At 45.2% G+C, this 57,671-nt stretch carries 56 protein-coding genes (1 of these 56 cut by a window edge); 47 read left to right on the forward strand and 9 right to left on the reverse strand.

Annotated features, from left to right (window positions below; genetic code table 11):
• Positions 1 to 113: 113 nt before the first annotated feature.
• Positions 114 to 950 carry a pyridoxine/pyridoxal/pyridoxamine kinase gene (gene pdxK, locus V7161_RS11625; protein ID WP_335445280.1) on the reverse strand — a complete coding sequence of 279 codons (837 nt, stop codon included), beginning with the start codon at positions 948 to 950 and terminating at the stop codon, positions 114 to 116.
• Between the two features lie 277 nt (positions 951 to 1,227).
• Here pdxK and fdhD point away from each other — a divergent pair, with 277 nt between their 5' ends.
• The 14 genes from fdhD (at position 1,228) to V7161_RS11695 (ending at position 14,137) form a co-directional block, all read left to right on the forward strand.
• Entirely contained in the window at positions 1,228 to 2,004 is a 777-nt protein-coding gene (fdhD, locus tag V7161_RS11630) for a formate dehydrogenase accessory sulfurtransferase FdhD (protein WP_335445282.1), read from the forward strand.
• Positions 2,005 to 2,082: 78 nt separating this feature from the next.
• Positions 2,083 to 5,061 carry a formate dehydrogenase-N subunit alpha gene (fdnG, locus tag V7161_RS11635; protein WP_335445382.1) on the forward strand — a complete coding sequence of 993 codons (2,979 nt, stop codon included), beginning with the start codon at positions 2,083 to 2,085 and terminating at the stop codon, positions 5,059 to 5,061.
• Positions 5,061 to 5,888 carry a 4Fe-4S dicluster domain-containing protein gene (locus V7161_RS11640; RefSeq protein WP_335445283.1) on the forward strand — a complete coding sequence of 276 codons (828 nt, stop codon included), beginning with the start codon at positions 5,061 to 5,063 and terminating at the stop codon, positions 5,886 to 5,888. Before fdnG ends, V7161_RS11640 begins: the two co-directional genes overlap by 1 nt.
• Positions 5,881 to 6,588, forward strand: a complete 708-nt coding sequence (locus tag V7161_RS11645) for a formate dehydrogenase subunit gamma (RefSeq protein ID WP_335445285.1) — start codon at positions 5,881 to 5,883, stop codon at positions 6,586 to 6,588. The genes V7161_RS11640 and V7161_RS11645 overlap by 8 nt, the downstream gene beginning before the upstream one ends.
• Before the next feature lie 15 nt (positions 6,589 to 6,603).
• The gene (locus V7161_RS11650; RefSeq protein WP_335445287.1) at positions 6,604 to 6,741 is read left to right on the forward strand and encodes a hypothetical protein; all 138 of its coding nucleotides are present in this window, start codon (positions 6,604 to 6,606) and stop codon (positions 6,739 to 6,741) included.
• 13 nt (positions 6,742 to 6,754) lie between these two features.
• Complete coding sequence (locus tag V7161_RS11655) at positions 6,755 to 7,570, forward strand: formate dehydrogenase accessory protein FdhE (RefSeq protein ID WP_335445289.1); 816 nt, start codon at positions 6,755 to 6,757, stop codon at positions 7,568 to 7,570.
• Positions 7,567 to 8,166 carry a molybdenum cofactor guanylyltransferase gene (gene mobA / locus V7161_RS11660; RefSeq protein ID WP_335445291.1) on the forward strand — a complete coding sequence of 200 codons (600 nt, stop codon included), beginning with the start codon at positions 7,567 to 7,569 and terminating at the stop codon, positions 8,164 to 8,166. The genes V7161_RS11655 and mobA overlap by 4 nt, the downstream gene beginning before the upstream one ends.
• A gap of 17 nt (positions 8,167 to 8,183) precedes the next feature.
• Complete coding sequence (locus V7161_RS11665; protein ID WP_335445292.1) at positions 8,184 to 9,416, forward strand: molybdopterin molybdotransferase MoeA; 1,233 nt, start codon at positions 8,184 to 8,186, stop codon at positions 9,414 to 9,416.
• Between the two features lie 12 nt (positions 9,417 to 9,428).
• A complete protein-coding gene (locus V7161_RS11670) occupies positions 9,429 to 11,354 on the forward strand; it encodes a molybdopterin biosynthesis protein (protein ID WP_335445294.1) in 1,926 nt (641 codons plus the stop codon).
• The gene (locus V7161_RS11675) at positions 11,351 to 11,818 is read left to right on the forward strand and encodes a molybdenum cofactor biosynthesis protein MoaE (protein ID WP_335445296.1); all 468 of its coding nucleotides are present in this window, start codon (positions 11,351 to 11,353) and stop codon (positions 11,816 to 11,818) included. The genes V7161_RS11670 and V7161_RS11675 overlap by 4 nt, the downstream gene beginning before the upstream one ends.
• Entirely contained in the window at positions 11,811 to 12,044 is a 234-nt protein-coding gene (gene moaD / locus V7161_RS11680) for a molybdopterin converting factor subunit 1 (RefSeq protein ID WP_335445298.1), read from the forward strand. The genes V7161_RS11675 and moaD overlap by 8 nt, the downstream gene beginning before the upstream one ends.
• Before the next feature lie 154 nt (positions 12,045 to 12,198).
• The gene (locus V7161_RS11685; protein WP_335445299.1) at positions 12,199 to 13,218 is read left to right on the forward strand and encodes a thiazole biosynthesis adenylyltransferase ThiF; all 1,020 of its coding nucleotides are present in this window, start codon (positions 12,199 to 12,201) and stop codon (positions 13,216 to 13,218) included.
• A 162-nt stretch (positions 13,219 to 13,380) separates the two neighbouring features.
• On the forward strand, positions 13,381 to 13,677 hold the full coding sequence (locus tag V7161_RS11690; RefSeq protein ID WP_335445301.1) for a YwdI family protein: 297 nt from the start codon (positions 13,381 to 13,383) through the stop codon (positions 13,675 to 13,677).
• Between the two features lie 88 nt (positions 13,678 to 13,765).
• Positions 13,766 to 14,137 carry a DUF423 domain-containing protein gene (locus tag V7161_RS11695; protein ID WP_335445303.1) on the forward strand — a complete coding sequence of 124 codons (372 nt, stop codon included), beginning with the start codon at positions 13,766 to 13,768 and terminating at the stop codon, positions 14,135 to 14,137.
• A 44-nt stretch (positions 14,138 to 14,181) separates the two neighbouring features.
• Here V7161_RS11695 and gerQ read toward each other — a convergent pair whose 3' ends face one another.
• Both gerQ and hemQ read right to left on the reverse strand, forming a co-directional pair.
• On the reverse strand, positions 14,182 to 14,640 hold the full coding sequence (gene gerQ / locus V7161_RS11700) for a spore coat protein GerQ (protein WP_335445305.1): 459 nt from the start codon (positions 14,638 to 14,640) through the stop codon (positions 14,182 to 14,184).
• A 183-nt stretch (positions 14,641 to 14,823) separates the two neighbouring features.
• A complete protein-coding gene (gene hemQ / locus V7161_RS11705) occupies positions 14,824 to 15,567 on the reverse strand; it encodes a hydrogen peroxide-dependent heme synthase (RefSeq protein ID WP_335445307.1) in 744 nt (247 codons plus the stop codon).
• A gap of 234 nt (positions 15,568 to 15,801) precedes the next feature.
• Between hemQ and pta the strand changes: the two genes are divergently transcribed.
• Positions 15,802 to 16,773, forward strand: coding sequence for a phosphate acetyltransferase (pta, locus tag V7161_RS11710; RefSeq protein WP_335445309.1), 972 nt, complete (start codon positions 15,802 to 15,804; stop codon positions 16,771 to 16,773).
• Positions 16,774 to 17,023: 250 nt separating this feature from the next.
• Positions 17,024 to 17,854 carry a lipoate--protein ligase family protein gene (locus V7161_RS11715; RefSeq protein ID WP_335445310.1) on the forward strand — a complete coding sequence of 277 codons (831 nt, stop codon included), beginning with the start codon at positions 17,024 to 17,026 and terminating at the stop codon, positions 17,852 to 17,854.
• A 215-nt stretch (positions 17,855 to 18,069) separates the two neighbouring features.
• Here V7161_RS11715 and V7161_RS11720 read toward each other — a convergent pair whose 3' ends face one another.
• The gene (locus tag V7161_RS11720) at positions 18,070 to 18,810 is read right to left on the reverse strand and encodes an RsfA family transcriptional regulator (protein WP_335445312.1); all 741 of its coding nucleotides are present in this window, start codon (positions 18,808 to 18,810) and stop codon (positions 18,070 to 18,072) included.
• 254 nt (positions 18,811 to 19,064) lie between these two features.
• On the opposite strand from V7161_RS11720, the gene V7161_RS11725 reads away from it, so the two are divergent.
• The 3 genes from V7161_RS11725 (at position 19,065) to V7161_RS11735 (ending at position 21,264) form a co-directional block, all read left to right on the forward strand.
• The gene (locus V7161_RS11725) at positions 19,065 to 19,286 is read left to right on the forward strand and encodes a DUF1450 domain-containing protein (protein ID WP_289986904.1); all 222 of its coding nucleotides are present in this window, start codon (positions 19,065 to 19,067) and stop codon (positions 19,284 to 19,286) included.
• Positions 19,287 to 19,414: 128 nt separating this feature from the next.
• Complete coding sequence (locus tag V7161_RS11730; RefSeq protein WP_335445314.1) at positions 19,415 to 20,713, forward strand: HD domain-containing protein; 1,299 nt, start codon at positions 19,415 to 19,417, stop codon at positions 20,711 to 20,713.
• Positions 20,714 to 20,760: 47 nt separating this feature from the next.
• Positions 20,761 to 21,264 (forward strand): YwgA family protein, encoded by a 504-nt coding sequence (locus V7161_RS11735; RefSeq protein ID WP_335445316.1) that lies wholly within the window; start codon positions 20,761 to 20,763, stop codon positions 21,262 to 21,264.
• Positions 21,265 to 21,385: 121 nt separating this feature from the next.
• Here the strand turns inward: V7161_RS11735 and V7161_RS11740 are convergent, their stop codons facing one another.
• A complete protein-coding gene (locus tag V7161_RS11740; protein WP_223594985.1) occupies positions 21,386 to 21,571 on the reverse strand; it encodes a 2-hydroxymuconate tautomerase in 186 nt (61 codons plus the stop codon).
• A 158-nt stretch (positions 21,572 to 21,729) separates the two neighbouring features.
• On the opposite strand from V7161_RS11740, the gene V7161_RS11745 reads away from it, so the two are divergent.
• Both V7161_RS11745 and V7161_RS11750 read left to right on the forward strand, forming a co-directional pair.
• Positions 21,730 to 22,389 carry a site-2 protease family protein gene (locus V7161_RS11745; protein WP_335445318.1) on the forward strand — a complete coding sequence of 220 codons (660 nt, stop codon included), beginning with the start codon at positions 21,730 to 21,732 and terminating at the stop codon, positions 22,387 to 22,389.
• Between the two features lie 17 nt (positions 22,390 to 22,406).
• The gene (locus V7161_RS11750) at positions 22,407 to 22,916 is read left to right on the forward strand and encodes a YwhD family protein (protein WP_335445320.1); all 510 of its coding nucleotides are present in this window, start codon (positions 22,407 to 22,409) and stop codon (positions 22,914 to 22,916) included.
• Positions 22,917 to 23,041: 125 nt separating this feature from the next.
• Here the strand turns inward: V7161_RS11750 and V7161_RS11755 are convergent, their stop codons facing one another.
• Positions 23,042 to 25,111: a transglycosylase domain-containing protein gene (locus tag V7161_RS11755; protein WP_335445322.1), complete on the reverse strand. Its 2,070-nt coding sequence runs from the start codon at positions 25,109 to 25,111 to the stop codon at positions 23,042 to 23,044.
• Between the two features lie 203 nt (positions 25,112 to 25,314).
• On the opposite strand from V7161_RS11755, the gene speE reads away from it, so the two are divergent.
• From speE to V7161_RS11780, 5 genes are all read left to right on the forward strand, one after another.
• On the forward strand, positions 25,315 to 26,142 hold the full coding sequence (speE, locus tag V7161_RS11760) for a spermidine synthase (protein ID WP_289986896.1): 828 nt from the start codon (positions 25,315 to 25,317) through the stop codon (positions 26,140 to 26,142).
• A 27-nt stretch (positions 26,143 to 26,169) separates the two neighbouring features.
• A complete protein-coding gene (speB, locus tag V7161_RS11765; protein ID WP_335445324.1) occupies positions 26,170 to 27,042 on the forward strand; it encodes an agmatinase in 873 nt (290 codons plus the stop codon).
• Between the two features lie 246 nt (positions 27,043 to 27,288).
• Positions 27,289 to 27,696 (forward strand): DUF1934 domain-containing protein, encoded by a 408-nt coding sequence (locus V7161_RS11770; RefSeq protein WP_335445326.1) that lies wholly within the window; start codon positions 27,289 to 27,291, stop codon positions 27,694 to 27,696.
• Entirely contained in the window at positions 27,693 to 29,363 is a 1,671-nt protein-coding gene (gene argS, locus V7161_RS11775) for an arginine--tRNA ligase (RefSeq protein WP_335445328.1), read from the forward strand. Before V7161_RS11770 ends, argS begins: the two co-directional genes overlap by 4 nt.
• A gap of 198 nt (positions 29,364 to 29,561) precedes the next feature.
• Positions 29,562 to 29,741 (forward strand): H-type small acid-soluble spore protein, encoded by a 180-nt coding sequence (locus V7161_RS11780; RefSeq protein ID WP_335445330.1) that lies wholly within the window; start codon positions 29,562 to 29,564, stop codon positions 29,739 to 29,741.
• A 55-nt stretch (positions 29,742 to 29,796) separates the two neighbouring features.
• On the opposite strand, the gene uvsE is transcribed toward V7161_RS11780, so the two are convergent.
• Complete coding sequence (uvsE, locus tag V7161_RS11785; RefSeq protein ID WP_335445332.1) at positions 29,797 to 30,753, reverse strand: UV DNA damage repair endonuclease UvsE; 957 nt, start codon at positions 30,751 to 30,753, stop codon at positions 29,797 to 29,799.
• 19 nt (positions 30,754 to 30,772) lie between these two features.
• The gene (gene cls, locus V7161_RS11790) at positions 30,773 to 31,966 is read right to left on the reverse strand and encodes a cardiolipin synthase (RefSeq protein ID WP_335445334.1); all 1,194 of its coding nucleotides are present in this window, start codon (positions 31,964 to 31,966) and stop codon (positions 30,773 to 30,775) included.
• A gap of 184 nt (positions 31,967 to 32,150) precedes the next feature.
• Between cls and V7161_RS11795 the strand changes: the two genes are divergently transcribed.
• The 10 genes from V7161_RS11795 (at position 32,151) to V7161_RS11840 (ending at position 46,431) form a co-directional block, all read left to right on the forward strand.
• Positions 32,151 to 34,262: a (Fe-S)-binding protein gene (locus V7161_RS11795; RefSeq protein ID WP_335445336.1), complete on the forward strand. Its 2,112-nt coding sequence runs from the start codon at positions 32,151 to 32,153 to the stop codon at positions 34,260 to 34,262.
• 235 nt (positions 34,263 to 34,497) lie between these two features.
• Positions 34,498 to 35,685 carry an acetyl-CoA C-acetyltransferase gene (locus V7161_RS11800; protein ID WP_335445338.1) on the forward strand — a complete coding sequence of 396 codons (1,188 nt, stop codon included), beginning with the start codon at positions 34,498 to 34,500 and terminating at the stop codon, positions 35,683 to 35,685.
• Between the two features lie 160 nt (positions 35,686 to 35,845).
• Positions 35,846 to 36,697 carry a 3-hydroxybutyryl-CoA dehydrogenase gene (locus tag V7161_RS11805; protein ID WP_335445340.1) on the forward strand — a complete coding sequence of 284 codons (852 nt, stop codon included), beginning with the start codon at positions 35,846 to 35,848 and terminating at the stop codon, positions 36,695 to 36,697.
• Positions 36,698 to 36,840: 143 nt separating this feature from the next.
• The gene (locus V7161_RS11810; protein ID WP_335445383.1) at positions 36,841 to 37,971 is read left to right on the forward strand and encodes an acyl-CoA dehydrogenase; all 1,131 of its coding nucleotides are present in this window, start codon (positions 36,841 to 36,843) and stop codon (positions 37,969 to 37,971) included.
• A gap of 281 nt (positions 37,972 to 38,252) precedes the next feature.
• Positions 38,253 to 39,392 carry an acyl-CoA dehydrogenase gene (locus tag V7161_RS11815; RefSeq protein ID WP_335445342.1) on the forward strand — a complete coding sequence of 380 codons (1,140 nt, stop codon included), beginning with the start codon at positions 38,253 to 38,255 and terminating at the stop codon, positions 39,390 to 39,392.
• 140 nt (positions 39,393 to 39,532) lie between these two features.
• Positions 39,533 to 40,174, forward strand: coding sequence for a TetR/AcrR family transcriptional regulator (locus tag V7161_RS11820; RefSeq protein WP_335445344.1), 642 nt, complete (start codon positions 39,533 to 39,535; stop codon positions 40,172 to 40,174).
• A 25-nt stretch (positions 40,175 to 40,199) separates the two neighbouring features.
• The gene (gene icmF / locus V7161_RS11825) at positions 40,200 to 43,454 is read left to right on the forward strand and encodes a fused isobutyryl-CoA mutase/GTPase IcmF (RefSeq protein ID WP_335445346.1); all 3,255 of its coding nucleotides are present in this window, start codon (positions 40,200 to 40,202) and stop codon (positions 43,452 to 43,454) included.
• 129 nt (positions 43,455 to 43,583) lie between these two features.
• Positions 43,584 to 43,745: a hypothetical protein gene (locus V7161_RS11830; protein WP_335445348.1), complete on the forward strand. Its 162-nt coding sequence runs from the start codon at positions 43,584 to 43,586 to the stop codon at positions 43,743 to 43,745.
• A 138-nt stretch (positions 43,746 to 43,883) separates the two neighbouring features.
• The gene (gene rpoE / locus V7161_RS11835; RefSeq protein ID WP_335445350.1) at positions 43,884 to 44,468 is read left to right on the forward strand and encodes a DNA-directed RNA polymerase subunit delta; all 585 of its coding nucleotides are present in this window, start codon (positions 43,884 to 43,886) and stop codon (positions 44,466 to 44,468) included.
• A gap of 367 nt (positions 44,469 to 44,835) precedes the next feature.
• Positions 44,836 to 46,431, forward strand: a complete 1,596-nt coding sequence (locus tag V7161_RS11840; RefSeq protein ID WP_335445351.1) for a CTP synthase — start codon at positions 44,836 to 44,838, stop codon at positions 46,429 to 46,431.
• A gap of 165 nt (positions 46,432 to 46,596) precedes the next feature.
• On the opposite strand, the gene V7161_RS11845 is transcribed toward V7161_RS11840, so the two are convergent.
• On the reverse strand, positions 46,597 to 47,103 hold the full coding sequence (locus V7161_RS11845) for a DUF2529 domain-containing protein (protein ID WP_335445353.1): 507 nt from the start codon (positions 47,101 to 47,103) through the stop codon (positions 46,597 to 46,599).
• Between the two features lie 183 nt (positions 47,104 to 47,286).
• On the opposite strand from V7161_RS11845, the gene V7161_RS11850 reads away from it, so the two are divergent.
• The 11 genes from V7161_RS11850 to prmC form a co-directional block, all read left to right on the forward strand.
• Entirely contained in the window at positions 47,287 to 47,658 is a 372-nt protein-coding gene (locus tag V7161_RS11850; RefSeq protein ID WP_223594925.1) for a response regulator, read from the forward strand.
• A gap of 275 nt (positions 47,659 to 47,933) precedes the next feature.
• Complete coding sequence (locus V7161_RS11855; protein WP_223594924.1) at positions 47,934 to 48,791, forward strand: class II fructose-bisphosphate aldolase; 858 nt, start codon at positions 47,934 to 47,936, stop codon at positions 48,789 to 48,791.
• A gap of 133 nt (positions 48,792 to 48,924) precedes the next feature.
• Positions 48,925 to 49,575 carry a fructose-6-phosphate aldolase gene (gene fsa / locus V7161_RS11860; protein ID WP_289987531.1) on the forward strand — a complete coding sequence of 217 codons (651 nt, stop codon included), beginning with the start codon at positions 48,925 to 48,927 and terminating at the stop codon, positions 49,573 to 49,575.
• Between the two features lie 214 nt (positions 49,576 to 49,789).
• Positions 49,790 to 51,079 carry a UDP-N-acetylglucosamine 1-carboxyvinyltransferase gene (locus tag V7161_RS11865; RefSeq protein WP_335445354.1) on the forward strand — a complete coding sequence of 430 codons (1,290 nt, stop codon included), beginning with the start codon at positions 49,790 to 49,792 and terminating at the stop codon, positions 51,077 to 51,079.
• A gap of 33 nt (positions 51,080 to 51,112) precedes the next feature.
• On the forward strand, positions 51,113 to 52,075 hold the full coding sequence (glpX, locus tag V7161_RS11870; protein WP_289987529.1) for a class II fructose-bisphosphatase: 963 nt from the start codon (positions 51,113 to 51,115) through the stop codon (positions 52,073 to 52,075).
• Positions 52,076 to 52,493: 418 nt separating this feature from the next.
• Entirely contained in the window at positions 52,494 to 53,759 is a 1,266-nt protein-coding gene (rho, locus tag V7161_RS11875; protein ID WP_335445355.1) for a transcription termination factor Rho, read from the forward strand.
• Positions 53,760 to 53,972: 213 nt separating this feature from the next.
• Positions 53,973 to 54,185, forward strand: a complete 213-nt coding sequence (gene rpmE, locus V7161_RS11880; protein ID WP_149872389.1) for a 50S ribosomal protein L31 — start codon at positions 53,973 to 53,975, stop codon at positions 54,183 to 54,185.
• A gap of 126 nt (positions 54,186 to 54,311) precedes the next feature.
• The gene (locus V7161_RS11885) at positions 54,312 to 54,923 is read left to right on the forward strand and encodes a thymidine kinase (protein WP_335445356.1); all 612 of its coding nucleotides are present in this window, start codon (positions 54,312 to 54,314) and stop codon (positions 54,921 to 54,923) included.
• Between the two features lie 116 nt (positions 54,924 to 55,039).
• Positions 55,040 to 55,513: a hypothetical protein gene (locus tag V7161_RS11890; protein WP_335445357.1), complete on the forward strand. Its 474-nt coding sequence runs from the start codon at positions 55,040 to 55,042 to the stop codon at positions 55,511 to 55,513.
• Positions 55,514 to 56,016: 503 nt separating this feature from the next.
• Positions 56,017 to 57,090 carry a peptide chain release factor 1 gene (gene prfA / locus V7161_RS11895; RefSeq protein WP_335445358.1) on the forward strand — a complete coding sequence of 358 codons (1,074 nt, stop codon included), beginning with the start codon at positions 56,017 to 56,019 and terminating at the stop codon, positions 57,088 to 57,090.
• On the forward strand, positions 57,083 to 57,671 hold the 5' portion of the coding sequence (gene prmC, locus V7161_RS11900; RefSeq protein ID WP_335445359.1) for a peptide chain release factor N(5)-glutamine methyltransferase. It continues 263 nt past the right edge of the window; the window shows 589 of its 852 coding nt (coding positions 1–589); it begins with the start codon at positions 57,083 to 57,085; its stop codon lies off the right edge, out of view. The genes prfA and prmC overlap by 8 nt, the downstream gene beginning before the upstream one ends.

Raw genomic sequence — 57,671 nt, forward strand, 5'->3', positions numbered from 1 at the left:
GTCTTCGCGCCTTCCGCTCTAATCAACAGAGTCTTAAATTCAAAAATATTCTTTAACACAGCCAATAAAAAAAGAGCCAAACGACTTGCGCCGGCTCTCCACACTATTAACTCTTAACAATCTTCGCAATACTCCGTAACGGCTCCGGAACTGCGGTACGCCCCGTGCCAGGTCGGACCAACGTATTCATTTAAGCGGAAGCCCTGCTGGATGCCTGCTGAAACAAATTGCTTGGCCACATCGACTGCTTCATAAACGGACAGACCTTTTGCCAATCCAGCTGTGACAGCCGAAGAATTCGTACAGCCTGCCCCATGAGTGAAGGTGGTCTCAATTTTAGGAGACTCGTAAATTTTGAATTCCCTTCCATCATATAAAAGATCGATGGACTTTTCTTCTGACTGAAGCTTGCTGCCGCCTTTAATAAGGACATGCTTCGCACCTAAATCATGAATTTTCACGGCAGCGTTTTTCATGTCATTAAGCGTACGCGGTGTACCTGTCCGGGCAAGCTGTCCTGCTTCAAACAAATTTGGTGTCACAACAAACGCTCTTGGCAATAACAGCTCGCGCATCGCATCCGCTGTCTCCGGATTTAACACCTCATCTTCGCCTTTACACACCATAACAGGGTCAATCACGACGCGGCTGAGTTTGTGTTCATCCATTTTTCTTGCCGCTAATTCGATGATTTCTACTGTTCCAAGCATCCCCGTTTTCATGGCGTCGATGCCTACAGAGAGAATCGTTTCCAGCTGCTTTTCAAGGATATTCACATCAATGGGGAAAACCTCATGATGCCAATGGTTTTTCGGGTCCATGGTAACGATGCAGGTAAGGGCTGTCATTCCGTATACGCCAAGCTCTTGAAATGTTTTTAGGTCAGCTTGAATCCCTGCTCCGCCGCTTGAATCTGAACCGGCAATGGTTAATACCTTATTAATTGTCATTATGTAATCGACCTCCTCATTCTAAAAAACCTCTTCTTTATTATAATTCATCTTTTTAAATTTAACAGAAATCCGCAATAGTTGACAGAAAAATGACAAATAAACTATTTGTACTATTTCCAAGTGCTTAGCGTGATAAAAATTACTTTCAAACAATAAATAGAAAAGTACCATTTAAGTAAAAAGGCGTTTAGCCAGATTTTCCTGTGATAAAAATCGTTGAAAGCGGTTTAATCCAAAGACTAATTTAAAAGTATCCTTTAGGGGAGGGAAAATAATGAACCGGAAAGGCTGCCCTGATGAATATCCCATTACCTTGCTGATTAACGACTGTGAAATCGCTGTTTTCCAACTGACAAAATATAACCTCGAAGACTGGACATATGGCTATTTGTTTTCTGAGGGATTTATCCAGGATGCCAGTGATATTGAGTCAATCGTTGTCAATGAAGAAGTTGGCAGTATCAGTGTATCGCTCCACTCCGATTTTGACGAAGAGCAGGTTTTTTCAAAAAAGAAGCATTACACGGCCGGCTGTGGCAGAGGTGTTACCTTTTTCTCGATGACCGATGTGAAAAATTTTGAAAAAATAACCGCTGATCAAACCTATCCGCTTAGCTATCTCTTAAAAAAACAAAGTGAATTTGCCCAAAATTCGTCGCTCTATCTGGAAACGGGCGGAATGCATGGGGCTTGCATTGTTAAGGAAGACGGAACCATGGAAATCCGCGAAGATATTGGACGGCATAATGCTGTTGATAAAATTATTGGCTTGTGTCTTCGTAATCGCCTGCAGCCTGAAAGGTTAATTTTATTAACGACCGGAAGGGTTTCATACGAAATGCTCTCAAAGGCAGCGAAATTCGGCTTTCCTGTCATCGCTTCGCGTACAGCCGCCACTAAACAGGCTGTACAGCTGGCAAAATATTTAAATATTGAGGTCATCGGCTACTTAAGGGGAAAGATGGCGATGATTTATACCCGTGCCAGCAGAGTCGAAAACGATGTCACACCAGATCCTGCTTTCGAAAGAGCCTTTGAAGGGGGGAATTAAGGGACTAGCAATTAGAGAGAAAAAAATGGGATGTTCTGTTCAAATCAAATCTTGGGAAGGAGATTCGAAATGGTTGAAATGAACCTAAATCGCCGGCAATTTTTAAAGCTTTCAGGCGCCACAGCAGCGACCCTTGCCATCGTGGAACTGGGCTTTAATGAGAAAAAAGCGTATGCGAAAACAAAAGAATTCAAAATTGCCAAAGCTACTGTAACACCAACCATTTGCTGCTATTGCGGTGTTGGATGCGGAATCCTCGTCCACACCAAAAATAATACCGTGGTTTATACGGAAGGGGATCCGGATAACCCGATTAACGAAGGAAAGCTATGCAGCAAGGGGACCACATTAAGACAGCTATATACCTCTGAAAAACGCTTAACCAAGCCGCTATATCGCGCACCAGGAAGTAATAAGTGGGAAGAAAAAGATTGGGATTGGATGCTTGACGCCATTGCCAAACGCACAAAAGAAACGCGTGACAGTTCATTTGTTGAAATGGAAAACGGTATGACCGTTAATAAAACTGAAAAAATTGCCAGCCTTGGCGGCGCGGCACTTGATAATGAAGAAACGTACTTGCTCTCGAAACTTATGAGGGGCCTTGGTGTCGTCTATTTAGAGCACCAGGCACGAATATGACATAGTTCAACGGTTGCCGGTCTGGCACCTACATTTGGTCGAGGAGCAATGACTAACCATTGGAATGATCTGCAGCATACGGATTGTGCGTTGATTATTGGCGCAAACCCTGCAGAAAATCACCCAATAAGCTTTAGATGGCTGACGAAGGCCAAGGAAAACGGCGGAAAAATTATCTCCGTTGATCCGCGCTATACAAGAACTTCGGCACAAGCTGACGTTTACGCTGCCCTTCGCTCTGGTACGGATATTCCGTTTATCGGCGGAATGATTAACTATGCGCTTGAAAACAATCTCATCCACAAGGAGTATGTTGTTAACTATACAAATGCCTCCTTCATTGTCAAAGAAGGCTATGATTTTAATGACGGTCTGTTCTCTGGCTATGACGAAGCAAAACGAGTGTATGATAAAACAAAATGGGCAATTGAATCAACACCAGACGGAAAACCGGTAACGGATCCAACCTTAACCCATCCGCGTTCCGTCTTCCAATTAATGAAGAAGCACTATTCACGTTATGATATGGATAGTGTAACAACAGTTACAGGTACACCAAAAGACGATTACCTAAAAGTTTGCAAAACCTTCTGTGAAACGGCGAAGGTTGGAAAGGCCGGCACAATCATGTATGCAATGGGAACTACCCAGCATACGGTCGGCTCACAGAACGTCCGCATCTATGCGATCCTTCAGCTCCTATTAGGAAACATCGGCTTACCAGGCGGCGGCATCAATGCAATGCGCGGCGAATCCAATGTACAAGGATCAACGGACTTTGGCTTATTATTCGATAACCTGACAGGCTATCTTGGCGCGCCAAAAGCAACGGTGCCTGAGCATGCGACCTTGAAAGGCTATTTGGAAAAAGAAACACCAAAAACAGGCTATTGGAGCAACAAGCCTAAATTTGTAGTCAGCTTACTGAAAGCGTGGTACGGGGCAAATGCCACCGCCGCGAACGAATTCGGCTATCAATTTTTACCTAAAGGCAACAAAAACTACTCCCATATCAATCTCTTTAAAGCGATGTACAACGGCGAGCTTGACGGTGCCTTCCTATTTGGAACAAACCCGGTTGTCGGCGGACCGAATGCCGGCAAGGAAAAAGAGGCACTTGGCAAATTAAAATGGCTCGTTGCGATTGACCTTTGGGAAACGGAAACGTCTGCATTCTGGCAAAAAGAAGCCGGCAGCAATCCAGCAAATATTAATACAGAAGTATTCCTATTGCCAGCATCGGTATCTTTTGAAAAAGAGGGCAGTGTTTCCAACAGCTCACGCTGGATGCAGTACCGCTGGAAGGCGATTGAATCACGTGGAGAAGCAAGGCCAGACCTAGATGTCATTCATGAACTTGCTTTAAAACTGAAAAAAATGTATGCGAACAGTCCAAAATCAGCTGACAAGCCTTTCTTAGCAATGGATTGGAATTACGGCGACGGTGAAGAACCAAATATCGACCTTGTTTGTAAAGAAATCAATGGCTATGACTTGAAAACAGGAAAATTAATCGCCGGTTTTGGAGCGCTGTTGGATGATGGTACCACTTCTAGCGGCAACTGGATATATTCCGGCTTCTATCCTGAAGAAGGAAAAAACAAGTCAAAGAATCGTGACAACAAGGATTTAGGCGGCGAACATTATTTGAATTGGTCCTATGCATGGCCGATGAACCGCCGGATTCTTTATAACCGTGCTTCTGCCGATCCAGGCGGTCAGCCGTGGAGCAAGGAAAAAGCCGTTATTTGGTGGGATGCCGGACAGAAGAAATGGGTTGGCAAAGACGTTCCAGATTTTAAAGCGGTGACAGCACCAACAGAACCCGGCGGAACAGGTGCCTTTATGATGAACAAGGATGGTGTTGCCTTATTGTTTGCACCAACCTTGAACGACGGTCCATTCCCAGAGCACTACGAACCGTTTGAAAGCCCGGTTCCGAATGCATTCAATAGTCAACAATTAAATCCAGCGGCTGTCATTATTGAAGGCGATTTTAATAAAAAAGGCGATAAGAAGAAATATCCGATTGTCGCCACAACTTATCGGGTAAGTGAACACTGGCAATCCGGCTCGATGACGCGCAACCAGGAATGGCTCTCAGAGCTTGCCGGCCATATGTTTGTTGAAATGAGCGAAGAGCTTGCCAAAGAAAAAGGCATCAAAAATAAAGATCAAATCATTGTCAGTTCCGCACGCGGGCGCATCTTGGCCTATGCGATGGTGACCAAACGCTTTAAGCCAATCGGTGTGAATGGCAAAAAGATACATGAAATCGGAATGCCATGGCATTTTGGCTATAAAGGATTTGCTACGGGAGATACCGCGAACCGCCTGACTCCTCATATTGGAGATGCCAACACGATGATACCTGAATTTAAGGCATTCTTGTGCGACGTCAGGAGGGCTGACTAATGACGAAATATGTGAAATATGTCGATGTAACAAAGTGTGATGGCTGCCGCGCCTGTATGGTGGCCTGCAAAAACTGGAACGACCTGCCTGCGGAACCGACAGATTTCCTGGGGAGTGTCCAATCACATCCGAAAACAACAGCCGATACATGGAATGTCCTGCAATATATCGAGCATGAGAATGGAAAAGGCGATTTGGAATATCTTTTCCGTCATTCCTCCTGCTTCCATTGCACTGATGCGGCCTGTGAAAAGGTATGCCCGGAAAATGCCATCAGCTATACGAAATATGGCTCTGTTGTGATTGATCATGACAAGTGCGTCGGCTGCGGCTATTGTGTGCAAAACTGTCTGTTTGAAGTGATTTCGTTAAAGACCTATAAAGATAAAAATGGTAAAGAGTACAGAAAGTCTCATAAATGCACAATGTGTACGGACCGCTTGGAGGAAGGGCTGCAGCCTGCCTGTGTCACTACCTGCCACACAGGCTCGATGGGGTTTGGCAGCGAGGAAGCGATGCTTCAAAAAGCGGAGAAGCGCTTAAGTGAAATCAAAGGCCGTTTCCCTAATGCGAATATTTATAATCCGCAAGGAGTCGGCGGCACACATACAGTTTACGTGTTGGCAGAAAAGCCGTCCGTTTATGGGCTGCCGGAAAATCCGAAGGTGCCGGCGTCTGCCGTTGCCTGGAAGGATTATGCTCAGCCAATTGGCAAGATGATGCTGGGGGCGACAACGATGGCGCTTGTTGGAGCGTTTGTCACAAATAGGCTGTTTAATAAAGAAGGCAGGGGCGAAGGTCATGATGGAGGTGGAAGCCATGAGTAAACAGCAGGTTAAGCCTGATGTGCAAGTAAAGCGTTTTTCTAAGGCGTTTGTCTGGGCGCATGCCATCAATGCTCTTTCATTCTGCGCGCTCTACATTACAGCACTGCCAATGTATACTGAGTTTTTTGACTGGCTCTATCCAATCCTTGGCGGTCCGGCGAATGCACGTCTGCTTCATCGCATCTTTGCCGTAACGTTCATTTCACCAACGGTTATTTATTTAATTTTTGACCATAAAGGTTTTTTCCACTGGATGAAAGAACTTGTCACTTGGAAAAAGCGGGATCTGGAATTTTTCTCTGAATTTGTGAAAGAACTGTTCGGCTTTAAGTTTAAGCATGTGAAACAAACGTTCTTTAATGCTGGTGAAAAAATTAACTCGATTCTGCAAATTCTTTGTGCTGTGATGATTATTGGTTCAGGCTTTCCAATGTGGTTCCCTGAGTATTTTCCGAGAGCAGTGGTTCAATGGGGTTACTTTTTCCATAATGTCGGCTTCGGCCTGGCGATTGCTGTTATTGTCGGCCATATCTATTTGAGCGTGATTCACAAAAACTCTCGTCCTGGCTATACCGGTGTGGTAACTGGAAAGGTGCCGGCCTGGTGGGCGAAGGAGCACTACACAGAATGGTATGAAGAAGAAGAGAAAATAGGCAATTTTCCTAACTTGGACGATCCAAAACGAAAAAAAGGCGCATAAAGGTGGTTTCAGGGGATGGCTGTCGAGGTAAAGGCAGCCATTTCCTTTAAAAAGATATCTATATCGGCGGAACAAGGCAATTTATCGACGAATCTTTCATTTTATCGGCGAATCCAAGCCTCTTATCGGCGAATTGAAAAAAACTTGAAATAGAGGTGCGACAACAATGATTAAATCGGTTGTTTCAAAAGAATACCAGAGTCTGCAAAAGGAAATCACTGCCCTTCAGGAAAAGTGGAAGCAAATGATTAACCCGGAAACAGTCAAACTAAATCTGGATAAAGCAGCAATGTCAGCTGGAGTGCCTGCTGCAGCATTAACGGCTATTAATTTTGAAATTTCCCTATTTTTACAGTGGATAGAGGAAATAAGTGCCACCCTTGTAAAAAGCAATCCTGAACTAGAAAAAAAGCTTGCTAGTATTAGCAGCCTGTTAGATAAGGAAATTGCGATTCGCTGGATTGAAGAGGCCTTCGCCTGCAATCATGATTATTTTGCTAGATTTGCTGTAGAAAACGGCTTGGACGAATGGGTTCCCCATTTTCTAGCCGAAACGGCGCTTCGTCCTTACCTGCAGTTAATAGCGGAAAAAGTCCAGCCTGCGGTTGACCTTGCTGTACCAGGTGCAGGCTGTCCTGTCTGCGGTGAGCCCGTAAGGTTAGCCGCACTTGAAGAAGAGGGAAAAAAAATCATTCATTGTTCGCGCTGCCAGGCACGATGGAACGCGAAACGACTGGAATGCTCTCATTGCGGCAATGAAGACCATAAAAGGATTCAATTCATTCAAATTGAAGGGGACGCCGTATCGCAAATCCAAGTTTGCGAACAGTGCAACGGCTATATTAAAATTATTGATACAAGACAATACATCGAAAAGCCCTCTGCAGCCATGCTGGATTTGAATTCTATTCATTTAGATTTTATAGCCCAGGAAAACGGGTATCACGCAGTTGGGGAACTGAAAAAAGAGGGTGCTTCATGAAAGCAGCGGCCATTATTTTATCAGGCGGGAAATCGAGCAGGATGGGCACAAATAAAGCCCTATTAAAAATTAACGAGAAAACTAATATTGAGAGAATCCGTGATACGCTTAATGCCTCGTTTGATGATATAATTCTAGTAACGAATGATTCAGAACAATATGAATTTTTGAATATAAAAATGACGGCGGATCGCTTTCCAGGCATGGGGCCGCTCGCCGGCCTGCATGCAGGACTCATCAAAAGCGAAAATGATGTGAACCTTATTGTCGCCTGCGATATGCCGTTTGTTTCGGCAGGGCTTGCAGCGGGGCTCGTCAGTCTGTGCGGTGAATTTGATGCGGTTATTCCTGTCATCAACGGTAAGCAGCATCCGTTATTTGCTGTTTTTAAAAAAATAGCTGCCGAGAAAGCCGCACAATCGATTGAAGCAGGAAATCTCCGCATGAAAGACCTCCTAGAGCAATTAAATGTTCTATATGTAACAGAAAAAGAACTTAAGAGCTTTAGTGAAATCGATATTGAGCGCGTTTTTTTTAATATGAATCATCCTGAGGAATACGAAGACGCTAAAAAGTGGGCTGAAACAGAACATTAAGGGGGACTAAGGGAACCATGCAATTTTTCAAAGTAAAAACAGTTGAAGAGACATTTGCCTTAATCGAGGAAAAAATAGCAGCAATCGAAGCAACAGAGGTTAGGGAGCTTGACCGCGCCCTCCATTATATTTTAGCGGAACCGGTCACAGCAAAGGAAAATGTTCCGGGATTTGACCGTTCAACTGTGGACGGATATGCCGTCCGCGCGAAAGATACGTATGGTTCCTCCGAATCTATGCCTGGCTTTCTCACATTGGCGGGAGAAGTGAAAATGGGCGAGGTCCCGACGGATGAAGTCAGCTCCGGTAAAGCCGTTTACGTGCCAACAGGCGGCATGCTTCCTGCCGGCAGCGATTCCGTCATCATGATTGAACATTGTGAAGACTTAGAAGGTCTTTTAAATACATACAAACAGGTAGCACCTGGAGAAAATATCATCCGTGCCGGCGAAGATATCCGCGAAGGCGAAGTCCTGCTTGGTAAAGGCGTGAAGCTTCGCCCGCAGGAATTAGGGGCGCTTGCGTCTTTAGGCATTACTCATGTCACCGTTTTCCGGAAATTGACGGTCGGCTACCTCTCGTCAGGGGATGAAATTGTTTCCTATCATACTGAGAAACTGCTAGTTGGGCAAATCCGCGACATTAACTATTTAACGATTGCCGGTTTAGCAAGCGAATGGAATGTCGATGTCGTATACGGCGGGATTGTCAAAGACGATTTCGCGGAATTTCAGGCCCGGGCACGTGAGCTTTATGAGCAAACGGATTGCTTAATTCTCTCGGGCGGCAGCTCGGTCGGGGCGAAGGACTATACGACTGATGTGATTCAATCTTTAGGGGAACCGGGTGTGTTTGTTCATGGTATTTCAATCAAACCGGGTAAACCTACGATTCTAGCAATGTCGGACGGAAAGCCGGTTATTGGACTGCCGGGTCATCCGGCCTCGGCCATGATTATTTTTCGCTTGTTTGGCGAACAAATTCTTCGCAGGCTTTCAGGAGAGAAGCTGGAGCGGAAGCCTGAGCGTATTTTTGCAAAAATCACAAAAAATATTCCATCTTCCATGGGACGGTCAGATTATATCCGTGTCCGCTTGTTTGAGCATGTTGGAGAATGGTGGGCCGAGCCGATTATCGGCAAATCCGGCCTGATTACAACGCTTGTAAAAAGTGACGGCATTGTCGAGATCAGTTCAGAAAAAGAAGGTATTTCACAGGGTGAATCTGTGCCTGTGATAGCATCACGATAGGGGGAAATATAAATGTACAAACGAAAAATTTATTTAGAAGACAAACCCCGTTTGGAAGCGCGCGACGAAATCTTGGCAGCTTCTAGGCTGAACCCTGAAAAAGAATACCTCTTTGCTGCAGACGCTTTAGGCCGCGTCACCGCTGAACCGATTTTTGCACGGGTGTCAATGCCGCACTACCATGCCTCCGCGATGGACGGCATTGCTGTTTATGCTGAAACGACATATAACGCTCATGAGCAACATCCACTTCATCTTAAGCGCGGGGGGCAATTTTGCTATGTGGATACTGGAAATGCGATTCCATCCCCCTTCAATGCGGTCATAATGATTGAGCATGTCCAGGTGATCGATGAAGATACGATTGAAATCATCGAACCGGCTACCCCGTGGCAGCATATTCGCCCAATTGGTGAGGATATCGTTCAAGAGGAAATGCTGTTTCCTCAGGGGCATGTGTTAAGGCCAGCCGATCTCGGTGTGCTGCTGGCAGCGCAGCAGACGGTAATCCCCGTTGTGAAAAAGCCGGTTGTGACGATTATTCCAACAGGAAACGAGCTGGTGGATGCTGCTTCAGAGCTTGCTTCCGGAAACATTATTGAATTCAACGGCACGGTGTTTGCTGGTTTTGTGAAAGAATGGGGTGGTGAGCCAAAGCTGCGCGCAATCGTTAAGGACGAGCCTGATCGAATTAAAGAGGCTTTACTGGAAGCGGCTGAAACGTCCGATATTATTGTCATTAATGCCGGTTCCTCGGCCGGCTCGAAAGACTACACGGTCCACATCATCGCCGAAATCGGCGAGGTTTTTACCCATGGGGTCGCCGCACGGCCTGGTAAGCCGGTTATTTTAGGAAAAATTAACGAAAAAATGGTTGTCGGTGTCCCGGGATATCCAGTTTCAGCTTACCTGGCCTTGGAGTGGTTTGTAAGGCCGCTAGTGTGCAAGTATTTAGGGATTCCAGTGCCTGAGAGACAAAAGGTGACGGTCAAACTGGGCCGCCGCATCGTCTCTTCCATGGGTGCTGAAGACTTTGTGCGAATGAATATCGGCTATGTGAATGGACAATTTGTCGCCAACCCGCTGACCAGAGCGGCCGGCGTCACAATGTCCTATGTCCGGGCAGACGGCCTGTTAATCGTTCCGCCGAATATGATTGGCTATGAGCAGGGGGATACGGCAGAGGTCGAACTTCTGCGCCCGCTTGAAGAAATTGAGAAGGCCATTGTATTTAGCGGCAGCCATGATATGACGATTGATCTGTTATCGTCAGAACTGAAACGAGTGCGCAATGACCTGAAAATTGTCTCCTCGCATGTCGGCAGCATGGCGGGAATCATGGCGATTCGAAAAGGTGAGGCCCATGTAGCGGGCATTCATTTGCTTGACCCGAGTACAAAGCAATATAATATTTCATATGTACGAAAGATAGTAGCCGGTCTCGACATTGTTCTTTATCCATTTTTAAAAAGAAAGCAAGGCTGGATTTTACCGAAGGGCAATCCGCTTGAAATTGAAGCGGCTGCGGATTTAGTCCGGACGAACGCTAACTTTGTCAACCGCCAAAAAGGAGCGGGCACGCGCATCCTGTTTGATTTGCTGCTCGAGGAAGCGGGCCTTTCAGAAGAGGATATCAACGGCTATGATCGTGAAATGTTTTCCCATTTAGCGGTTGCGGCTGAGGTTAAAGGCGACACTCATGGCGCAGGATTAGGAATTTACCCGGCAGCGATGGCAATGGACTTGGAGTTTGTCCCAGTCGCTGATGAAGAGTATGACTTACTGATGACTAGAAGTTTTTATGAAAGCGAAAGCGGCCGTCTGCTGATTTCGATGATTCAGTCCGCCAGATTTAAAGAGCAGGTTGAAAAAATTGGGGGCTATCAAGTGGTTGAAAATGCAGAACCGAAGCTTTTAGCTGAAGAGGTGACAGAATGAATATGTACGAAATTTCGAAGGAACCGATTAATATACAAACGGTGATTGATAAAGTGGTGCAGCGTGAAGCTGGCGCGATTACCACCTTCATTGGCACCGTCCGCGAATTAACGCATGGAAAGAAAACCTTATTTTTAATCTATGAAGCATATGAAGCGATGGCAGTTAAGAAGCTCGAGCAGATCGGTTCAGAAATAGAAGAGCGCTGGGATGGATCCCGCGTCGCAATTACCCACCGGGTAGGGCGCTTAGATATTACCGATGTTGCGGTTGTGATCGCCGTATCGACGCCGCACCGCGCAGATGCTTATGAAGCGAACCGCTATGCCATTGAGCGCATCAAAGAAATTGTCCCAATTTGGAAAAAAGAGCATTGGGAGGACGGTGAGGCTTGGATGGGTAATCAGCTCGAAACGGTTGCCTACCCGAGCGGCAAGCCTGAGGAGAGTGACTTAAATGAATAAGGTGTTGTTTTTTGCGCATTTACGAGATGCCGTCGGCGAAGAGTTTTTGACGTTGGAGGCGGGCGGGAAAACGGTCGCTGAATTGAAAGCGGATTTGGCGGCTCAGTACGACCTTCCGCGAATGGATACCGTCATGACCGCGATTAATGAAGAGTTTGCTTCCAATGACGAGGTCATCCGTGACGGTGATGAGATTGCTTTTATTCCGCCAGTGAGCGGCGGTTGATTTTTAGATTCGCAAATAAAAGCGGTTGATTCGCAAATAAACATGGAAAATTTGCAATTAAAATCTCGGATAATACCTTTTAATAGGCAAAAAAACATGAATTAGTGCATTAAGCTCGCCAAACGGCGAGTTTTCTATTAGCGAGGTGAAAAATTTGAACGAACGGTATTCACGGCAGGTCCTCTTTCCGGGCATCGGCAAAGGCGGACAAGCAAAAATTAGCGAAAAACATGTCCTTATTATCGGGGCCGGGGCTCTTGGTTCAGGTAATGCTGAGGTATTGACCCGAGCCGGAGTCGGGCGGATTACCATCATCGATCGTGATTACGTCGAAGCAAGCAACCTCCAGCGCCAGCAGCTCTACACGGAAGAGGATGTTGCTGAGAAGCTTCCGAAGGCTGCTGCAGCGGAAAAGCGGCTGCACGCCATTAATTCCGATGTGGAAATCCGGGCGATCATCGGTGACGCAAACCCTGAATTGCTGGAAGAGCTCGTCTCCGGTGTGGATGTGATGATTGATGCGACGGACAATTTTGAAACACGGATGGCGATGAACGATGTATCGCAAAAATATAAGGTTCCATGGATTTACGGCGCTTGTGTCGGCAGCTTTGGAATGAGTTTTTCGATTATTCCGGGGAAAACGCCGTGCTTGAACTGCCTGCTGCGCAGCATCCCGCTCCAGGGGATGACCTGCGATACCGGCGGAATTATTTCTCCTGCGGTGCAAATGGTCATCGCCCATCAGACGGCCGAAGCATTAAAAATGTTGGCGGAGGATTGGGAGGCAGTACGCACATCGTTTGTCAGCTTTGATTTATGGCGAAACCAATATACGAGTTTGAAAATGTCGAAGGCGAAGTTTGCCGGCTGCTTATCCTGCGGCGAGGAGCGGACTTACCCTTATCTTGATCAGGAAAATATGACAAAAACGACAGTGCTGTGCGGCCGCGATACGGTGCAAATCCGCCCTTCCTCGGCAGGAGAGCTTTCACTGGAACGGCTTTCCGGTCAACTTAGTTCACTTGGATATACGGTTAAAGGCAATCCCTATCTAGTTTCAGTGGAAATGGGTCCGGAGCGGATGGTTATTTTTCAAGATGGCCGTGCCCTCATCCACGGAACAAAAGATTTGACGCATGCGAAGTCTATTTACCAGAGAATACTAGGATAATTTTAAGCCCGTGCCTTCATTGGTGCGGGTATTTTAAATGACATAAAATGACATGTTTCACGTGGAACATGAAAATATTGTCGCAGCCAACGGTCTAATTTTTCGTAAAAAAGTCAATACTCAGGTAGAATAGAAGCGAGTCTTAATTTTGAGGTGTCAAACGTGAATATATCCATCCAAAAACTATTAGACAAAATGGAAACAGAATTAAAGCAGGCGCAAACAGCTCAGAAGGAAGAAAGCTTGCGGGAAAAGATTTACTCTATTAAAATATTATGCGAATTGATACTGGAAGAAAAGCCTAGTATAAGGGACGCATCATGGACTCCAGCCGCTAAGGCTCAGGTTCATCCTGTTATCACACAGCCGGCATTTCAGAATCAGCCAGTATCACTGCAGCAACCTAAAAAATTAGAATTAGGTGACGAAGCTAATGGTGATTCGTTATTTGATTTTTAACCGAAAAGCGGAAGCGCCTTGTACAGGGGCTTATGACCCCGAGCCCCTAGGCGCTGAAGCTAGACATGAAGGGGAGGAAATATAGAAGATGAAAACTTTTATTATAATTGGTGCCATCAATGCCTTTTTGGCCGTTGCACTGGGCGCCTTTGGGGCACATGGATTAAAGGATAGACTGGACGCCCATTATTTAGATATTTGGAAAACGGGTGTAACCTATCAAATGTTTCATGCCACAGGCCTGTTAATCATTGGTCTCCTTCTCGGCAAGGTTCCAGTCAGCTCTTTGTTTAGCTGGTCCGGATGGTTGATGCTGGCAGGAATCATTTTATTTAGCGGCAGCTTGTACCTGTTAAGCTTGACGAAGGTAGGCGTTTTAGGAGCGATTACCCCCATTGGCGGTGTTTGTTTTTTAGCAGCGTGGATTTTGATAATCGTCGGGACGGTAAAACATTTATAAACGAAAAAAGGCATTGGACTCGAGGTCCGAATGCCTTTTTTTATTTACCTTGGAGGGAACGTACCTAATTGTTGCCCGCCGCCATATGGATATTCGTACTCGATTTCTTCGGAGAAAGTAATATAGTCCACGGCCACCATTGGGATGAGGAAACGTGTACCTTTTTGTGGATCACTTAAAATAACATGATCTCTTCCAGCAGCTTCAATGATTCCTCTAAATTCCTTGGAATTCCATGAGGTGCTGCCTTCAAAGGTAGCAAAAACACTTACAAGTTTGCCTTTGTTTAAACGTAGAATATTTTCGATGTAGGATTGTTCAATTGGCAGCATGCCTGCCTGTAAAGATGCTGCAGCGGCCGCTTGTTGCGGTGTTGGCGTAGCGCCCGCGCCGGCAGGCGGAAATCCTTGTTGTGTGCCAGGATAAAATGGCTGCCCCGCCACTCCTGGCTGCCCTCCCGGAGTATAAGGCTGAAATCCTTGTGGATTGTAATATTGACTCATCTTTTTCCCTCCTAAAAATGTAGGCTCAACATTCTATTCATACTCCCATAAGCCCAAAATGGTTCCTGCAGACTTTTACCAAGACTCGCTGTTTTATTAGTATGAGGGAAAGTCCTAAGATATGACTTAAGGATTAGGCGGAAAAACAAAAAAGCTCCTAGCAGAGGCCGGAGCTTTTTTGGATTAAACATGAAGGAATTTTGGTACGCGTTCTTCCTCTAACAGATTGCCGACAAAGAAAGCTCCGAATTCGCCGTAGCGCGCGCTGACTTCATCAAAACGCATTTCATAAACAAGTTTTTTAAACTGAAGTACATCTTCAGCAAACAGGGTTACGCCCCATTCGTAATCGTCAAAACCAACAGAGCCAGTGATGATTTGCTTCACTTTACCAGCATATGTACGGCCGATCATGCCATGGCTGCGCATCATATTGCGGCGCTCCTCCATCGGCAGCATGTACCAGTTATCATTGCCCTGGCGGCGCTTATCCATTGGATAGAAACAAACATGCTTTGTTTGCGGAAGCGTCGGATACAGACGTGCAAGGATTTGCGGATTTTGATATGGGTCTTCACCGGCAGGCAAATAGTTGCTCAGCTCCACTACCGATACATAGGAATGAGCAGGGATTGTGAATTCCGCTAATTTTGTTTTATTGAATTCGGTTTCAATTTCATTTAATTCTTCCATTGTTGGACGAAGGATCATCATCATAAAATCAGCCTTTTGGCCAACGATTGTATATAGGGCATGGCTGCCTTCTTTGCGTTCCTGGGTAGTATTCCATTTGTCAACTAGACTTAAAAACTCGTGGATAGCGGACTGGCGCTCATCGCTTGAAAGCATCTTCCAAGTTGTCCAGTCAACTGTACGAAAATCATGCAGGCAATACCAGCCATCAAGCGTTTGTGCTGCTTCACTCATTACAATCACTCCTAAATAATCATTCTAAATAACTATAACATAGTTTGACCAACAGAAGCTTTAATAAAACCTTGAAGGATATTTTTATAAAAAATAGTAAATAGTAAAGGATAGCGTGCAATTTTTTGAAAACAAAAACATTTTGAGTGAAACCGTTCTCTGTGAGTAAAATCATTGAAATTTTAGCCAGGTAAAGTATGCTTGGTAGGTAGTTTTTTTAGGGAGGTTTGTTTTGTGAGTGATTTATTTGAAGGATTAAAGCAAAAAATTTCCGGACGTGATGTAAAAATTGTATTTCCAGAAGGCTTGGACGAGCGGGTGGTTCGTGCGGCCAGCCGTTTGGCAGAGGAAAAACTGCTGACCCCGATTCTGATTGGCAGCATTGAGCAGGTGCAGGCAAAGGCAAGCGAGCTTGGTGTTTCCTTGGAGGCAGCGGAAATCTATGACCCTGCCAACTATGCGGGAATGGATGAGCTTGTTGCGGCATTTGTTGAGCGCCGCAAAGGGAAAGCAACCGAAGAGGATGCGCGTAAAATCTTGCTCGATGAAAACTATTTTGGCACGATGCTGGTGTATTTAAATAAAGCACACGGCTTGGTTAGCGGTGCGGCCCACTCCACGGCCGATACGGTCCGCCCGGCGCTGCAAATCATTAAAACAAAAGATGGCGTACGGAAAACTTCCGGTGTGTTCATCATGGTGCGTGGAGATGAGAAGTATGTGTTTGCCGATTGCGCTATTAACATTGCACCTGACAGCCTGGATTTAGCGGAAATCGCGATCGAAAGCGCAAAGACGGCTGAGATGTTTGATCTTGAGCCGCGGATTGCGATGCTTTCATTTTCAACGAAGGGTTCGGCGAAATCTCCTGAAACGGAAAAGGTTGTCGAAGCTGTCGCTGAGGCGAAACGCCGCGATGCCTCGCTTGTGCTCGACGGAGAGTTTCAATTTGATGCCGCGTTTGTTCCATCTGTTGCTAAAAGCAAAGCGCCTGGTTCTGTGCTGCAAGGAGATGCGAACGTGTTTATTTTCCCAAGCCTTGAAGCTGGAAATATCGGGTACAAAATTGCCCAGCGTTTAGGCGGGTTTGAAGCGGTAGGCCCGATTTTACAAGGCTTGAATAAGCCGGTTAATGACCTGTCCCGCGGCTGTAATGAAGAAGATGTCTATAAGTTGGCGTTAATTACGGCGGCGCAGGGGTTATAAATGGATTTTGGAAGAGCTGGTCCGGAGGTGGGCTGGCTCTTTTTTGAGGTTTGTCTATTTTTTGGGTAGTTTTGTCTATCTTTTTGAGGGTTTTGTCTATTTTCAAGGGGGCTTTGTCTATTTTTAAAGCCACTTTGTCTATTTTTTAAAGTGTATTGTCTATTTAGACACTTATTGGAAGGAAACAGGACAAGAAGCTCGCTATTTGATAAAATTACCCTATCAATCAAACATTCAAGGAGCTATTAAAATGGAAGGTTTACTGCGGCAGCCACAGTGGCGGGTTATTGACCAGTCTTTCATAGGCAGTCATTTTCACGCGTTACAGTCATTTGGAACCGATGATACACTTTGTGCTTCAGTCGGAGCAGGTAAAGCGCCGGCTACTGCAAGGACATGGGTTCATCACAATACCATCGTCCTCGGCATTCAAGATACAAAACTGCCATTTTTACAAGAAGGAATTCAATATCTTCATAATCAGGGCTATCAGTCTATTGTAAGGAATTCCGGCGGACTTGCCGTCGTTCTCGATGAGGGCGTCCTCAATATCTCGCTGATTTTCCCCGAGGCCGAGAAAGGGATTGATATCAATCGCGGCTATGAGGCAATGTGGAAGCTGATTCAACAAATGTTTGCCGATTTCCCCCAAGCGATTGAGGCAAGGGAAATAGTCGGATCTTATTGCCCGGGAAGTTATGACCTCAGTATAGGCGGAAAAAAATTCGCCGGCATTTCCCAGCGCCGCCTGAAAAAAGGAGTAGCCGTTCAGATTTACCTTTGTGTAAATGGCAGCGGCAGCAAGCGCGCGGAACTGATCCGGGAGTTTTACGCGATTGCCAAACAAGCGGAACCGACCAAGTTCACCTATCCGGAGATTATCCCTGAAGTCATGGCATCATTATCGGAGCTTTATCAAACTAATTTTTCCATCGCGGATGTTATGGTTCGGCTATTAAACCAGTTAAAGAAAAACAGCGATTTACTCTATGCCGGCCAGCTCAATGAATTTGAACTCGAGCTCTTGCCCGGGTACTATCAAAGAGTCGTAGAGCGAAATGAACAAGTAAAAAAGCCGTAAACGTTGATTTACGGCTTTTTCTAATTGGATGCTGTCATCCAACCTCTTCTCCCCAAGCTAGCTGTCTAGATGCAGCGCCTAGGGGCTCGCAGGTCTACAGCCATTCCGTCAAGAAGGCTAAAGGGCAGCCTTTTCGCCGGCTCGTCTTATGCCTGTCACCCCTAGGAAAAAATGAACTGCTTTTTTCCCTGGTCAAGGCGCTTCCGCTTTTCTAGTTATTCGGCTACTTTTTCTAAATTGCCATTTCGGTCCATCTTGAATTTAGTAGCGGGTCTTTCTTCTTCCTCAAATAAAACAAGCTTTCTGGCGCGGTTCATGATCTTCATTAAGGTCTCGTAATCTTCTTGAATCGTTTCGGTATTTTGCTCGAGATCCTCGATTTTTGCACGCATTTCCTCATTTTGCTTCCGCAGCTCAGACAATTCTCGCTTCAATCTTTCATTCTCACTTTTTAATGCTTCATTTTGCAGATTGGAATGATTGAAGTTTTGCAAGTAATCAATAACAGAATCCAGGCTGAGCCCTGTTGATTGCGGTCTGTAGGTTTGTGCTGCCGCTGGTTTTACATAAGTTTCAGCTGCCACTTCAGCCGTCATATCCGGCAGTTCCCTCGAAGTTTCGACTGGCATTTCAACGGACATCGGCATTGCCTCAAACTCTTCATTCGTCGTAGTAACTGGCGGGCTGTAAAGCAGTTTTTTCTTGCCGCCCTGGTCTTTTCCTAAAACTCTTGATCTTTGTTTGCGCTGTTTTTTGGCTAATTGCAAGGCTTTTTCATACGTATGGCGTACGACGGCATTCCATCTGAAGCCGCAGGCTGCCGAAGTCCGGTTCAGCTTGTCGCCTACCTCTTCAAAAGCGTTCAGCTGGGTGCTTCCCTCTCTTACATGCCTGAGGACAGTCTCGGCTAAAAGCAAATCATTCTCATCTGTCCATGCATCTTGACGAACTTTCATATGTTTCAACTCCTTATAGGTTTTCTCGTTTTTTTAAAAAGTTCTAGTCTTAGGATGGACAAGTTTTCTAGCCTTTATACCAAAATGGTTAAAAGGATAATAGATTTTTTTAAAAGTTTAATTAATTGATTGCAAAGAATTGTGCCTTGCAATGACTGCCAAGAAAATGTAAAATACCTAAGGAGTTTAATTACCTAACTAATAAGGATAAAATAATAGATAGAAGCAGATTGACCGAGAAAGGGTTGTACCAAATGTCCAATGAATTTCGTGTTTGCGACGATTGCCAGGCCGTGAATTTAAAGACATTGATCCCTCGTTTGAAAGACATCGATCCGAATGCCGAAATCAAAATCGGCTGCCAGTCCTATTGCGGACCCGGCCGGAAAAAGACCTTTGCCTTCGTTAATAACCGCCCGGTTGCCGCATTAACGGAAGAGGAATTAATGGAGAAAGTTAATAAAAAGATCAAATAATCACCTTTGACCAGTGCGCTTGAAGGTGATTTTTCTTTTCGCATTCTGTCGAAAAATACTGGGGAAAATTGTTGTTTTTTGGGATATAATAGAAAAAAGTGGTTTTTTGAAAAGGAAGGGGGAAATCGATGTCATATTCCACGGAAAAACTTACGGAAGAAAAAGTATTTAAAGATCCGGTCCATCGCTATGTCCACGTCCGCGACAAGGCGATTTGGGATCTGATTGGAACAAAGGAGTTTCAGCGGCTGCGACGGATTAAACAGCTGGGAACGACTTTTTTAACGTTTCATGGTGCGGAGCACAGCCGTTTCAATCATTCTCTTGGTGTCTATGAAATTGTCCGCCGTATCATCGACGATGTGTTTGCCGGCAGACCGGAATGGAATGATGACGAACGTCTCTTGACGCTTTGTGCTGCACTTCTTCATGACCTCGGACATGGTCCGTTTTCCCATTCCTTTGAAAAAGTGTTCGATTTTGACCACGAGGATTTTACCCGCGCGATTATTCTAGGGGATACCGAAGTAAACAAGGTTCTTGTTAAGGTAGGACAGGATTTTCCGGAAAAAGTTGCCGAAGTCATCGCCAAGACGTCTGATAAAAAGCTGGTCGTCAGCCTGATTTCGAGCCAGATTGATGCTGACAGAATGGATTATTTACAGCGTGATGCTTATTTTACCGGGGTCAGCTATGGCCAATTTGATATGGAGCGGATTTTGCGCGTGATGAGGCCGCGCGAAGACCAGGTCGTCATTAAAAAGAGCGGTATGCATGCTGTTGAGGACTATATTATGAGCCGCTATCAGATGTACTGGCAGGTTTATTTTCATCCAGTGTCCCGAAGCGCAGAGGTACTCTTAACGAAAATCCTCCATCGAGCCAAGCAATTGTTTAAGGAAAATTATTCGTTTAAATATGAGCCGATTCACTTCACCTCCATTTTTCATGAGCAAGTGACATTAGAAGACTATTTAAAATTAGATGAATCTGTTATTTTATATTATTTTCAAATTTGGCAGGAGGAAGCTGATCCGATATTAAGCGACCTTTGCCGTCGGTTTGTTAACCGCAATCTGTTCAAGTTTGCGGAGTTTGACCCTGCGAAAGAATATAAAAAGCTCGCTGAATTGACGCGCCTTTTTGAAAAAGCAGGGATTGACCCTGATTATTATTTAGTTGTCGATTCGTCTTCAGATTTGCCTTACGATTTTTATCGTCCGGGTGAAGAGGAAGAGCGGCTTCCGATTCATTTGCTGATGCCGAATGGGGAGTTAAAGGAGCTATCCAGGGAGTCAGAGATCGTGGATGCGATTTCCGGGAAGAGAAGAACGGACCATAAGCTCTACTACCCGGCCGATTTCTTAAAGGATGACTCAGGTGATGTGGATATCAAAAAGCAAATTCGTGCCCTTTTAGAAATATAAGACTGTTTTGGTGCCTGACACCTAAATGGAGTAGGAGTTGACGAACGTTGTTAAAAGATCATGCTAAGCTGATGCAGGCGATCCTCGTTTCCGGTGAAATTGTCGGAAGAAAGAAGCTGCAGAAGATGATATATATTGCGAAAAAAGTTGATTTCCCTTTTCAGGAGCGGTTCCAGTTTCATTTTTATGGACCATATTCGGAGGAATTGACCACCCGTGTGGAGGAGCTTTGTAATATGGGTTTTCTGAATGAATTACGGGAGAAAAAAGGCGGCTATTTTCAATATCGCTATACGTTGACCGATGCGGGGAAAGAGTTTTTGAGCCTAAATGAAGTGGACATGCCGTTTTTGCAAGACTGCCTTATCGATATGAATGACCAGAATGCTAGATTCCTTGAGCTGGTTTCGACGGTTTTATATTTTGATAATCTTCCAAAGGAAGAAGTCGCAAACAAGGTGTTCACCTTAAAAAGCAGCCAGCGCTACACCGAAGCAGAAATCGATGACGCATATCAATATATTGAGTCGTTGAAAGGGAAAATACAATAAAAGAAAACGCTTGGACCAACTCGACGTCCAAGCGTTTTCTTTTGGGTATCAGCGTCCACTGTAGGTGGACGAATGTCCATGGTTGGTGCCTGACACCAAAGTTGACAACAACAACAACAATTTATTTGTCGCTGAAGCGGACGCCGCCGGTTGCGTAGTGGTTTTTGCTCATTTCTTCGATGAAGACGGTGATGTTTTCTTTTGGTGCGCCGGTTGTTTCGCTGACAGCGACGGTTACCTTTTCGACAAGCGCCCGCTTTTGGTCTTCAGTACGGCCTTCGAGCATTTTTACTGTAACGTATGGCATGGATAGTACCTCCTTTTCATCATAACTTATTGTAGTGTTCCACAAATATTAAAAAAGTGCAATAACAGTGGTCACTTTGGTTTTCTTTTTCCAAGCGGTTTCATGTATACTTAAAGGAAATAGACAGAAAGAACGGCATCAAAAGGAGGAGAGGCAGGATGGAAGGATTAGAAGGATTTCTTAGATATCCGCTAAGTCTGATTCCCTATGTAGTGATTACCCTGGCGGTGGCCTTTACGGTCCATGAATTTGCTCATGCATTTGTGGCCTATAAATTCGGGGATCAAACGGCGAAAAAACAAGGGCGCCTCACGTTGAATCCGCTCAAGCATCTGGATCCAATCGGAACCCTTCTCATTTTTATTGCCGGCTTCGGCTGGGCCCGTCCTGTACCGGTGAATCGTTTTTTCTTTAAAAAGCCGCGCCTGGCAAGCATACTCGTCTCAGCTGCCGGCCCGCTTAGCAATTTGATTTTGGCCGTGATTGGCTTTATCGTCGGCTACGGGTTAAGCCGCTTTGGCATCGCAACATCGGAAGTTATTGATAATTTCATCAATATTTTTATCAACCTGAATATTGTCTTGTTTGTCTTTAACCTGCTTCCGTTCCCGCCGCTTGACGGCTATCGAATCATTGAGGACTTGGCGCCTAATGATGTCCGGGCAAAAATGACCCAATATGAACAGTACGGTTCACTGATTTTTCTAATACTTGTGATTACCCCGCTTGGCCGATATACGATTCAGCCTATTATGAATAACCTGATCCCCTGGGTAACGGAGGGATTAAGCCATTTCTTTTATACATTGTTTTTTTAGAGGAGGAAATCGCTTCAATGGAAGAGAATAAGAAAAAACTTGGCTTTAATATTATTAAAAAAGACCCATTAGACGGGCATAAAGGCTTTGGTAAGGGCGCGTTAACCCTTGATAATGTTTCCCCGGTCATTATTGATGTCGAGGCTGGCGAGGCCGAGATTGATGTCGGTGCGATGCATGCCCGAAGTGCCGTTGAAAAAGGAATTAAATTTTTGCCAAATAAAGAGGAAGTGCAAAACGGCAAGCCGTATTGGCTCGTCTGGGTCACGATTGACCGCCATGAAGCAGGGCCCTATTATGCCGGCGTGACCGCTTGTTATATGACAGTGGACAGGGAAATCCGCCGCGGCTACAAGTCTCTGCCTGAGCATGTGAACCGTATGGATAAGTCCTTGAAACGCCATATAATTGTAGACGATATGGATCCGAAATCGAAAAAGATATTAGCGGACTTCCTCCTCGCCCATAATGAGGTATTGTGGAATAATTCATCTGAAGAACTAAAAAAAGGTCTTTCGGCAGAATAGGATAATTTTTACTTGTAGTTTTTTAGAAAAATGGGTAGTATTATAAACAGTGTGTAAGCACTGTAAAACTAGGACAGGAAAAGCTCCGGAGTGATCCGGAGCTTTTCTCATTATCCTAGTAAAATTTAATTATCCCACGGCATAATCTTCTTGTACCACGGTGTTTTCTTCGTTTTCTTCTTGGCTGCCGGGCTTTCATCGCCATGTTTTAAATGCTCTGTGCAATATTCCTTCGGCTCTGTTCCTTCGACAAAGTAGGTGAAGCGGCGGACAGGACAATCATCTGTTGCCAGCTTGCCATTCTCTGGGTCGACATATACACCGATAACGCCGTCCTTCGGCGGCTTAAAGGCTTTTACAGGCTTGCCTGATAAGGCTTCCTCCATAAAATTTGCCCATATATTTTTCGCGTACGTTTTCTCAGCGGTAAGCTCGAGCGGCTTGCCGACATCATAGCCCGCCCAAACGGCTGTAACAAGCTGCGGTGAGAAACCAATCATCCAGCTGTCGGTCTCTGTTGATCCCGATTTTCCTGCATAAGGACGGGTAAGGTCTTTTATAACGGTGCTGCCGGTTACCTTGGCATAGCCATTAAGCTTCGAATCAAAGATGCCTGTCATCATTTGAGTCATAACGAACGCCTTCGCTGGGTCTAATACCTTTTCGGTATGACTTTCTCTTTCAAAAATAACATTTCCATTATAATCTTCTACTCTTGTAATTAAGATCGGCTGAACCTTTTTGCCGCCATTTGCAAACATGCTATAGGCATTGGCCATTTCAATCACGCGCACACCAGAAGTTCCTAAGGCCAGCGATGGAACCTGGTTCATCTTCGTGGAAAGGCCAAATTTCCGGGCGGTTTCAATTAACGTTCCTTCTCCTAAAAATAAATGCGTCTTAACGGCAAAAATATTATCGGAAACAGCCAGCGCCTGCGCCAGCGTGATTTCGCCGTCCGCGTATTTGTTGTTAAAATTATGCGGCGTATAATCAGGCGTCCCATCATCAAAATGGAAGGTCGTAAACTCACTTCTCATCGTTGAGGACGGCGTAAAGCCATTTTCAAGGGCAGCGTAATAGAGCAGCGGCTTAATCGTTGAGCCGGGCTGTCTAATTGCTTGAACAGCACGATTGAAGGGACTCTTTTCATAATCTCTGCCGCCGACCATCGCTTTGACGTAGCCGTTTTTTGGATCCATCGCCACAAGTCCGACCTGAATTTCCGAGGTGTTGGCTACATAATTATTGACCTGGCTTTCGGCTGCTTTCTGATCCTTTAGATTTAGCGTCGTAAAGACCTTTAAGCCGCCAAGGGCAATCGTCCGTTCATTTAAATGAAGCTGGTTTTTTAATGCATTTTTGACAGCATCCTGAAAATAAGGTGCCACCTTCACTTTTTGCGTTTTGTGCACGCCTACTAAGGCCAGCGGCATCGCAGCGGCTTCCTGTGCTGCTTTTTTCGTGATGTAATGATTCTTTACCATGCTGTCTAAAATGATCGCTTGGCGGTTTTTCGCATTTTTCATGGAAGCGAGCGGTGAATAATAGCCTGGACCCTTTGGAATGCCAGCAAGCATGCTGCCTTCTGCAAGGGTTAAATCGGCTGCCTTTTTGCCAAAATAATATTGGCTGGCCGCTTCGACGCCATAAGCCCCGTTGCCATAATAAATCGTATTTAAATAGCCTTCGAGAATATCCTTTTTTGAATAGTTCATTTCAAGGCGGATCGTATAGAATGCCTCAAGCATTTTCCGCTTCCACGTTTTGTCGTGCTCAAGAAAAAGGTTGCGGGCATATTGCTGGGTGATCGTGCTTGCACCCTGCACCTTGGCAAACGCCTGAACATCGGCAATGACGGCACCAGCAATCCGTTTAATATCAAACCCATGATGCTCGTAAAAATTTTTATCCTCAATCGATACAGTCGCATTTACGAGGTCTGGAGAAATGTTCTTCATGCCAACCCAGTAGCGCTTTTGACCGCTGTTACTCTCGCCGATTAGCGTACCATCATCGGCGAAAAATAACGTCGACTGCGGAACTGCCAGCGGTGGAGCACCCAAAATTTTGGCATAGCCGAGGATGCCGAGGAAGAGAATGAGCATACAAATCATGCCGATCAAACTGATGAAGATAAGAGCACGCAAATATTTAATCGTCTTTCGAAACCCGTGATTAGTCATGATTTCCATGATGTTCCCCCCCTGTTTTTCCATTTTTTTTTAAATGAGATAGTAATAGTATTGAAAAAAGAGAGTCATTTTAAACATTTCCCACCGAAAATTGAAATATTTTCTTTAAAATTGCTAGACTTTTTTTTCTGGTTGTATTTCAATAGGTTGGGTAGTATAAAAATTAAAGGCAATTTTATGAAAATGAATGGAGGAAGATGAAGATGGCCATTTGGTTCACAGAGAAGCAAACTGAAAACTTCGGAATCACCATGAAAGTTAATAAAACCTTACATACAGAGCAAACAGAATTCCAAAAGTTAGATATGATTGAAACAGAAGAATGGGGCAACATGCTTTTGCTAGATGACATGGTAATGACGTCTGTGAAGGATGAATTCGTTTATCATGAAATGGTGGCCCATATTCCTCTGTTCACGCATCCAAACCCTGAGAACGTTTTAGTTGTCGGCGGCGGTGACGGCGGCGTAATCCGTGAGGTCTTGAAGCACCCAAGCGTGAAGAAAGCGACGCTTGTAGATATTGATGGAAAAGTGATTGAGTATTCTAAGAAGTTTCTTCCGGAAATTGCAGGCATGTTAGAGGATCCGCGAGTGGACGTGCGTGTGGACGATGGCTTTATGCATATCGCTAAAAGCGAAAACGAGTATGACGTCATTATGGTTGACTCAACAGAGCCGGTAGGGCCAGCGGTTAACCTATTTACAAAAGGCTTCTACGCTGGAATTTCTAAAGCATTAAAAGAGGACGGTATTTTCGTGGCGCAGTCGGACAATCCATGGTTCAAAGCCGATTTAATCCGCAACGTGCAGCGCGACGTTCGCGAAATCTTCCCAATCACACGTTTGTATGTTGCCAATATCCCAACATACCCAAGCGGTTTGTGGGCATTTACAATTGGTTCGAAAAAATATGATCCATTAGAAGTGAGCGAGGACCGTTTCCACGAAATCGAAACGAAATACTACACAAAAGAACTTCACAAAGCAGCGTTCGTGCTGCCTAAGTTTGTTGGGGATTTAGTGAAGTAAATTATATAAAAAGTGAGGAATGAATAAATGCGTTTTGACGAGGCTTATTCAGGCAATGTGTTTATTAAAAGCCATCCAAGTTATGAGGAGAGCCAGGTTGTATTGTACGGGATGCCGATGGATTGGACAGTGAGCTACCGTCCGGGTTCACGTTTTGGCCCGGCGCGTATCCGCGAGGTGTCAATTGGTTTAGAGGAGTACAGTGCCTATCTTGACCGCGAGCTTGAAGAGGTAAAATATTTTGATGCCGGTGATATTCCGCTTCCATTTGGAAATCCACAGCGAAGCATTGATATGATTGAAGAATATGTGGATCAGCTTTTGGCTGCGGGTAAGTTCCCGCTTGGCATGGGCGGAGAACATTTAGTATCTTGGCCTGTTATGAAGGCTGTTTATAAGAAATACCCAGATTTAGCAATTATTCATTTTGATGCGCATACTGATTTGCGTGAGCACTATGAAGGCGAGCCGTTGTCACATTCGACGCCGATTCGCAAGATTGCGGAACATATCGGGCCGCAAAATGTTTATTCATTCGGAATTCGCTCCGGAATGAAGGAAGAGTTCGAGTGGGCGAAACAAAATGGCATGCATATTTCCAAATTTGAAGTGTTGGAGCCGCTTAAAGAAATCCTTCCGACCCTTGCCGGACGTCCGGTTTATGTGACGATTGATATCGATGTCCTAGATCCAGCACATGCACCTGGAACAGGTACGGTCGATTGCGGAGGCATCACTTCAAAAGAACTGCTTGCCTCCATTCATGAGATTGCTCGTTCAGAAGTAAAGGTTGTAGGCGGTGACCTTGTAGAGGTTGCACCAATTTACGACCCATCTGAGCAAACCGCTAACACCGCGAGCAAACTGATTCGCGAAATGATTCTAGGCTGGGTGAAATAATAATCATTATAAATTGGTGCCTGACACCAAACTAAAATGATTCTAATCTGGTGCCTGACACCTATCTATAATCATTCTAATGTAGTACAGTTGTGCCTGTCCCATAGGGGCGGGCATCTTTTGATTTGTATAGTTTCAATGTTTATAATAGGTTAGTATGCGATAAAAGTGCGCGGTCAATGATGTAGACTAGAATAATGAAAAAGAGCTTTACAAAGTTCCTTTTATAATAGGGAGTGTAATTGGTTGGATAACGCAGAAATTCCTATGAAGATTAAGGTGAAAACGACGATTGACCGGAAGGAGAGCTTTGAGCTCCAAGTTTTTGGCCAATACTTTAAAAAAGGAGAAGCAACCTTTTTAAAGTATGAGGAAGTGCAGGAAGAAGGCACGGTAAGGACAATTGTCAAGGTGGCTGGCAATGAGGCGCTGATATTGCGCGGCGGTGCGGTGAAGATGCGGCTGCCATTTGAATTAAATCGAACACTAAGGGGCAGCTATGAAATGCCGTTTGGTACGTTTGAAACATTGACGCTGGCGAAACGGATTGAGCACACTGAGGGGCGGATAGACATCCTTTACGATTTTGCAATGCAAGGCGAGCATGCCGGTACATATCATTTAGAAATAACATTTCAGGAGGAGCGGAAATGAATATAGTAGAACAGGTACAAAGTAAGCTTAAGGAAGAGATTCGCGCGGCGGTGCTGAAGGCAGGGCTTGCAGCCGAGGACCAGATCCCCGATGTGATTCTGGAAACTCCAAAAGAGAAGGCTCACGGGGATTACTCGACAAATATGGCGATGCAGCTTGCAAGGGTTGCAAAGAAGGCACCGCGAATGATTGCGGAAAGCTTAATTGAAAATTTCGACCGCTCAAAGGCTTCGATTGAAAAAATTGAACTGGCGGGCCCGGGCTTTATTAATTTTTATATGAATAATGCTTATTTAACAGACTTGATTCCGACGGTCCTCGAGGCTGGTGACAAGTACGGCCAAACCAAAGTGGGCGGCAGCCAAAAAATCCAGGTCGAGTTTGTTTCTGCAAATCCGACTGGTGACCTGCACCTGGGACATGCCCGCGGTGCAGCGGTCGGCGATTCGCTATGCAACATTTTGGACATGGCCGGATATGACGTTTCCCGCGAATATTATATTAATGATGCCGGCAACCAGATCAATAATCTGGCATTATCCGTGGAGGCGCGTTATTTCCAGGCGCTTGGAATGGATAAAGAAATGCCGGAAGACGGCTATCATGGGGCCGACATTATCGGCATTGGCAAGCGTTTGGCCGAGGAATTCGGCGATAAATATGTAGCCGTTCCTGATGAGGAGCGTTTTGAGTTTTTCCGCGAGTATGGCCTGAAGTACGAAATGGCAAAATTGAAGCGCGATTTAGAGGACTTCCGCGTTGGTTTTGATGTGTGGTACTCTGAAACGTCCCTTTATAAAAATGGAAAAATCGACCAGGGGCTCGAGGCATTGCGGGCGAGCGGCTATATCTATGAGCAGGACGGTGCAACCTGGCTGCGTTCGACTGACTTAGGCGATGATAAAGACCGCGTGTTGATTAAGCAGGATGGTTCTTACACGTACTTGACGCCGGATATTGCTTATCACAAGGACAAGCTGGAGCGCGGCTTTGAAAAATTAATTAACATTTGGGGTGCGGACCACCATGGCTATATTCCTCGGATGAAGGCGGCAATTCAGGCACTCGGGTATGACCGCGAGGCGTTAGAGGTTGAGATCATCCAGCTCGTTCACTTGTATAAAAATGGTGAGAAGATGAAGATGAGCAAACGGACAGGAAAAGCCGTCACAATGCGTGATTTGGTTGATGAGGTCGGCCTCGATGCGACGCGTTACTTCTTTGCGATGCGCAGCTCAGATACGCATTTGGATTTTGATTTGGATTTAGCGGTATCGCAGTCGAATGAAAATCCGGTTTATTATGCGCAGTATGCTCACGCGCGGATTTGCAGCATTCTGCGTGCCGGTGAAGAGCAGGGCATTAAAGTAGATACTGGTGCAGATTTTTCATTGGTGGGGTCTGAAAAGGAGATCGATCTGTTGAAAAAGCTGGGCGAGTTCCCTGCTGCTGTCGGGGAGGCCGCCTTGAAGCGTGTGCCGCACCGCATCACGAACTATATTTTTGAATTAGCGTCCGCCTTTCACAGCTTTTACAATGCTGATAAGGTACTGGATCTCGAGCAGCCAGAACGCAGTAAGGCGCGCCTCGCGCTTGTGAAGGCCGTAAAGATTACGTTAAAAAATGCATTGGCGTTGATCGGGGTTTCGGCTCCGGAAAAGATGTAACTGTTGGTGACACTCTCATTGGTTTGAGGGTGTCTTTTTTTGAAGTGACATATAAATTCCGTTAAGTGACCGATAAATAGGGAAAGAACAACAAATTAGGTTGAGGGCACCTGTAATTTTTCCAGAAAAAGTGAATATCCTCCTTAAAAAAACAAATATTAATAGAGTATTTAAGCAAGTGAGGAGTGAACCGAACACATGAATATTGGAAGAGCGAAGGAAATTGCCGAATCGGCAGATGTGATTACTGTGACCTATGAGGGGACACCGGTTATCATCCAGCATGTGGATGAAGCGACAAAAATGGCACGGATTTATTCACGAAAGGATCCGGAGAATGAACGGGAAGTTCCTGTTTTAAATCTTATTGAAGAGTAAAAGTCTCCGCTGCGACCCGGAGACTTTTTTTATTGGGACCTGGTAGGCCCACGCCTTATTTCACCTCAATCGCCCCGCCGCTAACACGCTTAAAACCCCGTAGTTTACTTAAGTCCTCCACCAACCTCAGGGCGGCTTGATCCTTCGCTTTCGCCTCAATCATAAAATCAACATCCTGGCCAAACTCTTTTAAAATCTTCAAAAATGGCATCACAAACTCAGGGTCGACGAAATCGGCATGGGAGCGGAATTCCTTCTCAGACTTCGGTGAGGAAATATGAATTTTGGGCAAAAACGGTTTATGGGACCAGGTTTGAAAAATGCGCGGGAGCAAGTCCACAAGCGGTGCTTCACATAGATTGGCCATATGATGATGATAATCAAACACCAAGGGAATACCTTCTTTTTCACAAACCGAAAGCGTCTCCTCAGCCGTATAGGTTTTATCGTCATTTTCTAACGTCATCACTTGTTTAATAGGAGCGGGCAGCGTCGTTAAATTCTCATGAAACCGGGCCAGTGCCTGTTGCTTATCCCCATACGCTCCGCCAATATGGATATTAATCAGACCCACGTCCTCAAGCCCCATTGCCTCAAACATTTGATAATGGTATGTCATGTCTACAACAGCATTTTCGGTAATCTTCGCTTTCGGCGAGGTAAAAAGCGTAAATTGATTCGGATGGAAGCTGACCCGGAGCCGTTTCTTCTGGACAATCGAACCAATCTCCTGCCACTCACTTTCAAATGGCGTAATAAAGTCCCAGCGCACCTCCGGATGGGTGGCGAGCGGAACAATCGAGCTTGAAAAACGGTACAGCTCCAGTTCATGGGCAATATTGTAGTACAGCATGCGGAGGGTATGGTTTAAGTTTTGCTTTGTCACCTCGAATAATTTTTCCTCCCGCTCCTGAACCCCCATTTGCTCATACCTCGTAAAGGTGAGCGTCTTGGCAGGGGAGGCATCCCACAAACTAATCGCATGGGACACATAACCGAAACGAATTTTCATCTGCGAAAACTCCATTCTTTTATAAAAAATAAGCAATCGCGAAAGCAATGCCTTCTTTTACTTTCCTAAAAAAAGTTCCATGATTGAGGTTTGTTAACGACAGCGGCTTGGAATCGGCGATGTCTTTTTTTAGAACCGACCGCAAGCGTTCAATAAAGGCAGGATCATATAGATAGCAATTAATTTCTTTGTTTAAAAAGAAGCTGCGTTTGTCGAAGTTGGCGGTGCCGATGTCACAGATTTTGTCATCGATAACAATTGTTTTGGCATGATAAAAACCATTTTTATATTGAAAAACCTCCGCACCTTCACGAAGAAGCCTGCGTAAATAACGGTATGAAGCTTCCTGGACTAGGATATGGTCAGCCGTATAGGGAACCACAACCGTAATGCTCACACCGCGGTTTGCCGCCTCCAGCAGCTCGGAAAAAACTTTCCTGCTTGGAATAAAATAGGGCGTACCAATAATAATGGAACTGGCAGATTTACGGATCACTCGAATAAACCAATCCTCCAGCTGACCTGCTTCCGTCGGCACAAACTGGTGGCGGATTTCACCCTTCAGCAGTTCAGGAAAGTACTGCTGTGAGCGCTGTAAATTCTCCCCAGCATACTCCTTCCAGTCCATTAAAAACTCGCTCTGTAAAAAATCGACGCTCTCGCCGGTTATTTTTAAATGATAATCCCGCCATGGGCTCAGCTTGGGATCACCGTCAATATACTCCTGGCCAATATTAAATCCGCCAAGATACCCAATTTCCCCATCAATTATTGAAATCTTTCGGTGATTCCGAACCTGCGAGGAATAAAACAGAAAAGGAAGCTTAATCCGGTTGCTAAAGGCAAACCGAATGCCTGCTGCTTGCAAATCCTGAATGGTTTTCTTCTTGATTTTCCAGCTGCCGAGCCTGTCGACGAGCAGCCGGACTTCCACCCCTTGGCGAGCTTTTTCTTTTAACAACGAGAGGAATTCCTGGCCAAATGTATCGTCCTTCACAATATAAAACAGAACATGAACATGCTTTCTTGCCTGGCGGATTTCGGAGAAATAATCGAGGAACAGTTCCTTGCCGTGAGTAAAAATCTCAAAATTCCCATGAAGGATGGCCGTTTCGGTATTGCGTGCTATTGAAAGATGCTTCTTTCGGCCTAATTTAAAATCTAAAACCATCCAAAGAATGATCAGCCCAATCAAAATAAGTGCAAATTGCATGTGGAATCATTCCTCCAATCCGTTTTGTTAGTTTTTCCGAAGGCCATGATTTCTATAAGTCGAACGATTCTTTCAAAAAACTGGTTGACTGAATGCTCATTCATAATATAATAGAGTTAAAGAGGATTCAGAAAATTGTTTATTTTTACAACTTACAAAACATACAACGAAAGGGGCGTTTTATGTGAATGGTTTATTATGGGTTAACCTGATTGCATTCTTGGCTGTAACCGCTTACGCGATTAGCCTGTTCGTTTACGTTGTCAAAACGCGGATTGAATTTATCAAGCTTGGCAAAAAAGTTGAGTTTGATAACAATGTCAAAGAACGTCTGCAAAAAATCTGGGTCAACGTTTTTGGACAGAAAAAGCTTTTAAAGGATAAAAAGAGTGGTGCCATCCACGTTATGTTCTTTTACGGCTTCATTCTCGTTCAATTCGGAGCGATTGATTTCATTTGGAAGGGACTGGCCCCAGGCTCACACCTGCCGTTAGGTCCGCTTTATGCAGGGTTTACGTTTTTCCAAGAAATCGTTACGTTGATGATTTTAGTAGCGGTCATTTGGGCTTTCCACCGCCGCTATGTTGAAAAATTAGTCCGTCTTAAGCGCAATTTCAAATCAGGCCTTGTATTGTTATTTATCGGCGGCTTGATGGTTTCTGTTTTAATTGGTAATGGTATGGGTATCATCTGGCACGGCGAAGAAACGTCTTGGACAGAGCCAGTCGCTTCGGTAATCTCGGTTATTTTTTCAGGCATTGGTGAAACCGCCTCCATTGTGATCTTCTACATTGCCTGGTGGGCGCATTTATTGTTCTTGTTAACCTTCTTAGTCTACGTACCGCAGTCCAAGCACGCGCACTTAATCGCGGGACCGGCGAACGTGTATTTTAACCGTTTAGAAAAACCAGGCAAGCTGAAAAAAGTGGATTTCGAAGATGAATCCCAAGAATCCTTCGGAGTTGGGAAAATTGAAGACTTCACGCAGCACCAAATGATCGACTTTTATGCCTGCGTAGAGTGCGGCCGCTGTACCAACATGTGTCCGGCTACCGGCACTGGCAAAATGCTGTCGCCAATGGATTTGATTGTAAAAATGCGTGACCATTTAACGTTTCATGGTGCCGCGGTAACGCAAAAGCAACCATGGGTGCCGACCTTTGCTTTTAGTGGTACAAAAGGGAATCAAATTGCTTTGACTGCGAGCGGACAAGGTGCACAAGAATCGGCTGCTGCCCTTGCTTACAGCCCAAGCTTGATTGGCGATGTCATTACTGAAGAAGAAATCTGGGCGTGTACAACCTGCCGTAACTGTGAAGACCAATGTCCGGTAATGAACGAGCATGTGGATAAAATTATTGACCTTCGCCGTTATTTAGTTTTAACAGAAGGAAAATTGGATGCCGATGCACAGCGAGCGATGACGAATATCGAGCGCCAGGGCAACCCTTGGGGCTTAAACCGTAAAGAGCGCGAAAACTGGCGCGAAGTCCGCGAGGATGTTCATATTCCGACTGTGAAGGAAATGAACAAGGCTGGCGAAGAATTCGAATACTTATTCTGGGTTGGCTCCATGGGCTCTTACGACAACCGCAGCCAAAAGATTGCGCTGTCGTTTGCGAAACTGTTGAACGAAGCAGGCGTGAAGTTTGCGATTTTAGGTAACAAAGAGAAAAACTCCGGTGATACACCGCGCCGTTTAGGTAACGAGTTTTTATTCCAGGACTTGGCTGCAAAAAATATCGAGGAATTTGAAAAGGCTGAGGTTAAGAAGATCGTAACGATTGATCCGCATGCCTACAATATATTCAAAAATGAATACCCTGACTTTGGTTTAGAGGCAGAGGTTTACCACCATACAGAGGTACTGTTTGAGCTAGTGAGGGATGGACGCCTTGTACCGAAGCATGCGGTTAACGAAACAATTACGTTCCATGATTCTTGTTACTTAGGACGTTACAATGACGTGTACGACGCACCGCGTGAGATTCTGAAATCTATTCCTGGCGTCAAGCTTGTCGAAATGGAACGGAACCGTGAAAAAGGCATGTGCTGTGGTGCCGGCGGCGGTTTGATGTGGATGGAGGAAGAAACAGGAAACCGTATTAACGTAGCAAGAACAGAGCAGGCGCTTGCTGTAAATCCATCGGTTATCAGTTCGGGCTGTCCATACTGCTTAACAATGATTACCGACGGAACAAAGGCGAAGGAAGTGGAAGAAAAGGTGTCCACATATGATGTTGCCGAGCTATTAGAAAAAGCAGTCTGCGGTGATTTAAAGGCAGTAGCATCTTAATCAAGAATAGTAGAGGTTGAGTATTTTCGTGAATTCATAAAATTTTAGGAATTTTGCGTAAAAATATTTCAACTTCTACTCTTTTTTATGTAAAATAGAATATAGAGTAAAACGCTTACATTTCCTTTTTTTAATAAACGCATTGATGCGTTAATTTTTTAGTTTGTTATCGAGCGAGCGTTCAGTCACTTTGTTGAAGGGGTATTTAATAAACATAAAAGGGAGAGTGTTTTGAATGGGGAAAACGGTTATTTTAAGCGGAGTTAGAACGCCTTTTGGCAAATTCGCAGGATCCTTGAGCGGCTTCACGGCATCAGAGCTGGGAGGAATCGCGGTAAAGGAAGCTTTAGTGCGGGCCGATGTGAAAGCTGAAGAGGTTCAGGAAGTCATCCTTGGAACGGTTTTACAAGGAGGACAGGGGCAAATTCCATCTCGTCAGGCGGCAAGACATGCCGGATTGCCGTGGGAAGTGAAAACAGAAACGATTAATAAGGTTTGCGCTTCCGGAATGCGGAGCGTGACTTTGGCAGACCAAATCATCCGCGCTGGCGATGAGGAAGTCATTGTTGCAGGCGGCATGGAATCGATGAGCAATGCGCCGTACATTCTACCAAAAGCAAGATGGGGACTGCGCATGGGCGACGCTGCCGTAAATGATTTAATGATTCATGATGGTTTGAGCTGCAGCTTTACTGGTGTTCACATGGGCACATACGGAAATTCGACAGCAGCAGAGATGGAGATCTCCCGAGAGGCACAGGATGAATGGGCATTGAGAAGCCATGCACGGGCAGTTGCCGCGATTGAAAGCGGAAAATTTGCTGAAGAAATCGTTAAGGTGGAAGTGCCGCAGCGAAAAGGGGCTCAGGTTTTGGTTGAGCATGATGAAGCGCCACGTAAAGATACATCTCTTGTCCGCCTTTCCAAGCTTGCTCCAGCGTTTAATTCAACGGGTACGATTACAGCGGGAAATGCGCCTGGCGTCAATGACGGTGCGGCTGCCCTCGTGCTGATGAGTGAAGAGCGCGCTGCACGCGAAGGCCGTACAGCGGAAGCAGTTATTTTGGGGCATGCGGCGATTGCTGTGGAAGCAAAGGACTTCCCGCAGACACCTGGTCTTGTCATCAATGAAATTTTACGAAAAACAGGCCGGAGCCTAGAAGAAATTGACTTGTTTGAAATCAATGAAGCCTTTGCGGCGGTCGCATTAGCGAGCAGCCAAATTGCCGGCCTTGATCCGGAAAAGGTCAATGTTAACGGCGGTGCGGTCGCCCTTGGACATCCAATTGGGGCAAGTGGAGCGCGCATTATCATCACGTTGATGCATGAATTGAAGCGCCGCGGCGGCGGAATCGGGATTGCAGCAATTTGCTCCGGCGGCGGCCAGGGCGATGCGGTGATGATTGAGGTTCCTAAGAGCTAAATTTATAGGGTAGATTTTTCCAAAAATTGTCTAAATGGACAATGAGGCTTTATAAATAGACAAAACCTATTAAAAAATAGACAAAACACCGAAAAAAATAGACAAAACCATATTTGGATATAAAAATAAGGGGCTGCGGCCCCCATTTGGAGGGGAAAACATGAAGGTTTCTAAAGTAATGGTAATCGGAGCAGGACAAATGGGCTCTGGGATCGCTCAAGTATGCGCCCAGGCAGGCTACAATGTCGTATTAAATGACCTTAAATCTGAATTTGTTGAACGCGGCTTAGGAGTCATCAACAAAAATCTATCTCGCAACGTAGACAAAGGACGGATGACAGACGAGCAAAAGCAAGAAGTGCTGGCAAGGCTCACAGCCTCAACTGACCTTCATGATGCAGCCGAAGTGGATCTTGTTATTGAAGCAGCGGTTGAAAACATGGACATTAAGACGAAGATTTTCGCGCAGCTGGATGAAATTGCTCCGGCACATGTGATTTTAGCGAGCAACACTTCATCGCTGCCGATTACGGAAATTGCCGCGGCAACCAATCGTCCCGAAAAGATTATCGGCATGCATTTCATGAATCCGGTGCCGGTGATGAAGCTGGTTGAAATAATTCGCGGCTTAGCGACAGCAGATGAAGTATACCAAGTGATTGAAGATATGACGAAAACACTCGGCAAGGTGCCGGTGGAAGTGAATGACTTCCCAGGTTTTATCTCCAACCGCATCCTTTTGCCAATGATCAATGAAGCAATTTATGCCTTGTACGAGGGCGTTGCAACGAAGGAAGCGATCGACGAAGTAATGAAGCTCGGCATGAATCACCCGATGGGACCTCTAACGTTGGCTGATTTTATTGGCTTAGATACATGCCTATACATTATGGAAACGCTTCAAGAGGGCCTTGGCGACGACAAATACCGTCCATGTCCACTTCTTCGCAAATATGTAAAAGCAGGCTGGCTCGGCAAGAAAACCGGCCGAGGGTTTTACACATACGAATAGAGTAGGGGAATCGTACCGCAGTTTTTACACGAACGAATAACATATAAAAAATAATTTAAGCCCAGTTCCATTCTATTTTTCGAAAAAGGGGATGCTTGATGATGAATACTGCTACTTTAGATTCTCCAAAAGGAGAAATCAGCATGAATCTAACATTCACAGAAGAACAAGAAATGATGCGAAAAATGGTCCGCGATTTTGCCGAAAACGAAATTGCTCCGTTTATTGAAAAAATGGAAAAGGGCGAGTTTCCGCGCGAAGTTCTTCGCAAGATGGGGGAACTGGGCCTGATGGGAATTCCGGTTCCGGAAAAATACGGCGGCGCTGAGATGGATTTTACTTCCTATATCATCGCCATTAATGAGCTATCCAAGGTAAGCGCCACCATCGGCGTCATCCTTTCCGTTCATACCTCCGTCGGTACTAACCCGATCCTTTATTTCGGAACCGAGGAACAGAAACAGAAGTATTTGCCAAAGATGGCGTCCGGCGAGTATCTTGGGGCATTTTGCTTAACGGAACCGAGCTCTGGATCGGATGCTGCCAGCTTGAAATCGCGCGCGGTTCGTAGCGGCGATCATTATGTGATTAACGGCTCGAAGGTGTTTATCACAAATGGCGGCGAAGCCGATGTCTATATTGTGTTTGCCAAAACAAATCCGGAGCTAGGCAGCAGAGGAATCTCAGCGTTTATTGTGGAAAAGGGGACGCCTGGTCTCGTGATCGGCAAGGATGAAAAGAAAATGGGCTTGCACGGCTCCAGAACAGTCCAGCTGACGTTCGAGGATATGAGGGTTCCGGTAGAGAACATTCTTGGTACGGAAGGCGACGGCTTTAAAATCGCGATGGCCAACCTCGACGTCGGCCGCATTGGGATTGCCGCTCAGGCACTTGGAATCGCTGAGGCCGCACTGTCAGCCGCAACCGTCTATGCGAAGGACCGCCAGCAGTTCGGCAAACCGATTGCTGCCCAGCAGGGGATTGGTTTTAAGCTAGCCGATATGGCCACTAGTGTGGAGGCTGCGAAACTATTAGTCTATCGTGCGACCGATTTGCGTGCGCGCGGTGTGAAGTGCGGTTTGGAAGCTTCGATGGCGAAGCTTTATGCATCTCGGACTGCGGTAGAGGTTGCAACCGAAGCCATCCAGGTTTTCGGCGGCTACGGTTACACTGAGGATTATCCAGTTGAACGGTATTTCCGTGATGCGAAAATTACGGAGATTTATGAGGGTACGAGTGAGATCCAGCGGATTGTGATTAGTAAGAATCTGTAGGGCTTACAAAAGTAACCAGCAAATGTCGATAACTTCTGAAAAAAAGTAGTAAGTAGCTGAAAAGAGGTTGTAAATTCCAAAAAATAGGTAGTAAGCTGCTGAAAATAGGTCATAAGTTCCGAAAAATAGGTAGTAATTTTCTCGGAATGTAGAATGTGGTCTCAAAATTGTAGATTCCAAACTGAATTTTGTAGAATGCACACCAAAAATTGTAGATTCCAAACTGATTTTTGTAGAATACCCACTAAAATTTGTAGAAAGTTTAAAGGAGGATTCCAAAAATGAACTTCAAACTATCCGAAGAACATGAAATGATTCGTAAAATGGTTCGTGATTTCGCGCGCAACGAGGTGGCGCCTACCGCTGCAGAACGTGATGAGGACGAACGCTTTGATCGTGAGATTTTTGACAAAATGGCAGAGCTTGGCTTAACAGGCATTCCGTGGCCGGAAGAGTACGGCGGAATCGGCAGCGATTACTTAGCATACTGCATCGCAGTAGAAGAGCTTTCCCGCGTTGATGCCTCAATAGGTGTAACTCTTTCTGCTCACACTTCACTTGCAGGCTGGCCGATTTACAAATTCGGCAACGAAGAACAAAAGCAAACCTATCTGCGTCCAATGGCAGAGGGAAGCAAGATCGGCGCTTACGGCTTAACAGAGCCAGGCAGCGGTTCCGATGCAGGCGGCATGAGAACGACGGCACGTCTTGAAGGCGATCATTATGTCCTAAACGGCTCCAAAATTTTCATCACTAACGGCGGCATTGCGGATATCTATGTTGTTTTTGCTTTAACCGATCCATCGAGCAGACAAAAAGGTACAACTGCATTTATCGTGGAAAAAGATTTCCCAGGCTTCTCAGTAGGGAAAAAAGAAAAGAAACTAGGCATCCGTTCATCACCGACAACGGAAATTATTTTTGAAGATTGCCGTGTTCCAGTTGCCAACCGTCTTGGCGAAGAGGGCGAAGGCTTCAAAATTGCGATGATGACGCTTGATGGCGGACGTAACGGCATCGCAGCGCAAGCAGTGGGAATTGCCCAAGGCGCTCTAGACGCTGCTGTCGACTATGCCAAAGAACGCCACCAGTTCGGCAAGCCAATCGCGGCCAACCAAGGTATCAGCTTCAAGCTTGCTGATATGGCAACAGGCATCGAAGCATCAAGACTATTAACCTATCAAGCAGCATGGCTGGAGTCTAATGGACTTCCGTACGGAAAAGAGTCGGCGATGTCGAAGCTACTTGCCGGCGACACGGCGATGAAGGTAACGACGGAAGCAGTCCAAGTATTTGGCGGCTACGGTTATACAAAGGATTATCCTGTTGAAAGATTTATGCGCGATGCAAAAATCACACAAATCTACGAAGGCACACAGGAAATTCAGCGCCTCGTTATTTCTAGAATGATCACTAAGTAAACAGAAAAGCGGAAGCGCCTTGACAAGGGGCGACAGGCATAAGACGAGCCGGCGAGAAGGTTGCTCTTTAACCTTCTTGACGGATTGGCTTATGACCCCGAGCCCCTAGGCGCTGGAGCTAGACAAGGTGGTAAAAAGTGATGAAAAAGCGGGAGGTTCAGGCCTCGGTCAAGGATGAGCGCCTCGTTCAAAAGAGGCGTGACCAAATGATCAAAGGGGCCGTTGCACTTTTTAAACAAAAGGGGTTTCACCGGACAACGACAAGGGAAATTGCCAAAGCGGCCGGCTTTAGCATTGGGACGCTTTATGAATATATCCGCACAAAGGAAGACGTGCTTTATCTCGTCTGCGACAGCATCTATGACCATGTCAGCGAGCGCCTCGAGCAGGACTTGTCTGTCAAAAAAGGGACATTGGAGAGCTTAAAGCTCGGCATTGCGAACTTTTTCCATGTAATGGATGAAATGCAGTCCGAAGTGCTCGTCATGTATCAGGAAGTCAAATCGCTGTCAAAAGACGCGCTTCCATATGTGTTGAAAAAAGAAGAAGCCATGGTGGCCATGTTTGAAAACTTGCTTTCCCGCTGTATCGAGAACGGGGAGCTTGAGTTAACTGAACAGCAGGTAAAAATCATTGCCCATAATATTTTTGTTCAAGGACAAATGTGGGGCTTCCGCCGCTGGGCATTACGAAAATTATTTACTTTAGACGAATATATCGAACTGCAAACCGAGCAATTACTGTCAGGACTGCGCCAATTCCTGCCGCAAAAAAAGGGATAATTTTAAAAAAAGGGGGAACCCAAGCGTGAAAACTACGAGTAAATACCAGCCGAAGCATCATATCCGCTTTGTCACAGCGTCCAGTCTGTTTGACGGCCACGATGCTTCCATCAATATTATGCGTCGAATCCTTCAGTCAAGCGGGGCCGAGGTCATCCACCTTGGCCATAACCGCTCCGTCGAGGAGGTTGTGAACGCTGCGATTCAAGAGGACGCCCAAGGAATCGCGATTTCATCCTATCAAGGCGGACATGTCGAATATTTTAAATACATGTATGACTTATTAAAAGAAAAAGGCGCACCGCATATCCGGATTTACGGCGGCGGAGGCGGCGTGATTATCCCTCGGGAAATAAATGAGCTCCATGAGTACGGAATTGCCTGGATATTCTCACCGGAAGACGGCCGCACCCTCGGCCTTCAGGGTATGATTGACCGGATGATTGAGGATTGTGATTTTTCAACGGTTACAGACGATATCAGCGAGCAAATCGAAAAACTTCCTTCAGGGGATGTTAATGCAATTGCCAAGCTAATAACTGTGGCAGAGCTTCATGTTGATAAAAGGAACGAAGCAGCAGCAACAGCTGAAAAAGTGCTCGAGCAGGTAAAGTCCCTTGAGAAGGGAATTCCAGTGGTTGGGATCACTGGGACGGGCGGTGCTGGAAAAAGTTCGTTAACCGACGAATTGATCCGCCGTTTTATCAACGAGCTGCCTGATAAAAAAGTCGCGATCCTTTCGGTTGACCCAACAAAGCAAAAAACAGGCGGTGCGCTTCTTGGTGACCGCATCCGCATGAATGCGATTTTTTCACCAAATGTATATATGCGCAGCCTTGCGACAAGACATTCGAAAAACGAGCTGTCACTCGCGATTAAAGATGCTGTTGCCGTAACAAAGGCGGCGGGCTTTGACCTTGTCATCGTGGAAACAAGCGGGATCGGACAGGGGGATGCCGAAATCACCGAAATCTGTGATGTATCGCTTTATATCATGACTTCAGAATTCGGGGCACCGTCTCAGCTGGAAAAAATCGATATGATCGACTTCGCCGACCTGATCGTCATCAATAAATTCGAGCGTAAGGGTTCAGAGGACGCAAAGCGCCAAGTGCAAAAGCAATACCAGCGCAGCCATATGCTGTTTGAAAAAGACCCGTCGGAAATGCCGGTATACGGAACGATTGCCAGTCAGTTCAATGACCATGGTACAAATGCTTTGTTTGCAGCGTTAATTGAAAAAATTAACGAAAAAATGGACACTGATTGGGTGACTTCTTTTAATAAAAATGCCGTTGTGGAAAAGCAAAACGTGATTATTCCAACGGACCGCCGCTACTATTTACGTGAAATTTCAGAAACAGTGCGCGGCTATCATAAGAAGGCCGAAGAGCAGGCCAATATTGCCCGTAAATTATTCCAGCTTGAGGGTGCGATTGAAGCGGTTCATGAGCCAAGCGTAATTGCGGCACTCGAGGCAGTCAAAGCAGAAACAGAAGCGAAATTAACCCCGGAATCGAAGAAAATCTTAGACAGCTGGGAAGATACGAAAAAAGCGTATTCCGGAGATAAATTTGTCACTAGAATCCGCGATAAAGAGATCATTACGATTTTAAAAACAAAGAGCTTATCAGGGCTTGATATTCCAAAAGTGGCGCTGCCTAAATTCAAGGATTACGGCGAAATTCTCCGCTGGGTTTACCAGGAAAATGTACCGGGTTCCTTCCCATATACAGCAGGTGTTTTCCCATTCAAGCGTGAAGGGGAAGATCCAAAACGCCAGTTTGCTGGCGAAGGTACACCGGAAAGAACGAACCGCCGTTTCCACTATTTATCGAAGGACGACGAAGCGAAACGCTTAAGTACGGCATTTGATTCAGTTACTTTGTATGGCGAAGACCCAGACTACCGTCCTGATATATACGGGAAAGTCGGCGAAAGCGGCGTCAGCGTTTGTACGCTAGACGACATGAAAAAGCTTTATGACGGCTTTGATCTTTGCCACCCATCGACTTCGGTCTCGATGACAATCAATGGACCGGCGCCGATTATTTTAGCGATGTTCATGAATACAGCAATAGATCAGCAGGTAAAGCAGAAAGAAGCGGAGTTGGGCCGCGTGCTGACGGTGGAAGAATTCGCCGAAGTCCGTGCCTATACATTACGGACTGTCCGTGGTACGGTGCAGGCTGATATTTTAAAAGAAGACCAAGGACAGAACACTTGTATTTTTTCAACAGAGTTTGCCCTAAGAATGATGGGGGATATCCAGCAATATTTCATTGACCATCAGGTCCGCAACTACTATTCTGTTTCCATTTCCGGCTATCACATTGCTGAAGCGGGAGCGAATCCGATTTCACAATTGGCATTCACGCTGTCAAATGGCTTCACTTATGTCGAGTACTATTTAAGCCGCGGCATGAAGATTGATGACTTTGCGCCGAACTTATCATTCTTTTTCAGTAATGGATTAGATCCGGAATATACCGTTATTGGCCGTGTGGCCCGCCGTATTTGGGCAACGGTGATGCGAGATAAGTATGGTGCAAACGAACGGAGCCAAAAGCTGAAGTACCATGTTCAGACATCCGGCCGCTCGCTGCATGCTCAGGAAATCGATTTTAATGATATCCGCACCACTTTGCAGGCATTAATGGCCTTACATGATAACTGTAATTCGCTTCATACCAATGCTTATGATGAGGCGATTACAACGCCAACCGAGGAATCAGTTCGCCGGGCGATGGCGATTCAAATGATCATTACAAACGAGCACGGCTTAACGAAAAATGAAAATCCGCTTCAGGGTGCGTTCATTGTGGAAGAGCTTACGGAACTTGTCGAAGAAGCCGTTTTACAAGAGTTTGAACGTCTGAATGATCGCGGCGGTGTGCTTGGTTCGATGGAGACCCAGTACCAGCGCGGCAAGATTCAAGATGAATCGATGTATTATGAAATGAAAAAGCATACCGGTGAACTGCCAATTATTGGCGTCAATACGTATTTAAATCCGAATCCTCCGTCCGAGGAAGACGTTAACAATATGGAATTGGCCCGTGCTACAACTGAGGAAAAAGAGCTGCAGATTCATAATTTGCGCACGTTCCAGGAAAGCCACAAAAGCGAAGCAGCAGCGGCACTAAAACGCCTGAAGGAAGCGGCAGTCAATAATGGCAACATTTTTGCCGAACTGATGGAAACCGTCAAAGTAGCAAGTCTCGGCCAAATTACCCGCGCCCTTTACGAAGTCGGCGGGCAGTACCGAAGAAATATGTAAGGAATGTTGAGTGTCAGGCACCATGTGAAATTTTCACATGGTGCCTGACACCGTTGTTTTACAAAAAAGAATTATCTTATATAATCAAACTAGTGGACAAACTTCGAGGATCATGGCAGGTGTGAAGATATGAAGCTACGTACGATGATCATTGTTTTAATCATTTTTGCCTGGCCATTATATTATCTGTATGAGCGCCAGTTAGGTGCCGTCTCATTCCTGCTTTTAGCGATCTTCTTTCTTGTTATTTCGATTAAAGAATTAAAAAAATTCAACAAAAAGGACGACTAGCAGGAAAAAATCAAGGGATTGGTCAGCTAGAACTAGCATAAACGGTAAGAATTTGTTTATAATGAAGAATATGCAAACTGGGAGAAATGCCCTTATCACTCTTTTTAGAGTGTTAAATAGAGAAAGGAAGTGCCAATATTGAGTTTAGCACAATACTCAAAAGAGGAATTACAAGAGTTATCCCTCATAGAAATGGCTTACGAATTTTTAAAAAATAGCAAGCAACCAATCTCCTTCAATGAATTGGTCAATGAAATTACACAGGCTGCCGAGCTTTCTGAAGCAGAAGTTCGCGCGCGGCTGGCACAATTTTATACTGACATGAATATAGATGGCCGTTTCCTTGCATTAGGCGACAATCGCTGGGGACTTCGCGTTTGGTATCCGGTAGATACAGCGGAAGAAGAAGTTGTGAACACAGTGAAGCCGAAGAAGAAAAAGGCCAAGAAAGTCGTCGATGAAGAGGATCTTGACGATTTCGATGAAATTGAGGATGAAGATTACGATGACGTTGATGATTTTGACGACGAAGATGATCTCCTTGATGATGATGACGATGCCTTCGATGAACTTGATGAAGTCGACGAGTTTGACGATGATGATGAAGAAGTGATTGAGGACGACGAAGAGTTCGATCTTGACGAAGAAGATGATCTCGATGACGACCTTGATGATGATGAAGATGAAGAGGCAGACATAGACGAAGAAGACGAAGACTTGTAATTTTTACCCGGTTATTCAGCTTGACTTTTCATCCATGCCCTTGTATTATCTTTTTTGGGCTCCTTAAAAAAGGACGATACATTATTTACCTACAATGCGCTCCCTTACCATTGCGTAAGCGGAGCGCTTTTTATTTTTGTCCAGCTGCAGCGCCTAGGGGCTCGATGGTCTACAGCCAATCCGTCGAGAAGGTTAAAAAGCAACCTTCCCGCCGGCTCGTCTTATGCTTGTCGCCCCTAATCAAGGCGCTTCCGCTTTTCTGCGCAAAAACTCCACTTGAACGGAGTTTTTTCGTTTGAAAATTTTTTGCAAAACTCCCATTAACAAACCGAATAATGTACAAACTGTATACGAGGGGGAATATTTAATGACAAAATATATTTTTGTAACGGGTGGTGTCGTTTCATCACTTGGAAAGGGAATTACCGCAGCATCCTTAGGGCGCTTGCTGAAAAATCGAGGGTTAAATGTAACGATTCAAAAATTTGACCCATACATTAACGTCGACCCAGGAACGATGAGTCCTTATCAACATGGTGAAGTGTTCGTTACCGATGACGGTGCCGAAACTGATTTGGACTTAGGCCACTATGAGCGCTTTATTGACATTAATTTAAACAAGTATTCTAACGTAACGACTGGTAAAATCTATTCATCGGTTTTACGCAAAGAGCGCCGCGGTGAGTATTTGGGAGCAACCGTACAGGTTATTCCTCATATTACGAATGAAATCAAGGAGCGCTGCTTCCGTGCCGGCAACGAAACGAATGCAGATGTGGTCATCACGGAAATCGGCGGAACAGTGGGCGATATTGAATCACTGCCATTTTTAGAAGCGATTCGCCAAATCAAGAGTGATATTGGCTCAGAAAACGTAATGTACATCCACTGTACATTGATTCCGTTTATCAAGGCAGCTGGTGAAATGAAAACAAAACCAACCCAGCACAGCGTCAAAGAGCTTCGCAGCCTTGGAATTCAGCCAAATATTATCGTCGTTCGTACGGAACTGCCAGTTTCCCAGGACATGAAGGATAAACTTGCCTTGTTCTGTGATATCGATGCAAAAGCAGTGATTGAATGCCGTGACGCAGACACGCTTTATTCGATTCCACTGGCTCTTCAAGAGCAAAATATGGACCAAATTGTCTGTGACCACTTGAAATTGGCAACTCCAGAAGCGGAAATGACCGAGTGGAAGGCACTAGTGGACCGAGTTCTGAATCTATCCGGTAAAACGCGCATCGGACTTGTCGGAAAATATGTTGAGCTGCAGGATGCTTACATTTCCGTAGTTGAAGCGATGAAGCACGCAGGCTATGCTTTTGATACCGATGTTGAAATTAAATGGATTAACTCTGAAGAGGTTACCCGCGAGAATGTTGCCGAGCTTTTGGGTGATGTCGATGGTGTCCTTGTACCTGGCGGTTTCGGTGATCGCGGTATTGAAGGAAAAATCGAAGCGACTCGCTATGCGCGTGAGCAGAAGAAGCCATTCTTGGGTATTTGCTTAGGTATGCAGCTGGCAACGATTGAATTTGCCCGCAACGTTCTTGGGCTTAGTGATGCTCATTCCGCGGAATTTGTTCCGGAAACAGCTCACCCAATCATCGACCTGCTTCCAGAGCAGAAGGATGTGGAGGATTTAGGCGGTACCTTGCGCTTGGGTCTATATCCTGCACGCTTGGTAGAAGGCACGAAGGCGTTAGCTGCTTATGATGAAAAGGTAATTTATGAGCGCCACCGCCACCGTTATGAATTCAACAATCACTACCGTCAAGAAATGGAAGCAGCAGGCTTAGTGTTCTCTGGGACAAGCCCAGACGGCCGTTTGGTGGAAATCATCGAGCTGACTGACCACCCATGGTTCGTGGCATCCCAGTTCCATCCGGAGTTCGTCTCAAGACCAACCCGTCCACAGCCGTTGTTCCGTGACTTTATTAAAGCAACAATTCAGAAGTAGGTTTTTTGAAAGGGCCAGTTCTCGTTATGGAGGACTGGTCTTGTTTTTGGTAAAAAATGTCTAAATAGACAAACCCTGCGAAAAAATAGACAAACGACCGAAAAACATAGACAAACCCACCCAAAAAATAGACAAAACAAAAAAACGGCCACAATCAAGGCCGTTTTATTCCTCATATTCCGCCAAAATCTCATCAATCGTGAACTTTAAGCCATGATACACGAACAAAGCGGCAATCGCCGAAGGATATCCGTACCGATTTCCTAAATCATCAGGAAGTAGGCCTTTTGTCAGCCGCAAATCAATATGGACATCGGCCAATTCAGCCAAACCGCCCCCAACAACGACCGTCGATACCGCAACAAAAGGGATGCCTTTTTCTTGTAGCTGGCGAGCGAGCTCCATTGCGGCTTCATCATCGGACTGCCTCGTGAAAATCAGCACCCGGTCGGCTTCACTAACTTTCTCTACATTGGTTAAGCCTTGTGCCCCCTTAAGCGGCTCCGCTCCTTCTAATGCCTCAAACTCCACAGCTTTCATTTCTTTCGTGCCAAAAATAAAAATGGACTGCCCCTGAGCAAGCAAGCGGGCGCCATCCTCAAACGCAAATTCTTCTTTTTCCTCAAGTCTTTTAAATAACCCAGTTAATTGAGTAGCAAACATTTTTAACATGATAATCCTCCTTATCGCACCCTTATTATAGACTTTTTTTAAAAATTCCACAAAATAACATTATTCTAGGCAAAATTTTTGCAGGAATTTTGCCTTAAAATGTAGAACTATAACAAGTGAGTGTTTAGGTGGAATTTACTAACTAAAAATTGAGAATCTATCAAATCGGGAAGAGGTGGAAGTATGAAAGAGAAAATTTTAATCGTTGACGATCAATTTGGTATTCGGATTTTGCTAAATGAGGTGTTCCAAAAAGAAGGGTATCAAACATTCCAGGCGGCTAACGGCGTTCAGGCACTTGATATTGTAACAAAACACGACCCTGATCTTGTCCTTTTGGATATGAAAATCCCGGGCATGGACGGAATCGAAATCTTGAAGCGAATGAAAGTCATCGACCCAGACATCCGTGTGATCATCATGACCGCCTACGGAGAATTGGATATGATTCAAGAAGCAAAAGACCTTGGGGCCATCACTCATTTTGCTAAACCATTTGATATTGACGATATCCGTGCTGCAGTACGAAAGCACATTCCACAAAAGGCAAACTAAAGTCATTTTTTTAAAAAAATAACGAGAATCAAAAAGACAAAAAGGCAGAGAAAATGCCTTTTTTTCATACAAAAGGTGGAAATAGGAAAATGACCACGCTTTCATTATGACACTTTTAAAAACACTGTTAGATTAATGGCATTTCTACTTTTATTCTGATATGATACATATGAACTTTTGACCGGTTGCTATCTTTTCAGATGGATACATATTCACTTCAATTAGGGAAAACATTTATATGAAAAGATATCGACCCAATTTAAGGAGGAATAGAAATGCCTTTAGTTTCCATGACAGAAATGCTTAACAAAGCGAAGGCGGAAGGCTACGCGGTGGGGCAATTTAACCTTAATAACTTAGAGTTTACCCAAGCGATTCTTCAAGCTGCTGAAGCAGAAAAATCACCGGTTATTCTTGGTGTGTCTGAAGGGGCAGCCCGTTATATGTCCGGCTTCAAAACCGTTGTAAAAATGGTAGAGGGCTTAATGGAAGATTTAAACGTTACCGTTCCAGTTGCGATTCACCTTGACCACGGTTCAAGCTTTGAAAAATGTAAAGAAGCGATCGATGCAGGCTTCACATCTGTTATGATCGATGCTTCACACCACCCATTTGAAGAGAATGTCGCTACGACTTCAAAAGTAGTAGAATACGCTCATTCAAAAGGTGTTTCAGTTGAAGCAGAATTAGGAACAGTTGGCGGGCAAGAGGACGATGTGGTTGCTGACGGCGTTATCTATGCAGATCCTGCAGAGTGTAAAGAGCTAGTAACTCGTACAGGCATCGACTGCCTTGCACCAGCACTAGGTTCCGTACACGGCCCTTACAAAGGCGAACCTAAGCTTGGTTACAAGGAAATGGAAGAAATCGGTCAAGCTACTGGTCTTCCGCTTGTTCTTCATGGTGGAACAGGAATCCCAACAGCTGATATCCAAAAGTCCATTTCTTTAGGAACAGCGAAAATCAATGTTAATACTGAAAACCAAATCGCATCTGCGAAAGTTGTTCGCGAAGTATTGGCAGCTAAACCAAATGAATATGATCCACGTAAATATTTAGGACCAGCTCGCGATGCCATTAAAGAAACGGTTTCTGGCAAAATGCGCGAATTCGGTTCTTCAGGCAGAGCGTAATACAAGACGCCTTCTATGGACGTTTTTGTAGTTTGCCGCAATTGTGATAAAATGAAAACCGCCCTTATCTAAAGGGCGGTTTCAGTGTGTTAAACGTAAACTGAAAATTTAGTCGAAATTTGGAGGGAAAATCATGAAGTTTTTTATCGATACAGCGAATTTAGAAGAAATCCGTGAAGTGCATGAATTAGGGTTATTATCAGGTGTAACAACGAATCCATCACTAGTTGCAAGAGAAAAAGACGTTTCTTTCCATGACCGTATTAAAGAAATTGCGGCGCTTGTTCCTGGTTCAGTCAGTGCGGAAGTTATCTCTCTTGATGCTGAAGGCATGATTAGAGAAGGAGAAGAACTAGCTGCCATTGCCCCAAATATTACGATTAAAGTTCCAATGACTCCAGATGGATTAAAAGCATGTAATCATTTTTCAAAAAAGGGAGTCACCGTTAACGTAACCTTGATTTTTAATGCGAACCAAGCATTGCTTGCTGCAAGAGCAGGTGCTACTTATGTTTCTCCGTTCCTTGGCAGATTGGATGATATCGGCCAAAATGGTTTAGAGCTCATTTCACAGGTTGCTGATATTTTTGCTGTTCATGGCCTTGAAACTCAAATCATTGCTGCCTCTATCCGTAACCCAATCCATGTAACAGAAGCAGCATTAAGAGGCGCAGATATTGCGACAATTCCTTATAAAGTTCTAATCAGCTTGTTCCATCATCCGTTAACAGATAAAGGGATTGAAGGCTTCCTAAAAGACTGGAATGCCCGCAACAACGCCTAACCAATCTGCAGTTTTTCCATTTTCGTACAAATTTTTTTAATATGGATACATGAAAATAAAATTTTAGTGTAAACTATAAGATAGACAAACTGTCGGAATTTGACTTTTTATGTTGGAAAAATATACCTAGAGCCTTGCGTCAACATCAAGGCGTTTTTTTACAAACGGCTGTAAGCGCATTCGGAATAAGGCATGGCTTAGAAGGGAGTCGAAAATGGAAAAACTTAAAATTGCAGGCGGATATCCGCTGAAGGGAACGGTTCGCATCAGCGGAGCTAAAAATAGTGCCGTTGCCTTAATTCCTGCCACCATTTTAGCAGAATCACCAGTGACAATCGAAGGATTGCCGGAGATTTCGGACGTGGAAATCTTAAAGGATTTGCTCGAAGAAATAGGCGGCAAAGTTGAAATAACGAACGATGAAATGACGGTTGACCCATCGACGATGATTTCTATGCCGCTGCCAAACGGAAAAGTAAAAAAACTGCGCGCGTCCTATTATTTAATGGGGGCGATGCTCGGCCGCTTTAAAAAAGCCGTCATTGGTTTACCAGGCGGCTGCCATTTAGGGCCAAGACCGATTGATCAGCATATTAAAGGCTTCGAAGCACTTGGCGCGCAAATCACCAACGAACAAGGGGCGATTTATTTGCGTGCGGACGAGCTTCGAGGTGCACGGATTTATCTCGATGTCGTCAGTGTGGGTGCGACCATCAATATCATGCTTGCTGCCGTTCGGGCAAAAGGACGGACAATCATTGAAAATGCGGCGAAAGAGCCGGAAATTATTGATGTCGCTACACTTTTAACGAACATGGGCGCGAAGATTAAAGGGGCCGGAACAGACGTGATTCGGATTGATGGCGTGGACACGCTGCACGGCTGCCGTCATACGATAATTCCTGACCGGATTGAAGCAGGGACCTATATGATTTTGGGAGCTGCCGTTGGGGAAGGAGTCCTCATCGACAATGTCATCCCGCAGCATTTGGAATCATTAATTGCTAAGCTGCGTGAAATGGGCGTCTATATTGAATCAGGCGACGACCAGGTGTTTGTCGACGGCGGAGCGGCGAAATTGAAGGCTGTAGATATCAAAACGCTTGTTTATCCCGGCTTTCCAACCGACCTGCAGCAGCCATTTACAACTCTTTTAACAAAAGCAACCGGTTCAAGCGTCGTCACCGATACGATTTATGGTGCCCGCTTTAAACATATTGATGAACTTAGAAGAATGAACGCCAATATCAAAGTGGAGGGCCGTTCGGCAATCATTAATGGTCCTGTCCAGCTTCAAGGGGCAAAAGTGAAGGCGAGCGATCTTCGTGCCGGAGCGGCTCTCTTTATCGCGGGCCTCATGGCAGAAGGGATTACCGAAGTAACTGGCCTTGAACACATCGACCGCGGCTACAGCAATCTAGTTGAAAAATTAAATGGCCTCGGTGCGACGGTGTGGCGTGAAGCTTTAACGAAAGAAGAAGTCGAGCAGTTGAAAAACACTTAATCTAAAGACAGAAGAAAACGGGGGATGGAATTCATGGAAAGAAGCTTAACGATGGAACTTGTCCGCGTCACAGAAGGAGCGGCGCTGGCCTCTGCACGCTGGATGGGCCGCGGAAAAAAGGATGAAGCTGACGGTGCTGCTACATCGGCGATGCGCGATGTATTCGATACCGTTCCAATGAAAGGTACCGTTGTAATTGGTGAAGGGGAAATGGATGAAGCACCTATGCTTTATATCGGCGAAAAGCTTGGCACCGGCTATGGACCGCGTGTAGATGTTGCCGTTGACCCGCTTGAAGGCACCAATATTTTAGCGTCTGGCGGCTGGAATGCTTTGGCCGTTTTAGCAGTAGCCGATCATGGGAACCTTCTTCATGCTCCAGATATGTACATGGAAAAAATCGCCGTCGGTCCTGAAGCCGTTGGCCAAATTGATATCAATGCGTCTGTTTTGGACAACCTGAAGGCCGTGGCCAGAGCGAAAAACAAAGATATCCAAGATGTCGTGGCAACCGTATTGAACCGTCCGCGCCACGAGCATATTATCGCCCAGCTTCGTGAAGCAGGCGCCCGGATTAAGCTGATCAACGATGGTGACGTCGCTGGTGCCATCAATACGGCATTCGACGATACCGGTGTCGATATTCTGTTTGGCTCTGGCGGTGCGCCAGAGGGAGTTATTTCGGCGGTTGCGCTGAAATGTCTCGGCGGCGAAATCATGGGAAAACTTCTGCCGCAAAATGATGCCGAGCTTGAGCGTTGCATCAAAATGGGCTTAGATGTAAACCGCGTACTTCGTATGGAGGATCTTGTAAAGGGCGATGACGCTATTTTTACCGCAACTGGTGTAACTGACGGTGAATTATTGCGCGGCGTTCAATTCAAAGGATCACATGCCTCGACACACTCGATTGTCATGCGTGCTAAATCCGGCACGGTCCGCTTCATCGAAGGCCGTCACAGCTTGAATAAAAAACCGAATTTAGTAATCAAATAATTAGAAAAGCGGAAGCGCCTTGACTAGGGGCGTGAGTCTAGACGAGCCGGCGAGAAGGTTGTTTTTTAACCTTCTTGTCGGATTGGCTTATGACCCCGAGCCCCTAGGCGCTGTAGCTGGACATTAGATAGAAAAAGGGGAGACCAGCCAGCGGTTGGTCTCCCAAACTCCAATATCTCCAAGAGGGATTCCTTTCAGAAAAAATTTCCAACATCAGATAAAAGAAAATCTAGTTGATTATTTTTTTGCTCAGGGGGTAAAATAGATATTGTTTTTTGTCTTGCATATTTTTCTGCAAATCTATTCATTTCAATTCTACTTCTATTTCAATTCCTCTAATCTCTTAATTACCTATTGACCATCTTTTACAAAAAGAAAGAGCGGATTCGAAGGGAAAATTTAAAAGTGTGGTGTACTAATGGACTTAACTATTTCAAGTTTAGAAAACATGAAGCTGAAGGAGCTTTATGAGCTTGCGCGCGAATATAAAGTGACCTATTACAGCAAATTAACAAAAAAAGAATTAATTTTTGCGATTTTAAAATCCCGTGCCGAGCAGCAGGGCTATTTCTTTATGGAAGGCGTCTTGGAAATCATTCAGTCAGAAGGCTTTGGCTTCCTGCGTCCGATTAACTATTCGCCAAGTTCAGAAGATATTTATATTTCCGCCTCGCAAATCCGCCGTTTCGATCTGCGCAACGGGGACAAAGTGTCCGGTAAAGTTCGTCCTCCTAAGGAAAATGAACGTTATTACGGTTTGCTTCACGTAGAAGCGGTAAATGGTGAAGATCCTGAATCAGCAAAAGAACGCGTCTACTTCCCGGCCTTGACGCCGTTGTATCCGAACCGTCAAATGAAACTGGAAACAACGCCAAAGCATCTTTCCACCAGAATCATGGATTTAGTCGCTCCGGTTGGTTTTGGACAGCGCGGTCTGATTGTCGCTCCTCCTAAAGCCGGTAAAACGATGCTGTTAAAGGAAATCGCCAACAGCATTACGACAAACCATCCGGATGTTGAATTAATCGTACTTTTAATCGACGAGCGTCCGGAAGAGGTTACCGATATTGAGCGTTCTGTAGCTGGTGATGTCGTCAGCTCAACGTTTGATGAAGTGCCGGAAAATCATATTAAAGTCGCTGAGCTTGTGCTGGACCGTGCAATGCGTTTGGTCGAGCATAAACGCGATGTTGTCATTTTGATGGACAGTATCACGCGTTTAGCGCGTGCCTATAACCTTGTCATTCCCCCAAGCGGGCGTACACTTTCCGGAGGTATTGACCCAGCTGCGTTCCACCGTCCGAAGCGTTTCTTCGGGGCTGCCCGTAATATTGAAGAGGGCGGCAGCTTGACTATTTTGGCTACGGCACTTGTGGATACCGGGTCACGTATGGATGATGTTATTTATGAGGAATTTAAAGGGACAGGCAATATGGAGCTGCATCTTGACCGCAGTCTTGCGGAGCGCCGTATTTTCCCTGCGCTTGATATCCGCCGTTCCGGAACGCGTAAGGAAGAATTGCTTATTCCAAAAGATCATCTTGATAAATTATGGGCGATTCGTAAGTCAATGTCCGATTCACCGGATTTTGCAGAACGCTTCTTGAAAAAATTAAGACAGACGAAGTCAAACGAAGAGTTCTTTGCACAGCTTAATGAGGAACTAAAGTCACGTCGTTCCTAAATAGAATAGAAGGGCCGGCCTGGTTTAGTCACAGGCTTGAGTTCCTTTTTCAAAAAAATAAAGAAGTCCTTTTCAAAAAAATCCCAACTTGCAAAAGTAGGTTACCCTTGTTATAATGGGTTCAGTGTGTTTTTAGTATTTCATGCTTGTTTTTAAGACAGGCATTTATATAACTCTGTTTCGAAAGATTCAGGGCGGAAGGAGATGAAAAGAATGAAAGCAGGAATTCATCCAAATTATAAAACAGTAACGGTGACATGTGCATGTGGTAATACATTTGAAACTGGTTCTGTTAAGAAAGAAATTCGCGTTGAAACTTGTTCAGAATGTCATCCATTCTATACTGGTCGCCAAAAATTCGCTGAAGCTGGCGGACGTGTTGACCGTTTCAACAAAAAATACGGCCTTAAGCAGCAACAACAATAATTATTGCAAAGACAACAGGCGAGTGGGAAAACTTACTTGCCTGTTTTTTTATTTGACTTTTAATGATATTTTTAACATAAATTTGATCGTTTATCAGGGTTCGTTTAGAGGAAGGAGACGCCGTTTATGTATTTAATGAAGCAAAGCGGATGGGTTGAGGTTATCTGTGGCAGTATGTTTTCTGGAAAGTCGGAGGAATTGATTCGCCGTGTTCGGCGGGCTCAATTTGCCAAACAAAAAATAGCTGTGTTTAAGCCGAAGATTGATAATCGCTACAGTGAACAGTCTGTCGTTTCCCATAATGGCTCTTCTTTTCATGCGAAGCCAATTTCCCATTCGATTGAGATTCTGCATCATGTTGAAGCGGATATGGATATAATCGCGATTGATGAGGTTCAGTTTTTTGATGAAGGTATTTTAAGGGTTGTGCAGCAGCTGGCTGACAGCGGCCATCGCGTCGTATGTGCCGGTCTTGATATGGATTTCCGCGGCGAGCCGTTTGGGCAAATGCCGGCGTTGATGGCGATTGCTGAAACGGTAACGAAGCTGCAGGCTGTTTGTACGGTATGCGGTTCACCATCGAGCCGGACGCAGCGTCTGATTGATGGACGCCCTGCTTCGTATCATGACCCGGTCATTATGGTTGGCGCGTCCGAAGCGTACGAGCCTCGCTGCCGTCATCACCATGAAGTGCCAAAAACAGCATCATACCGCGGGGCGGTTGAGCAGGAAGTTTAATGTTTGATACATAACTGTCTAGGACGTAATTCCTGGGCAGTTTTTTGTGTACTTGGAAAGATTTCTCTCGTTCTGTTCTGCAAGCTGCCGGGCATGATAGTAATGGGAGGTGTTTTATGCGGAAAACGTGGATGTTTCTCTCGTTAATCATGTTGTTATTGGTAACTGGATGTCAAGGCAATCGTGCGGCAGACGAAAAAGATACCGCATATGATTTGCGGAAAGACCGAACGTCACCTAATTTTATGTCCAACCGCAATAATGGGGGCGAACGGGACGTGGCGGAAAATGATATTGCCGATCAAAATCCTAACTTCCTTAATCTGAATAGGTCGGGAGATCGCGGAGAATATGATGGTGAAAATCAGGGCAGCGATGTCGACAAGGCGAAAAAGGTTATTGCGGCAACAGACGAGTTTGTCACCGACTCCGTTTGGATGAATGGCGACCGGATGTGGGTTTCTGTTTATAAAAAAGGCATGCTCTCCGACAGGGAAAGAATGGATGCCGAAGCACGCCTCCACCGCAAACTAATGCGGGCCCTGCCCCGTTACAATATTGAAGTTCGAGTGAAGGAAGACCGAAGATAACATGCTCTGTTTACCAGGGCATGTTTTTTTGTTTTTGTTTTTCTAAATTAGTCCTTAGGAGCGATGAAAAAAGTAGTCGGCGGTGTCAATGCCCGTGAAGGGAGAAAAAAGTGTCTGACGGTCACAGTGAAGGGCTGACAGTGCCCGTGAAGAGAGAAAAAAGTGTCTGACGGTCACTGTGAAAGGCTGACAATGCCCGTGAAGGGAGAAAAAAGTGTCTGACGGTCACTGTGAAAGGCTGGCAGTGCCTGCGAGGGGAGAAAAAAGTGTCTGACGGTCACTGTAAAAGGCTGACAGTGCCCGTGGAAGGAGAAAAAAGAGGTCGGCGGTCACTTTGAAGTACAGTCAGTGCCAGCGATAGTTGTGTAAAAAGAAGTATGCAGTCACTTTAACGGAATTTAAAAAGTTGTTGTAAAAAAATTCCCTGCAGAAATTGGTTTTGACGGAGTTTAACGCCTATACTATAATTAGAATGTTATGGACTAAAACTCGAGGTGAATAACTTGTTTGATCGTCTTCAATCCGTTGAAGATCGCTACGAAAGATTAAATGAACTTTTAAGCGATCCGGAAATCATTAATGATTCAAAAAAACTACGTGAATTTTCAAAAGAACAATCTGACATACAAGAAACTGTGCAAACATACCGCCAATATAAAGAGGCTCGCGAACAGCTTGCTGACGCAAAGGCGATGCTTGAGGATAAGCTCGATGCCGATATGCGTGAAATGGTGAAGGAAGAAGTTAGTGAGCTTGAAGCCCAAATTGAAGAATTAGAAGCAAAAATGAAGATTCTTCTGATTCCGAAGGACCCGAATGATGACAAAAACGTTATCTTCGAAATCCGCGGTGCAGCCGGCGGGGATGAGGCGGCGCTGTTTGCTGGTTCGCTTTACCGGATGTATAGCCGTTATGCAGAAGCGCAGGGCTGGAAGACTGATTTGATTGATGCCAGTCCGACTGGCCTTGGAGGCTACAAAGAAATCAGCTTTATGATTAATGGTACGGGTGCTTACTCCAAATTGAAATTTGAAAATGGCGCGCATCGTGTTCAGCGTGTTCCAGAAACAGAATCGGGCGGACGCATTCATACTTCAACAGCAACGGTTGTTTGTTTGCCGGAAGCAGAAGAAGTGGAGATTGAAATCCACGATAAAGATATTCGTTTTGATGCGTTTGCTTCCAGTGGTGCCGGCGGACAGTCCGTTAATACAACGATGTCAGCGGTTCGTTTAACTCACCTTCCAACAGGAATTGTGGTATCCTGTCAGGACGAAAAATCACAGCATAAAAACAAAGACAAAGCGATGAAAGTATTGCGTGCGCGCGTCTATGATAAATTCCAGCAGGAAGCACAAGCAGAATACGATCAAGTGCGTAAATCGGCGGTTGGTACCGGCGACCGTTCCGAGCGGATTCGTACTTATAACTTCCCACAAAATCGTGTGACGGACCATCGCATTGGTTTAACAATCCAAAAGCTGGACCAAATATTAGAAGGCAAGCTGGATGAAGTCATCGATGCCTTGATTATGGAAGATCAAGCGAAAAGACTGGAAGAGGCTGCAAATGAGTAAAAAAGTATTCGAAGCTCTTAATTGGGCTTCTTCTTTTTTAAAAAAAGCAAATCGGGATGAGAATGCGGGCGAGTTATTGCTTCGGTATTTTACCGGAATGTCGCGGTCGAAGCTGTTTGCCAATATGCGCGATGAGGTAGATCCGGCTGTGCTGTTACGTTTTGAGGAAGCTGTTCACGAGCATGTCCGCGGTGTACCGGTTCAGTATATGATCGGCTCTGAGGAGTTTTATGGCCGGTCGTTCCTTGTCAATGAAGAGGTTCTCATTCCAAGGCCGGAAACAGAGGAACTTGTTTACGAAACGCTCAAGAGAATAAATAAGCTGGGTTTAAAAAAGGTAGTGGATATCGGTACGGGTAGCGGTGCGATTGCCATCAGCCTGAAGCTGGAGCAGCCAGCTTTAAAGGTTTTCGCTTCTGATATTGCGGAGGAATCCTTAATCGTGGCGCGGGAAAATGCCAGCCGGCTTGAGGCCGACGTAGAATTTATCCAAGGAGATTTGTTAAAGCCGTTTATGGGCGGCGAGTTTGATGTTGTTATTTCTAATCCGCCGTATATTCCGACGGGGGATATGGTGACGA

This window comes from Neobacillus drentensis (assembly GCF_036965425.1).
Lineage (GTDB): Bacteria > Bacillota > Bacilli > Bacillales > Cytobacillaceae > Neobacillus > Neobacillus drentensis_F.

Coding starts and splice junctions, on each gene's coding strand:
- pdxK (WP_335445280.1), bottom strand. CDS start 950: ATGACAATTAATAAGGTATTAACCATTGCCGGTTCAGATTCAAGCGGC.
- fdhD (WP_335445282.1), top strand. CDS start 1,228: ATGAACCGGAAAGGCTGCCCTGATGAATATCCCATTACCTTGCTGATT.
- V7161_RS11640 (WP_335445283.1), top strand. CDS start 5,061: ATGACGAAATATGTGAAATATGTCGATGTAACAAAGTGTGATGGCTGC.
- V7161_RS11645 (WP_335445285.1), top strand. CDS start 5,881: ATGAGTAAACAGCAGGTTAAGCCTGATGTGCAAGTAAAGCGTTTTTCT.
- V7161_RS11650 (WP_335445287.1), top strand. CDS start 6,604: ATGGCTGTCGAGGTAAAGGCAGCCATTTCCTTTAAAAAGATATCTATA.
- V7161_RS11655 (WP_335445289.1), top strand. CDS start 6,755: ATGATTAAATCGGTTGTTTCAAAAGAATACCAGAGTCTGCAAAAGGAA.
- mobA (WP_335445291.1), top strand. CDS start 7,567: ATGAAAGCAGCGGCCATTATTTTATCAGGCGGGAAATCGAGCAGGATG.
- V7161_RS11665 (WP_335445292.1), top strand. CDS start 8,184: ATGCAATTTTTCAAAGTAAAAACAGTTGAAGAGACATTTGCCTTAATC.
- V7161_RS11670 (WP_335445294.1), top strand. CDS start 9,429: ATGTACAAACGAAAAATTTATTTAGAAGACAAACCCCGTTTGGAAGCG.
- V7161_RS11675 (WP_335445296.1), top strand. CDS start 11,351: ATGAATATGTACGAAATTTCGAAGGAACCGATTAATATACAAACGGTG.
- moaD (WP_335445298.1), top strand. CDS start 11,811: ATGAATAAGGTGTTGTTTTTTGCGCATTTACGAGATGCCGTCGGCGAA.
- V7161_RS11695 (WP_335445303.1), top strand. CDS start 13,766: ATGAAAACTTTTATTATAATTGGTGCCATCAATGCCTTTTTGGCCGTT.
- gerQ (WP_335445305.1), bottom strand. CDS start 14,640: ATGAGTCAATATTACAATCCACAAGGATTTCAGCCTTATACTCCGGGA.
- hemQ (WP_335445307.1), bottom strand. CDS start 15,567: ATGAGTGAAGCAGCACAAACGCTTGATGGCTGGTATTGCCTGCATGAT.
- V7161_RS11715 (WP_335445310.1), top strand. CDS start 17,024: ATGGAAGGTTTACTGCGGCAGCCACAGTGGCGGGTTATTGACCAGTCT.
- V7161_RS11720 (WP_335445312.1), bottom strand. CDS start 18,810: ATGAAAGTTCGTCAAGATGCATGGACAGATGAGAATGATTTGCTTTTA.
- V7161_RS11725 (WP_289986904.1), top strand. CDS start 19,065: ATGTCCAATGAATTTCGTGTTTGCGACGATTGCCAGGCCGTGAATTTA.
- V7161_RS11730 (WP_335445314.1), top strand. CDS start 19,415: ATGTCATATTCCACGGAAAAACTTACGGAAGAAAAAGTATTTAAAGAT.
- V7161_RS11740 (WP_223594985.1), bottom strand. CDS start 21,571: ATGCCATACGTTACAGTAAAAATGCTCGAAGGCCGTACTGAAGACCAA.
- V7161_RS11745 (WP_335445318.1), top strand. CDS start 21,730: ATGGAAGGATTAGAAGGATTTCTTAGATATCCGCTAAGTCTGATTCCC.
- V7161_RS11750 (WP_335445320.1), top strand. CDS start 22,407: ATGGAAGAGAATAAGAAAAAACTTGGCTTTAATATTATTAAAAAAGAC.
- V7161_RS11755 (WP_335445322.1), bottom strand. CDS start 25,111: ATGGAAATCATGACTAATCACGGGTTTCGAAAGACGATTAAATATTTG.
- speE (WP_289986896.1), top strand. CDS start 25,315: ATGGCCATTTGGTTCACAGAGAAGCAAACTGAAAACTTCGGAATCACC.
- speB (WP_335445324.1), top strand. CDS start 26,170: ATGCGTTTTGACGAGGCTTATTCAGGCAATGTGTTTATTAAAAGCCAT.
- argS (WP_335445328.1), top strand. CDS start 27,693: ATGAATATAGTAGAACAGGTACAAAGTAAGCTTAAGGAAGAGATTCGC.
- V7161_RS11780 (WP_335445330.1), top strand. CDS start 29,562: ATGAATATTGGAAGAGCGAAGGAAATTGCCGAATCGGCAGATGTGATT.
- uvsE (WP_335445332.1), bottom strand. CDS start 30,753: ATGAAAATTCGTTTCGGTTATGTGTCCCATGCGATTAGTTTGTGGGAT.
- cls (WP_335445334.1), bottom strand. CDS start 31,966: ATGCAATTTGCACTTATTTTGATTGGGCTGATCATTCTTTGGATGGTT.
- V7161_RS11800 (WP_335445338.1), top strand. CDS start 34,498: ATGGGGAAAACGGTTATTTTAAGCGGAGTTAGAACGCCTTTTGGCAAA.
- V7161_RS11805 (WP_335445340.1), top strand. CDS start 35,846: ATGAAGGTTTCTAAAGTAATGGTAATCGGAGCAGGACAAATGGGCTCT.
- V7161_RS11810 (WP_335445383.1), top strand. CDS start 36,841: ATGAATCTAACATTCACAGAAGAACAAGAAATGATGCGAAAAATGGTC.
- V7161_RS11815 (WP_335445342.1), top strand. CDS start 38,253: ATGAACTTCAAACTATCCGAAGAACATGAAATGATTCGTAAAATGGTT.
- V7161_RS11820 (WP_335445344.1), top strand. CDS start 39,533: ATGAAAAAGCGGGAGGTTCAGGCCTCGGTCAAGGATGAGCGCCTCGTT.
- V7161_RS11830 (WP_335445348.1), top strand. CDS start 43,584: ATGAAGCTACGTACGATGATCATTGTTTTAATCATTTTTGCCTGGCCA.
- V7161_RS11840 (WP_335445351.1), top strand. CDS start 44,836: ATGACAAAATATATTTTTGTAACGGGTGGTGTCGTTTCATCACTTGGA.
- V7161_RS11845 (WP_335445353.1), bottom strand. CDS start 47,103: ATGTTAAAAATGTTTGCTACTCAATTAACTGGGTTATTTAAAAGACTT.
- V7161_RS11850 (WP_223594925.1), top strand. CDS start 47,287: ATGAAAGAGAAAATTTTAATCGTTGACGATCAATTTGGTATTCGGATT.
- V7161_RS11855 (WP_223594924.1), top strand. CDS start 47,934: ATGCCTTTAGTTTCCATGACAGAAATGCTTAACAAAGCGAAGGCGGAA.
- fsa (WP_289987531.1), top strand. CDS start 48,925: ATGAAGTTTTTTATCGATACAGCGAATTTAGAAGAAATCCGTGAAGTG.
- V7161_RS11865 (WP_335445354.1), top strand. CDS start 49,790: ATGGAAAAACTTAAAATTGCAGGCGGATATCCGCTGAAGGGAACGGTT.
- glpX (WP_289987529.1), top strand. CDS start 51,113: ATGGAAAGAAGCTTAACGATGGAACTTGTCCGCGTCACAGAAGGAGCG.
- rho (WP_335445355.1), top strand. CDS start 52,494: ATGGACTTAACTATTTCAAGTTTAGAAAACATGAAGCTGAAGGAGCTT.
- rpmE (WP_149872389.1), top strand. CDS start 53,973: ATGAAAGCAGGAATTCATCCAAATTATAAAACAGTAACGGTGACATGT.
- V7161_RS11885 (WP_335445356.1), top strand. CDS start 54,312: ATGTATTTAATGAAGCAAAGCGGATGGGTTGAGGTTATCTGTGGCAGT.
- V7161_RS11890 (WP_335445357.1), top strand. CDS start 55,040: ATGCGGAAAACGTGGATGTTTCTCTCGTTAATCATGTTGTTATTGGTA.